This is a genomic window from Streptomyces sp. NPDC012474 (assembly GCF_042955185.1).
GTDB lineage: Bacteria > Actinomycetota > Actinomycetes > Streptomycetales > Streptomycetaceae > Streptomyces > Streptomyces cahuitamycinicus.
Window position 1 is genome coordinate 112,944 of record NZ_JBIBEP010000009.1, and the last position, 56,465, is coordinate 169,408.

Sequence of the window (56,465 nt, forward strand, 5' to 3'; positions counted from 1 at the left end):
CGCTCGGCGCCCACCCGGAGGCCGAGCGTCACCAGCAGTTGGGAGGTGTCCATGCGCAGCAGCAGATCACCGGCCGCGATCTCGCCGACGCGCAGGTCGGTGAGGATCACCATGCCGGAACGATCCACCAGGATCGCGTCGCCCACCAGCCTGCGATGCGCGATACGCCGCGACTGCAGGGCCTTCACCTGATGCCAGGTGTCGCGCAGCAGGTCGTCGGTGATCTCCTCGTCCGGCAGCGAGTCGAGGGTGCGTCCGCCGCTGTGCTCGTAGACGAGCATCACCGCGTCGGGACCGAGCTCGGAGGTGGCGATCAGCTTGGGCGCGTTGGCGCCGGCCGCGATCGCCGCGTACGCCAGCAGGGCCTCCTGCTCCAGGGCCTGCCGCAGCGACTGGAGGCTGCTGCGGGTGGCGAAGCCGCGCAGGGTGAGGTTGCGCCAGGCGCGGTAGAAGAAGCCCTGGGCCTGCTGCTCCCGGTCGACCACCGTCACGTCCAGGGGCGGGCCGTCCTCGAGCGTGACGAAGTAGCGCCGGCCGCGGTCCCCGGTGTCCGGGTTGTCCGAGGTGTCCTCGCGGGAGGCGTTGACGGGGCGGAAGCCGACGGTCCGCAGACCGGCCATCAGCGTCTGCCCGGTGGGCCGGACGTTGGGCGAGCCGACCGCGTACAGCGTGCCGTAGGCCACGGTCCAGCCGATCAGCACGGTCAGGATGATCGAGAACGGGGTCGTGTACCCGGTGACGAGCATCGAGAAGGCGTCGAGGAGCAGCACGACCCACAGCACCGCGCGCCATCGCGGTCTGCGCGACATGCCGACGGCCGTCATGTAGGCGATGACCGGGGCCAGATAACCGTGCACGGGATCGGTCAGCGCGTGGATGTCGCCGGGGGAGGGCTGGGTGAGCGCCTCCTGGATCGAGTCGGGGGCGGCCCGGGCGACCCACAGATCGGTGGCGAGGGTCACACCGTGTGCCAGGACCGCCGCGAGCACACCGTCGGCGATGCGCAGTCCGTCCCGTTTGATCAGCCGCTCGATGGCGAAGGCGACGGGCACCAGCAGGATCGCGATGCTGGAGGCCAGTCCTGCGATCTTGATGAGCAGGTCGGGCGCCTGCCCCGTGCCCTTGTTGATGTCCTGCTCGAGGCCCGAGGTGGTGCCGTGCGCGAACGCGGCGATCCCGATCAGGATCGCGACGGCGAGCACGCCCACCAGCAGGCGCATCAGGTCGGAAGGGCGGTGCACGCGCGCGGGGAGCAGCGGTTCGTCGCCCTCCACCTCGTCGATGTGCGCGAAATCGGGCTCTTCGGCGGCCGCGCGGTTCTTCTTCGCGGGCCCCTTCGGACCGTCGTCCGCAGTGCCCGGGCGCGACGAAGCGTCAGAGGTGCCTTCCGTGCCCTCGGGGTGCGCACCCTGCTGCTTCATGGTCTCTTCTTGGTCTCGTATCACCGGTCACCGCCCGCACGATGGTGGCATGCCGCACCGGCACACGGGGCAATCAGGGTGCACATGCGGGGTCGGACAGTCTGCCCGACGCGCTCCTGCCGGGCGAGGGAAACGCTCGGGAGCACGCCCGGCCCGTTGTCGGTGGGGTGGGGCAGGATGGGGCGGATGAGTGAGCAGAGCCCTGAGGGGGGCCGGTACCAGGACGAGCCCGCGCAAGCGCTGCCCGACTACGCCGAGCGGGTCCTCGACGTCGCCGAACTGATCCCGCCGGGCCGTGTCATGACTTACGGGGACGTCGCCGAGTGGCTGGAGCAGGGTGGCCCGCGGCAGGTCGGCCGGGTGATGGCGCTCTACGGGGGAGCCTCCCCGTGGTGGCGGGTCGTCCGCGCGGACGGCGCCCTGCTGCCGGGGCACGAACAACGGGCGCTCGGACACTACCGGGCGGAGGGCACGCCGTTGAGGGAGGCGAGCCGCGCCGCCGAGGGCCACCTGCCGCGCATCGACATGAGACGGGCGCGGTGGGACGGCGGTGATCGCGCGGAGGGTCACACCTGACAGCTTCCGCCATCGGACGGCCTCCTGTGTGACTCGTGATCCGTATGGGCGAATCGGGGCACACCGGCGGCATGACGTACGTTCGTGAGTCGAGAGGTGCGAGTGCCGCGAGTTCCGTGAGTGGCCGGTGGGAAGAAGGGGAAGCCCTCCTTCCGCCTCACTCGTCGGCGTAGCGTCGGCTGCGCGTGCCCCCGTCACCCCGCGGTCACCGCCCGCCACGCGCGGTGGCCCGCCAACCAGCACTTCCACCAGAACCGGCGAACCACGTGAGCTCCTCTTCCTCCACCAGCGACCTGTCGCACCCCTGGGTGCGGCGGGGGAACCGTGGCGCTTACCGACTGGTACGTACCCCCCCTGCCAGCATGGACCCTCCTCTTCTGGACGCCTCGCAGCGCTCCGTGGTTGACCACGCGGCGGGCCCGCTCCTCGTCCTCGCAGGTCCGGGCACCGGCAAGACGACCACCCTCGTCGAGTCCGTGGCCGAGCGAGTGGCCCGCGGCGGGGACCCCGAGCGCGTCCTGGTCCTCACCTTCAGCCGCCGGGCGGCCGTCGAGCTGCGCGACCGCATGGCCCAGCGGGCCGGGGCCGCCCGCGCTCCCCAGGCGACCACCTTCCACTCGTTCTGCTATGCCCTGGTCCGCGCCCACCAGGACAGCGCCCTGTTCGTCGAGCCGTTGCGGCTGCTGTCCGGCCCCGAGCAGGACGTCTCGGTGCGCGAGCTGCTCGCCGGCCAGGTGGATCTGGAGCAGCTCGGGCTCGCGCACGTGCGCTGGCCTGACGAACTGCGCGCCTGCCTGACCACCCGCGGTTTCGCCGACGAGGTCCGCGCGGTCCTCGCCCGCAGCCGTGAACTGGGCCTTGGGCCCGAGGCCCTGGACGCTTTCGCCCACCGCACGGGACGGCCCGACTGGCGCGCCGCGGCCGCCTTCCTCGCCGAGTACCTCGACGTGCTCGACCTGCAGGGCGTGATCGACTACGCGGAACTCGTCCACCGCGCGGTGCTCCTCGCCCACCGCCCGGAGGTCGCGGCACGGCTCTCCGCCCGGTACGACGCCGTCTACGTCGACGAGTACCAGGACACGGACCCCGCCCAGGTGCGGCTGCTGGACGCCCTCGCCGGAGGCGGCCGCACGCTCGTGGCCTTCGGCGATCCCGACCAGTCGATCTACGCGTTCCGCGGGGCCGACGTGAACGGCATCCTGGACTTCCCGCACGCCTTCCCGCGCGCGGACGGCCGCCCGGCCCCCGTCACCGTGCTGCGCACGTCCCGCCGCTCCGGGGCCGGCCTGCTGGCGGCCACCCGGCTGCTCACCCAGCGCATGCCGCTGACCCGGCTGCCCGCCGAGAAGGTGCGCGCCCATCGCGAACTCGCCCCCGTACGGGACGGCGGACGCGTCGAGGCGTACACGTACCCGACGTCCGGGACGGAGCTGGACAACATCGCCGACATCCTCCGCAGGGCCCACCTGGAGGACGGCGTCCCGTGGCGGGACATGGCCGTCCTGGTGCGCGCCGGCTCCCGCACGATCCCCACGGTCCGCCGTGCCCTCACCGCGGCGGGCGTCCCCGTCGACGGCGACGGGGACGACGTGCCGCTGCGGCACGAACCGGCGGTGGCACCGCTGCTGACGGCGTTGCGGGCGGTGGCCCTGGCGGAGGCCGCCGGGGCTGCTGAAAGGGACACGGCGTCCGACGCTCCTGACGCGGAGCCGACCGCCTCCTGGCTCGACACCGAGACCGCCCTCTCCCTCCTGACCTCCCCCCTCGCGAGCATGGACGCGGCCGACCTGCGCCGCCTCGGCCGCGCCCTGCGCGACGAGGAACGGGCCGCCGGCAACCCGCTGCCGCCGCCCTCCGACGTGCTGCTCGCGCAGGCACTCTCCGAGCCGGAGCGCCTTGCCGTGCACGACCCCGCGTACGCGCGCGGCGCCCAGCGCCTCGGCGCGCTGCTGCGCAAGGCCCGCGAGCGCCTGGCCGGCGGCGGTACGGCCGAAGAGGCGCTGTGGGACCTCTGGGAGGGCACGCCGTGGCCCACACGGCTGGAGCGGGCCGCTCGCCGAGGCGGCGCCGCCGGGCGCAACGCGGACCGCGACCTGGACGCCGTCTGCGCCCTGTTCGCCACCGCGGCCCGCGCCGAGGAACGCACCGGCGGCCGGGGCACCCTGAACTTCCTGGAGGAGATCGACGCCGAGGACATCGCCGCCGACACCCTCGCGCGGCGCACCGTACGCCCCGACGCCGTCCGCCTGATGACCGCGCACCGCTCCAAGGGCCTGGAGTGGCGCCTCGTGGTCGTGGCAGGGGTCCAGGAGGGCCTGTGGCCGGACCTGCGCCGCCGCGGCTCGCTCCTGGAGGCCGACCGCATCGGCCGTGACGGGCTCGCCGAACCCCTCACCCCCGGTGCGCTGCTCGCCGAGGAGCGCCGCCTGTTCTACGTGGCCGCCACGCGCGCGAGGGAGCGCCTCGTCGTCACCGCGGTCAAGGCCCCCGCGGACGACGGTGACCAGCCCTCCCGCTTCCTGACCGAGCTCGGCGTCGAACCCAAGGACGTCACAGGCCGCCCGCGCCGCCCTCTGGCCGTCGCGGCACTCGTCGCCGAACTGCGGGCCACCACGGTCGACCCGCGGGTGTCCGACGCCCTCCGGGAGGCCGCCGCCCGCCGTCTGGCCCGGCTCGCCGCCCTCGCCGACGAGGACGGCCGCCCCCTGGTGCCGTCCGCGCACCCCTACCGCTGGTGGGGGATGTTCGAGCCGACCGAGTCCAAGGTGCCGCTGCGCGACCGCGACCAGCCGGTCGTCCTCTCCGGAAGCGCCCTCGACCAGCTCGCCAACACCTGTGCCCTGCAGTGGTTCCTGGGCCGCGAGGTGAAGGCCGACGCGCCCGCTACGGCCGCCCAGGGCTTCGGCAACGTGGTGCACGTCCTCGCCGACGAGGTCGCCTCCGGACACACCCCGGCCGACCTCGGGGTCCTCATGGAACGCCTCGACTCCGTGTGGAACGCGCTGGCCTTCGACGCGCCGTGGAAGTCGGCCCAGGAGAAGGACAACGCGCGCGTGGCGCTCGAACGGTTCCTGCAGTGGCACGTCATGAACCGCACCGGGCGCACCCCGGTGGCCAGCGAGCACGACTTCGACGTCACCATCGAAGCGGGCGACTACCAGGTGCGCGTCCGCGGCCAGATGGACCGGGTCGAGGCGGACGGCGACGGCCGCGCCTACGTGGTCGACTTCAAGACCGGCAAGCAGGCGCCCGGTTCCAAGGAAGTGGAGCGCCACCCGCAGCTCGCCGTCTACCAGCTGGCCGTCCGCGAGGGCGCCGTCGACGAGGCGTTCGACGGCGTGCGTCCCGAGCCGGGCGGCGCCGAACTCGTCCACCTCCGGCAGGCAGCCGCCAAACGCGACGGCGGCGAGAGCCTGCCCAAGGTGCAGGCCCAGGAGCCGCTGGAGGGGGAGTGGGTCGGCGACCTGCTCGCCACCGCGGCCGGCAAGGTCCTCGACGAACGGTTCACGCCGACCGCCGGGCAGCACTGCACGCACTGCGCGTTCCGGGCCTCGTGCAGCGCCCGGCAGGAGGGACGTCACGTCGTCGAGTGAGCTATCGCACCACATGTGCTGACCTGCGCTTCCGCCTCCCCCGAGGCCCGTTCGGTCACCACTGTCAGTGGCCGCCGATAGCCTTTCGATGTGCCCGCCCGTATCACCGATCCCGAACAGCTCAAGGAGCTCCTCGGCATCCCCTTCACCCCGGAGCAGACGGCCTGCATCACCGCGCCGCCCGCCCCGCAGGTGATCGTGGCCGGAGCCGGCTCGGGCAAGACGACGGTGATGGCTGCCCGTGTGGTGTGGCTGGTCGGCACCGGCCAGGTCGCACCCGAGCAGGTGCTCGGCCTCACCTTCACCAACAAGGCCGCCGCCGAACTCGCCGAGCGCGTCCGCAAGGCGCTCGTCAGGGCCGGCGTCACCGACCCGGACGCCATCGACCCGGACAACCCGCCGGGCGAGCCGGTGATCTCCACGTACCACGCCTTCGCGGGCCGCCTCCTGACCGACCACGGCCTGCGCATCGGCCTGGAGCCCACCTCCCGCCTGCTCGCCGACGCCACCCGCTTCCAGCTCGCCGCGCGCGTCCTGCGCGAGGCCCCAGGGCCCTACCCGGCCCTGACCCGTTCCTTTCCGGACCTGGTCGGCGACCTCCTCGCCCTCGACGCCGAACTCGCCGAGCACCTCGTACGCCCGGAGGCACTGCGCGCGTACGACGCCGAACTGCTGCTGACCCTGCGGGGCGCCAAGCTCAGCAACGCCGACCTGCGCAAGGTCCCCGAGGCGGCCGCCGCCCGGCGTGAACTCGCCGAGCTGGTCACCCGCTACCGGGCCGCCAAACGCGAACGGGACCTGCTCGACTTCGGCGACCAGATCGCCCTGTCGGCCCGGCTCGCCGTCATCCCCGAGGTGGGCCGCGTCCTGCGCGACGAGTTCCGGGTGGTCCTGCTCGACGAGTACCAGGACACCTCGGTCGCCCAACGCGTCCTCCTGGCGGGCCTGTTCGGTGAGGGCACCGGCCACCCCGTCACCGCCGTCGGCGACCCCTGCCAGGCGATCTACGGCTGGCGCGGCGCCTCCGTCGCCAACCTCGACGACTTCCCCGAGCACTTCGCCCAGGCCGACGGCCGTCCCGCGACCCGCCAGGCCCTCAGCGAGAACCGCCGCAGCGGCGGCCGCCTCCTCGACCTCGCCAACGGCCTCGCGGAACCCCTGCGCGCCCTGCACGCGGGCGTGGAGGCACTGCGCCCGGCCCCCGGCGCCGAACGCGACGGCATGGTCCGCTGCGCCCTGCTGCGCACCCACGCCGAGGAGATCGACTGGGCCGCCGACTCCGTCGCCCACCTCGTCCGGACCGGGACGCCACCCGGTGAGATCGCCGTCCTGTGCCGCACCGCGACCGACTTCGCCGAGATCCAGGGCGCCCTGGTCGCCCGGGACGTCCCCGTCGAGGTCGTGGGCCTGTCCGGGCTGCTGCACCTGCCCGAGATCGCCGACCTCGTCGCCGTCTGCGAGGTCCTCCAGGACCCCGGCGCCAACGCGTCGCTGGTACGCCTGCTCACCGGCCCGCGCTGGCGCATCGGCCCCCGCGATCTCGCTCTCCTGGGGCGGCGCGCCCGGCTTCTCGTCCGCCACGCGCGCGTGGCGGACGACGACGACCGGGACCGCCGTCTCGCCGAGGCCGTCGAGGGGGTCGACCCGTCCGAGGTGATCTCCCTCGCGGACGCCCTCGACACGTTCCTGGAGACACCACTGGCCGGCCGCGGTGACGACGACGGACTGCCGTTCTCGCCCGACGCGCGCGTGCGCTTCGCCCGGCTGGCCACCGAGCTGCGCGAGCTGCGCCGCTCCCTGGCCGACCCGCTGATGGACGTCCTGCACCGCGTCCTGGCCGTCACCGGCCTGGAGGTCGAGCTGTCGGCGTCCCCGCACGCCCTGGCAGCCCGCCGCCGCGAGACCCTGTCCAACTTCCTGGACGTCGCCGCCTCCTTCGCCGCCGGCGACAACGAGGCGACCCTGCTCGCCTTCCTCGGCTTCCTGCGCACCGCCGCCCAGTACGAGAAGGGGCTCGACAACGCCCTGCCGGGCGGCGAGAACACCGTCAAGGTGCTCACCGCCCACAAGTCCAAAGGCCTGGAGTGGGACGTCGTGGTCGTCCCCGGCCTGGTCACCGGCACCTTCCCCAGCAGCCAGGGCCGCGAGAAGTGGACCTCCCAGGGCAAGGTCCTGCCGCACGGGCTGCGCGGCGACGCCGACACCCTGCCCGACGTCATGTCCTGGGACGCCAGAGGCCTGAAGGCCTTCCACGAGGCCATGAAGGACCACCAGCACACCGAGGAACTCCGCCTCGGCTACGTCACCTTCACCCGCCCCCGCTCGCTCCTCCTGGGCTCCGGCCACTGGTGGGGGCCCACCCAGAAGAAGCGCCGCGGGCCGTCCGCGTTCCTCCAGGCCCTGTACGAGCACTGCGAGGCCGGGTACGGCGAGATCGAGGCCTGGGCGGAGGAACCCGCCGACGACGAGGAGAACCCGGCCCTGCACCGGGCGACGGCCGACCAGGTGTGGCCCCTGCCCCTGGACGCGGCGGCCCTGGCACGCCGCCGCGCGGCAGCCGAGACCGTCCTGGCCCACCTGGAGAACCTCGCGTCCCACGAGGACGGGCACCCAGCCACGCACGACCCCGACGCCCTCGACGACCCCGAGTGGCCCCCGCCGCCCGAGGACGACGAGCCCCCGTACGACGAGCCGGACCCGTTCGACGAGGCACCGTTCGACGATGTCCCCTTCGGCACGGAGCCCTTCGAAGAGGCCTCCGGCGAGGACCCGGCGAACGGAGACGCCCCGCCCGCGATCCGCCCCACCGTCCCCCACCAGGCGACCTCGCCGGAGCCTCCGGCCACCCACGCCTTCCCCGAGGCCCCGGGGCACCCCGGACCCCGGAGCCGGGAACATCCGCGCCTCACCCCGGAGGAAGCCCGCGCCGTCGCCTCCTGGGACCGCGACCTCGACGCCCTGACCGGAGAGCTCCTGCGCGCCCGCGACAGCGTCACCGAGGTGCCCCTGCCCGCGTCGCTCACGGCCTCCCAGCTGATGCACCTGGCCGCCGACCCGGACGGCTTCGCCCAGGAGCTGGCCCGCCCCATGCCGCGCCCGCCCCAGCCCGCCGCGCGCCGCGGCACCCGTTTCCACGCCTGGGTCGAGGCACGCTTCGATGAGCTCACGCTGCCCATGCTGGAGCCGGAGGAACTGCCCGGCGCCGACGCCGAGATCGCCGACGAGCGGGACCTGGAGGCGCTCAAGGAGGCCTTCGAGCACACCGAGTACGCACGCCGTACGCCCCACCGGGTGGAGGCCCCCGTCCAGCTCGCGATCGGCGGCCGGATCGTCCGGGGCCGCATCGACGCCGTCTACAAGGAGGGCGACGGGGAGGACGCGACGTACGAGATCGTCGACTGGAAGACCAGCCGCTCCCGTACCGCCGACCCGCTCCAGCTCGCCGTCTACCGGCTGGCCTGGGCCGAGCAGCAGGGCGTGCCCCCGGAGTCGGTCACGGCCACGTTCCTGTACGTGCGCAGCGGGGAGGCCGTACGTCTGCGGGACCTGCCCGGCCGGGCCGCACTGGAGCGGCTGCTCCTGGACGAGCCGTCGGACGGGGAGCTCGGTGAGGAACCGCACTCCGAGGACGTCCGTGCGGGCCGATAGGCTCGTGACCATGAGCCAGACCCCGGACAGCGTCGTCCGTACGTACATCCAGCAGCACCGCGCCGCCTTCCTCGACGACCTCGCCGAGTGGCTGCGCATCCCGTCGGTGTCCGCCCAGCCGGACCACGCGCCCGACGTACGACGCAGCGCCGACTGGCTCGCCGCCAAGCTGAAGGAGACCGGCTTCCCGACGGCCGAGGTCTGGCAGACCCCGGGCGCGCCCGCCGTCTTCGCCGAGTGGCCCTGCGAGGACCCGCAGGCACCCACCGTGCTGGTCTACGGTCACCACGACGTCCAGCCCGCCGCACGGGAGGACGGCTGGGACAGCGAACCCTTCGAGCCGGTCGTGCGCGAGAACCGCCTCTACGCGCGCGGGGCGGCCGACGACAAGGGCCAGGTGTTCTTCCACACCCTCGGCGTCCGTGCCCACCTCGCCGCCACCGGCCGCAGCACCCCGGCCGTGCACCTGAAGCTGATCGTCGAGGGCGAGGAGGAGTCCGGCTCGCCGCACTTCCGCGCCCTGGTCGAGCAGCACGCCCAGCGGCTCGCCGCCGACGCCGTGATCGTCTCCGACACCGGCATGTGGTCCGAGGACACCCCCACGGTGTGCACCGGCATGCGCGGCCTCGCCGAATGCGAGATACGCCTGCACGGTCCCGACCAGGACATCCACTCCGGCTCGTTCGGCGGCGCCGTGCCCAACCCGGCGACGGCCGCCGCCCGCCTGGTCGCCGCCCTGCACGACGAGCACGCGCGGGTGGTGATCCCGGGCTTCTACGACGGCGTGGTCGAGCTCACCGACCGCGAGCGTGAACTCCTCGCCGAGCTGCCCTTCGACGAGCAGCAGTGGCTGCGCACGGCGAAGTCCTACGCGGCCGAGGGGGAGGCCGGTTACACGACCCTGGAGCGGGTCTGGGCCCGCCCCACCGCGGAGGTCAACGGCATCGGCGGTGGCTACCAGGGCCCCGGCAGCAAGACGATCGTCCCCTCCTCCGCCATGGTGAAGCTCTCCTTCCGCCTGGTGGCCGGCCAGGAGCCCGGCCAGGTGGAGAAGGCCGTCCACGCCTGGACCGAGCAGCAGGTGCCGCCCGGGATCCGCTGCGACATCACGTTCAGCGGGGCCACGCGCCCGTGCCTGACGCCCCTGGACCACCCGGCCCTCCGGTCGGTCACCCGCGCCATGGGCCGGGCCTTCGGGAAGCCGGTCCGCTTCACGCGCGAGGGCGGCTCCGGGCCGGCGGCGGATCTCCAGGACGTCCTCGGCGCCCCGGTGCTGTTCCTCGGTATCTCCGTCCCCTCGGACGGCTGGCACGCCCCGAACGAGAAAGTCGAACTCGACCTGCTCCTCAAGGGCGTCGAGGCCACTGCGTATCTGTGGGGTGACCTCGCCGAGAACTGGCGCCATGCGCCCTGAGTGCCCTGTTCCGTCCGGACCGGGCACGCGCGCGGGGCACCCTGGAAGCGCCGCCCCGCACCGCGCGAGCCCGCCGCACCCGGTCGCCTCCCGCCGTACGTCCCGCTGAACCGCCCGCCGAACCCGACCGTTCCACCGGGGAGTTGGAAGCACCCGTGACCACCTGGACCGAGCACAACGCCGACCGTCCCATCTCGCTCACCGCCCCGAGCGGCATCGACCGGGCCGCCCACCACCGGCTCGACGAGGCCTGGCTCGCGGCGGCGTGGAGCCACCCCACGACGCGCTGCTTCGTGGTCTCCGGCGGACAGGTCCTCATCGACGAGACGGCCGACGAGCGCACCGAGATCGTCATGACCCCCTCCTTCGAGGCCCCCCTCACCGAAGCGCACCGCTACTTCCTCGGCATCGACGAGGACGGCGTCAGCTACTTCGCCCTCCAGAAGGACTCCCTGCCCGGGCGCATGGACCAGTCCGCGCGTCCGGCGGGCCTGCGCGAGGCGGGCGCGCTGCTGTCGCCCCGCGACGTGGGCCTGATGGTGCACGCGGTCGGCTTGGAGAACTGGCAGCGCACGCACCGCTTCTGCTCGCGCTGCGGCGAACGCACCGTCATCGCCGCCGCCGGACACATCCGCCGCTGCCAGGCCTGCGGCGCGGAGCACTACCCGCGCACGGACCCCGCCGTGATCATGGCCGTGACCGACGAGGACGACCGCGTCCTGCTCGGCCGCCAGGTCCACTGGCCCGAGGGCCGCTTCTCGACGCTGGCCGGTTTCGTCGAGCCCGGCGAGTCCATCGAGCAGTCGGTGCGCCGCGAGGTCCACGAGGAGGTCGGCATCAGCGTCGGCCAGGTCGAGTACGTCGCCAGTCAGCCCTGGCCCTTCCCGTCCAGCCTCATGCTGGGCTTCATGGCCCGCGCCACCTCCACCGAGATCGACGTCGACGGCGACGAGATCCACGAGGCCCGCTGGTTCTCCCGTGACGAGCTGCGCGCCGCCTTCGAGTCCGGCGAGGTGCTTCCGCCTTACGGCATCTCCATCGCGGCCCGCCTGATCGAGCTCTGGTACGGCAAGCCGCTCCCGACCCGGAGCGCCGCCTGACAGGGCCCGGATGACCGATCCGTACTGGAACCACAACGTCCATCACCATCCGGCGGTCCTGGCCGCCGTTCCGGACGGCTGCCGCACGGCCCTGGACGCCGGCTGTGGCGACGGGCTGCTCACGCGCAAGCTGGCGGCACGGTCGGCCGCTGTCACAGGGGTGGACCGCTCCCCGGAAATGATCAAGCTTGCCCGTGAGCACGCGCACGTGCCCGGCAACGTGGTGTACCGGGAAGCGGACTACCTCACCGACGAGTCCCTGCCCGAGGCCGGGTACGACTTCGTGAGCGCGGTCGCCGTGGTCCACCACGCCCCGTTCGAGCAGGCCGTCACCCGCCTCGCCCGGCTCACCGCCCCCGGCGGCCGTCTGACGATCGTCGGTATGGCCGCCAACCGGACGGTGCCGGACTGGCTGATCAGCGCGTGCGGCGTGCCGGTGAGCCTGCTGTATGCCCGTCGGCACGGCGGTAAACGCGGCCCGGTCGGCATGCCGATGGAAGACGTGCACATGTCCTGGGCAGAGATCAGGCGGGCACTCCACCGTCTCCTGCCCGGCTGTGACGTTCGACGCACGCTGCTGTGGCGCTACGTCGTGGTGTGGGACAAACCGCGAGAAGGCGGCTCCTGAACCGTCTCAGGAGCCGCTCTCCGCGCGCAGACACGGCGACCAGGCGCCGATGGCACAGCGTGACCGGTAGCGGGCGTCTCGAAGACCATGTCCCGGAGCGCGCAAACCCCCGATCTGGTCCAGGCCGATCGAGGGTTCGCGTATCGCGGGATCAGACGCCGAGCGCCTGCTTCACCTGGGCAAGGCTCGGGTTCGTCATCACGACTTCAGTGCCACCATTGGAGGGGACTACCTGAACAGTGGGCACCGTCTGGTTTCCGCCATTCGCCTTCTCCACGAACGCGGCGGAATCCGGGTCCTGCTCGATGTTGATCTCGGTGTACGCGATGCCCTCGCGGTCCATCTGGCTCTTCAGCCGGCGGCAGTAGCCGCACCACGTGGTGCTGTACATCGTCACAGTGCCCAGCATGTCTCTCGTGCTCCTTCGGTGGCTCGGGGCGGGTGGTCGCAGTGGAGGAACGTATGTGAAAGGTCCACCATTCCCGCTCCCCGGGCCAGGCCCGACGTGACGCCTGCCGCATCAGTACGACTATCAGTGCCTGCCTGTGGACAACCGGCGCAGCCGTCTCGGGAGACCTGGCAGCATGGCCGTGTGACAGCAGCAACGCACTCCACCCTGTTCCCGCAGGTACCGGACTCCGCGGACGCGGTGCTCGAAGGGCTCGACCCCGAGCAGCGCGAAGTGGCCACGGCCCTGCACGGTCCGGTGTGCGTCCTGGCGGGCGCGGGCACGGGCAAGACCCGGGCGATCACGCACCGCATCGCCTACGGAGTACGCGCCGGCATCCTGCACCCCTCCAGCGTCCTGGCCGTCACTTTCACCAACCGCGCCGCCGGGGAGATGCGCGGCCGGCTGCGGCAGCTCGGCGCCGGGGGCGTCCAGGCGCGCACCTTCCACTCGGCCGCCCTGCGCCAGCTCCAGTACTTCTGGCCGAAAGCGATCGGCGGCGCCATGCCCCGGCTCGTCGACCGCAAGATCCAGCTCGTCGCCGACGCGGCGGCCGCCTGCCGCATCCGGCTCGACCGGGGCGAGCTGCGGGACGTCACCGCCGAGATCGAATGGTCCAAGGTCACCCAGACCGTCCCCGCCGACTACGCGGCCGCCGCCGTCAAGGCCGGCCGTGAGTCTCCCCGCGACCCCGCCGAGATCGCCCAGCTCTACGCCGCCTACGAGGACGTCAAGCGCGAGCGGTCCGTCATCGACTTCGAGGACGTGCTGCTGCTGACCGTGGCGGTGCTCCAGGACCGCCACGACATCGCCGAGCAGATCCGCACCCAGTACCAGCACTTCGTGGTCGACGAGTACCAGGACGTCAGCCCCCTCCAGCAGCGCCTGCTCGAACTGTGGCTGGGCGAGCGGGACAGCCTGTGCGTGGTCGGGGACGCCAGCCAGACGATCTACTCGTTCACGGGGGCGACTCCGGACCATCTGCTCGACTTCCGCACCCGCCACCCCGGTGCGACCGTCGTCAAGCTGGTCCGCGACTACCGCTCCACCCCCCAGGTCGTCCACCTCGCCAACGGACTGCTCGCCCAGGCCCGGGGCCGGGCAGCCGACCACCGCCTGGAGCTCGTCTCCCAGCGCGCAGCCGGGCCCGAGCCGGTCTACGCCGAGTACACCGACGAACCCGCCGAGGCGGAAGGCGCGGCCCGCCGGATCCGCGAACTCGTCGACTCCGGAGTCCCGGCCTCCGAGATCGCCGTCCTCTTCCGCACCAACGCGCAGTCCGAGACCTATGAGCAGGCCCTCGCCGACGCCGCAGTGCCCTACCAGCTGCGTGGCGCCGAGCGGTTCTTCGACCGCCCGGAGGTGCGCAAGGCGGGCATCGCCCTGCGCGGCGCGGCCCGCTTCGGCGGCAACGACTCCCTCCTCGACGACGTCGTCGACCTTCCCTCCCAGGTGCGCGCCGTGCTGTCGGGAGAGGGCTGGACGACGCAGCCACCAGCCGGCTCCGGGGCGGTGAGAGAACGCTGGGAGTCCCTGGCCGCCCTGGTGAACCTCGCCCAGGACTTCGCCGCGGCCAGGCCCGCCGCCACTCTGGCGGATCTCGTCGCCGAACTCGACGAACGGGCGAACGCCCAGCACGCCCCCACCGTGCAGGGCGTCACCCTCGCTTCCCTGCACTCGGCCAAGGGCCTGGAGTGGGACGTCGTCTTCCTGGTCGGCGTCGCCGAGGGCATGATGCCGATCACCTACGCCAGGACCGACGAACAGATCGAGGAGGAGCGCCGTCTCCTCTATGTCGGTGTCACCCGCGCGCGGGAACACCTCCACGTCTCCTGGGCGCTCTCCCGCTCACCCGGAGGACGCGCCAGCCGCCGCCCCAGCCGCTTCCTCGACGGGCTGCGCCCCGGCTCGACGGCCACCACGGGCCGTACCGCCGCCGGGAAAGCGGGCGGAATCGAGCGCGGAACCCCTGGAACCAGGGAGTCCGCCCCGAAACGGGCGCAGCGCGTTCCCGCCCGCTGCCGGGTCTGCGGCCGCACGCTGACCGACCCGGGCGAAATGAAGCTGATGCGCTGCGACGACTGCCCCTCCGACATGAACGAGGGTCTGTACGAGCGACTGCGTGAGTGGCGCGCCGACCAGGCACGCAGCAGCGGCCAGCCCGCCTTCTGCGTGTTCACGGACAGGACCCTGATGGCGATCGCCGAGTCCGCCCCCGACGACGAGCGCGAGCTCGCCCGCATCCCGGGCGTCGGGATGCGCAAGCTCACCCGCTACGGCGCCGATGTACTGGCCATCTGCGCAGGCCAGTCACTGGCGGAGAGCACAGATCACGACTGACACGAACTCGTCGAAAAAATAGTTTGCGCATGCCCCAGCAATCCCCATAGGTTCTTAGGCACGAGAACAGCGGCCTTCTCCAAGGCCCTGATCCCGTGTTGTACTTGCATATCCGTCGGACTGGTTCACTCAGTCCCCCGAGACGCCGAGAGGAGGCGAGTCCAGTGATCAGCATCTACACCAGCTCTGTCAGCACCGTGAAAATGACCGATCGCTCGGCCGTCTCCGCGTGCACGCTCGGCGTTTCGAACCTGGGCACCGGTCTGTCCGGCATTCGTGCCGTCCGTCCGGCGTCCTCCTCCGTTGCCCCCGCGGGCCTTCCCGTCCGTGAGCGCAATGAGCGACCGACCAAGGCACTGGAAGCGGCAGTAGCGGCACAGGCGCAGGCCTATGCCTTTACGGCGACCGGTGCCGGATTCCGGAAGCAGACGACGCAGCACCACCAGATGTGGGCCTTCCGTGGGCCAGAACCCTGGAGTGATCCAGCCTGATCGCCGATCAGGCCGGCGCCTTCAGGGCCGCGGAACCCCATCCGGGATCCGCGGCCCTTCTGTTTGTCCTTGAACAGGGATGACAGACCGAAGGAGCCTCGGGACAAGAAAAGAACCCGGTACCACCACCCCCGGCCAACAGGCCGGAACGACCAGACGAGGAAGACGAACCGTGCAACTCGAAGCGCACGCCCCGTCCGTACCGCCTTCCGACACGATCCCCAAGCCCGGCTCCACGGAGGACCTCGCCTTGACCCCGCTCACCGCGCTCACCGCGCTCGACGACGCCATCGAGAACCTCGGCGTACCCGTCCCGTGCCGTTCCTACGACCCGGAGGTCTTCTTCGCCGAGTCGCCCGCGGACGTCGAGTACGCCAAGTCCCTGTGCCGCACCTGCCCGCTGGTCGAGGCCTGCCTCGCCGGCGCCAAGGAGCGGCGTGAGCCCTGGGGCGTCTGGGGTGGCGAGCTGTTCGTCCAGGGTGTCGTCGTCGCCCGGAAGCGGCCGCGTGGCCGCCCGCGCAAGAACCCGGTCACAGCATGAACATCGCAGGAACGATCGACCGCCCCCTCACGCACGACCCCCAGAAGCAGGCCCCGATGAAGCCGTCCACTTACGAGCCCGCAGGCTCCGCAACCGAAGACTTCACCATCAGCGACGCGAAGGACTCGCGTCAGAACAGGACCCGAGAGATGCAACTCATCCCAGAAGCCATGGCTCGTGCGCATATGCGCGAGCGACTGCAGGAGGCGGAGCGGGATCGCCAGGCTGTGCGCCTGGCGACCGCCCGCCGGATGCAGCGCAGGGCGGAGCGCGCGTCGATGCGTGCCCGTCGGGCGCTCGCCATGGCGGTCATGCAGTAACCCGCCGTACCTGAACGGTGGTGCGTCCCGGCCGGGGAGGCCGCGCTGCTGCCGCAGGAAAGCTCTCACCGTGGGGGCCGGTCCGTACCGAACGGGCCGGCCCCCACGGTGCGTTGGGCTGACCAGGAGAGCACGCGGCTCGCGGCGCCTACCGGTGCCGGGTGCTTGGCGCCACCCGGGCTGGTGCGACTGCTGCTCCCGAGCCGACACGCGGTGCTCGTGCCGGGCCGAGGCATGGCGGTGGCCCGTGGCACCGACCTCTGGGCGCCGTGTCCACCGAAGTGCCGGGCGCGGAGTTATCGTCGCCGGGTGACGAGTCCTCCTGGAGGCGGCGACGACGGCTCCGCCACGGAGCCGCGGCGCTTCGTCTGCGCTCGCTGCGGCGCATCGGCCGGCGCCCTGGCCGAAGGCCCACCCCTCAGCTGGACGTACTCCGTGGAGAACGGCACCCGCCAGTACTACTGCGAGACCTGCTCCCGAGAAAACCTCAGGTCCATCGAGGGGCGTCTGGACTCGGACTGGTGGTGAACCCCGCGGCCGGGTCTCACGCCTCCGCCACGGCCTCTCCGCCGTCCACCGGGTCCTCCGGCATGAACCCCGGCAGCCACTCCTCCAGCTCCTCGCGCAACCGCACCGTCGCCCCCAGCTGACACAGCACGCCGATCGTGCTCAGGGTCACCCGGTGGATCAGCAGGTAGGACGGGGGCAGGTTGAGCTGCTTGGCGAGTTGGTAGGCGGGGGAGCGGGGGTCGGCCACGCGAGCCGCCTGGCTGCGCATCCAGCCCCGGGTGAAGGCGAACTCCTCGACCTGGGCCGGCTCGATGATCGGCAGCAAGTAGTCCATGACGGCGTCCGGGTCCAGCTCTATGGTCTCCTTGACGAACCCTTCCGCGCACAGGAGCTCGTAGACCGCCTCTGCCTCCCCGTCGAGGGTCATCCGCAGGGACTCGCCGATCGTGGCCGGAAGTCCCCCAGGGAGACGGTCGACCGTGCCGAAGTCCAGGACACCCAGGCGCCAGTCGTCCTCACCCTCCGAGCCGCCGGGCAGAAGCCGGAAGTTGCCAGGGTGGGGGTCGGCGTGCAGCAGGCCTGTGCGGGCGGGGCCGGAGAACAGGAAGCGGGCCAGGAGCTGACCGGCACGATTGCGCTGCTCCTGAGTGCCGTCCGAGATGATCTCCGACAGCGGGACGCCGTCCATCCACTCGGTGACCAGGACCTGATCGGACTGGTGGACCACCTGCGGCACGACCATGTCCGGGTCGTCCGTGAACTCCTCCGCGTGGGCTTGCTGGGCCTGGGCCTCCAGGCCGTAGTCCAGCTCCTCCGAGACCCGGTCCTTCAGCTCCGCGATCAACGGCTTGATGTCCATGCCGGGGATCAGCGGACCGAGCAGACGCGAGAAGCGGCTCAGCTGGTTCAGATCCGACAGCAGGGCCTCACCGGCGCCCGGGTACTGCACCTTGACCGCCACCTCGCGGCCGTCGTGCCACACCCCTCGGTGGACCTGGCCGATCGACGCCGCCGCGGCGGGCTTGTCCTCGAACTCCAGGAACAACTCGTGCCAGCCCTCGCCGAGCCGCTCCTCCAGCACCGCGTGCACGGTGCGGGTCGGCATGGGCGGCGCCGCCTCCTGGAGCTTGGTCAGCGCGGCCCGGTAGGGGCCGGCCACCTCCTCGGGCAGCGCGGACTCGAAGACCGACAGGGCCTGGCCGAACTTCATCGCCCCGCCCTTGAGCTCGCCGAGTACCTTGAACAGCTGCTCTGCCGTGCGCTGTTGGAGTTCCCGGCCGACGAGCTCGGCGGACTCGCCGACGATCCGCTTGCCGAACCCCCAGGTGGCCCGCCCGGCGATGCCGAGCGGGAGCGCGGCGAGCTTGGCGGTCCGGGTAACCGCCTTCCGGGGAAGATCAGACATGCGCCCTCCAAGTCCCAGCCGGCCGCTCCGCCTCTGCCTCGCGGCACCGCTCCGACGGCCGTTGCACCGCCATTGTCTCGTGCGACTCCCCGTCCTCCGAGAGGTGCTCCCCTTTTCCTCTCTCCGCCGCCCCGCACGAGCATGCCGGATGTGCCCTGACCGGCCGCGCAAACCAGTGGAGACCTGGGACGGAGATCTCCCAGCGGGCCCCGGTGCTGGACGGAACCCGGCCGTCCAGGAAAGCGAGCGCATGGGCGGCCGCCAGTCCGGCCACGGTCGTGGCCAGCGTCAGGTCGCAGGGCCGCACCTGCCGCTGCCTCCCGGATCGCCATTGGGCGATCAGACGCGGCCAGGCCGGGTCCCGGTCGGAGCGGTCCTCGTGCAGACAGCCGGCGCACCCCGTCTCCCCGGGCAGGACGAAAGGGCCGACCACGCCGGTGCCCTCCACGACACCGGCGTACAGATGAGGGGTACCGGAGGCCATCAGCGGCTCGGCGGCGGCCGGGTCGGGTGCGTGCACGGTGACGTCGTCCCGCGGAGCGAGGATCACCAGTGAGAATCCCGGGTCGCCGTCCTCCTGGGATGTCTCGGCCGGTGCACGGCGCGGCGGCCGGTCCGGGGCCGCCCGGCGCACGGCGCGGCGGGCGGACTCGTCCCGGCGGTCGCCGACGGATTCCGGGGGGAGCCCGCCCGGCACGACGTCCCACGGCTCCACACGGCCACCGTCGAGCACATCCACCTCGCCCACGCCGGCCCCGGACAGGAGCGAGGCCAGCACGGCACCCACCCGGCCCGCGCCCCGCACCTGCACGCGCTGCGAGCGCCGGGCGGCCAGCTGCCCGATCGCGTCGCCGGGCGCCGATGTCGTCAAGGACAGGGAGGCAAGGTCGGGGCGCAGCCGGTCCAGCACCTCCTTCTTCTTCCGCAGTGCGTCGGCGGCCGGCCCGCCGCCCCGGGAGTCGTCCAGCAGCCCGGCTCGCGCGAGCCCCCGCACCAGTCCGTCGACATGACCGTCGGGCAGGTCCATACGGCGTCCCTCCTCGCGCAAGAGCTCCAGCCCCCGCGTGCCGTTCAGCAGATCGAGGAAGCTGCCCGTCGCCAGGTCCATCGGGCCGAGTGTCATCGCGTGCGTCGGTGTCATCCCGAACTGCACGGTTTTGAGGTCGCGCCAGCCGCGCCTGAGCGCGGGTTTCACCATCGGATGCATGACAGGCCCCCGTATGCCGTAGATCGTCCGCGTATGCCGACGGAGCGATGACGTGGACCCTGGCCGGTCACGCCGGGGCGGGCCGCATGCCTGCCCCGAGCACAGACGCGGCCCGACCACGGGCCTGACCCGAGCACAAACACGGCCCGAGTCCGCCCCCCGAGCACAGCCTCCCTCGAGCACAGGCCTGCCCCGTGCACAGCCTGACCTGACCACAGGCCCGACCCGACCACAGCCCGCCCCTGGAACAGGCACGGCCCGTGCGCTGACCGAACCCGAGCGCGGGGTACGGCCCTGGTCCGGACCGCCCCGCCATCGCTTCGCCGACGAGATCCAGCATGCCCAAACCAGCCGTCGGCTGCCGAAAGTTGTCCACAGGTGCGAGCATTCTTCGTACAAATCCGGCGGCCGACGGGAGCGGCGGCACCGAACTGTCCCGGAGCCGGGACTTCGCCGTGTGCAGCGGGTAACGTCGGGGCGTGCCCGCCGACCCACTGCACCGCGCCGGAACCGCACAGCGCAGCACGACGAGCCAGCCGCCGAGCGGCTCGGGGGCGAGCGCGATCGAGGTCCGCAGGAGCACCCGCCGACGCAGAACGGTCTCCGCGTACCGCGAGGGCGATCGCACCGTAGTGCTCATCCCCGCCCGGATGTCCGAGGCGGAGGAGCAGCGCTGGGTGACCGTCATGCTCGACAAGCTCGCCGCCCAGGAGAGCAAGCGGGCCCTCGGCGACGCCGAGCTGGCCGAACGCGCGCGGCGTCTTTCGGACCAGTACTTCGAGGGGCGGGCCCGTCCCGCGTCGGTGCGCTGGGTGACCAACCAGAACACGCGCTGGGGGTCCTGCACCCCCTCCGAGGGCAGCATCCGCCTGTCGCACCGCCTCCAGGGCATGCCCGAGTACGTCGTCGACTACGTCCTCGTCCATGAACTGGCCCATCTGCTCGTCCCCGGACACGGACCTCGCTTCTGGGAACTCCTGGAGGCCTATCCGCGCACGGAGCGCGCCCGGGGATACCTCGAAGGCGTGGTCGCCGCCGAGCGGTTGCCCCATGTGCCCGGCGCCCGGGGTGAGACCCCCGCGGGGTGACCGGTCGCTTTCCGCGAGCGAACAGCGGATACGGCTGTGCGGGCGTTGTGTACCGGCTCTGTACCGACCTCGTCCGGTGTCCGAGTTTGCCGTTAGCCTGGCGCGACGCACTCACGTATCGGATGGGGGACGGTCGTTACGCATGGCCAGGGAATTCCAACGCGGCCACAAGGCCAGGATCAGTGACCTCACCGCGGGCACGGATCTGTACGTAGGTGTACAGATCGCCGGCCCCGGGCTGAGCTTCGACATCAGCTGCTTCGGCCTCGACGCCGACGAACGGCTCTCGGACGACCGGTACTTCATCTTCTTCAACCAGCCGAAGTCCCCCGAGGAGTCCGTTCAGCTCCTGGGCGCCCAGGCAGGTGACACGGAGTCCTTCCGGGTGACGCTCGACCGGATCCCTCCGCAGATCCAGAAGCTGTCCTTCACGGCGACGATCGACGGCACCGGGCAGATGTCGCAGATCGCCTCCGGCTACATCCGGATCGTCGCGGGCGGCGAGGAGGTTGCGCGCTACTCCTTCAACGGCTCGGAGTTCTCGACCGAACGAGCCGTGATGCTGGGCGACTTCTACCTCAAGGACGTCTGGCGGTTCGCCGCCGTCGGGCAGGGCTTCGACGGCGGTCTTGACGCGCTGCTGAAGCACTTCGGCGGCGAGGTGGCCGAGGAGGAGGCGCCCGCGACCGCCCCACAGCAGCCGCAGGCCGGCGCAGCCCCGGGCTTCGCGCCGCCCGCTTTCGGAGTGCCCGGGACTCCGGGACCCGCCCCTGCGGCACCACCGGCTCCGGCGCCCCAGCCCGCCGCGCAGGGCTTCGCACCCCCGCCCGGCCCCACCCCGCCTCCGGCGCCCGCTCCACAGGTGCACGCCGCCCCGACCATCGTCGCGCCCCTGAACACTCCGCCCGGCGGCTCCCCGGTGCCGCCCCCGGCGCCCGCGCCGTACGGCCAGCCGGGCCAGCCGCCGCAGTACGGCCAGGTCCCCGGCCAGACGGCCCCGCCGCCCCCCGGCTACGGCCAGCCGCAGGCGCCCCACGCCCCGGCCCCGCCGCCCGGTTACGGCCAGCCCACACCGCCCCCGGGCTACGGCCAGCAGCAGCCGTTCGGACAGGCCCCCGCCCCGCAGGGCGTTCCGCAGGGCGCTCCTCAAGGCGCTCCCCAGGGCCCCGGTGTGTCCGCCGCGCTCCAGCAGTTCAAGGAGACCCCGACGGGGCAGCGCTGGACGCAGCAGAACAAGAAGCTCGTCCGCGTCGACCTCGGCATCGGCGGCCAGCCCGTGCTGGCCCGGCAGGGCAGCATGGTGCTGTACCAGGGCAAGGTCGACTTCAGCTACAAGGGCGCCGGGTTCTCCGGCCGGATCGCGGGCAACGCGACCGGCCAGGAGATGCAGCTGATGCGCTGCACGGGCCAGGGCCAGGTGTTCCTCGCCGAGAACTCGACCATGCTGCACCCCTTGGAACTGCAGGGCGACGCCGTCTGTGTCTCCGCCGAGAACGTCCTCGCGTTCGACGAGAGCCTCCAGTACGAGATCCGCCGCATCGAGGGCCACGGCATCCCCGGCGGCGCGCTGTTCACCATGCAGTTCCAGGGCACCGGCACGATCGTCGTGAAGACGCACGGCACGCCCGTGGTGCTGCCCGTCACGCCCACCACGTTCGCCGACTGCAACGCCGTGGTCGCCTGGTCGGCGGCGGCCCAGGTCGTCGTCTCCAGCCAGGTGAGGATGCGCCGCAACGCCTACGCCGGTGACACGGGGGAGAGCGTCAACCTCCAGTTCCGGGGAGCGCCCGGCAACTTCATCGTCGTCCAGCCGTACGAGGTCTGAGGGAGCCCGTCATGACACAGCAGCTCGCGGGCCATGCCCCCGCACCCGTCACCGCCCGCATGGAGAACCACGGCAACCACATGCTGAAGGTCGCCATGCAGACGGGGAACGACCTCCTCGCGCGCGTGGGGTCGATGGTCGCCTACGAAGGCTTCGTGCAGTACGAGCCCAACCCGCCGGCCGTGCGTCAGATCGCCAAGGACTGGCTCACCGGCGAGGGCGCGCCCCTGATGAAGTGCTCCGGCGACGGCCTGCTCTACCTCGCCGACTACGGGGCGAATGTCGTCGTCATCAACCTCAACGGCGACGGCATCTCCGTCAACGCCACCAATCTGCTCGCCTTCGACGCCCACCTGACGTGGGGCGTGGAGCGGGTCAAGGGCCTGGCGAAGTTCGCCGGGCAGGGCCTGTGGAACACCAAGATCTCCGGACAGGGCTGGGTCGCGCTGACCTCCCGGGGCAAGCCCATCGTCGTCGACTGCGGAGGCGGCGAGGACGAGACCTACGTCGACCCCGACGCGCTCGTCGCCTGGTCCCCGAACCTCAAAGTGAAGGGCAAGCGGAGCTTCCGGGCCCAGTCGCTGATCGGCCGCGGCAGCGGCGAGGCCTACCAGATGGCCTTCTCCGGTCAGGGCATCGTCGTCGTCCAGCCCAGCGAGGACAGCACCGACCGCCTCCGGGTCCGGGGCTGAGGGGGAAACACACGCCATGCAGAGCCCGATTTTCGCCTACAACGAGCAGCAGACCCAGGACCGCTGGAGTCTGCAGAACAAGCAGATGCTGCGTGTCGCCCTGGAGGGCCACGACGACATCCTGGCCCGCAAGGGCACCATGGTCGCCTACCAGGGTCTCGTCGAATTCGACGCCGAGTACCAGAGCAACGACCAGTCACGCGCGCGTGCGCACACCGGTGAGGGGCTCGACCTCATGCGCTGCCACGGGCAGGGCACGGTCTACCTCGCCAACCTCAAGCAGCACGTGCACGTCATGGAGGTGGACCAGGACGGCCTCACCGTCGACAGCAGCTACGTGCTGGCGATGGACTCCTCCCTGCACCACGAGGTCATCGCCGTGGACAGCCTCTACGGCATCTCCGGATCCGGGAAGTACCAGCTCAACATCACGGGCCGGGGCAAGCTCGCCCTGATGACCTCCGGGATGCCGCTGCTGCTGCAGGTGACGCCCGACAAGTACGTCAACTGCGACGCCGACGCGATCGTCGCCTGGTCGACGAGCCTGCGCGTGCAGATGCAGGCCCAGACGCACTCCTCCGGGGTGTGGCGGCGCCGCGGCAGCACCGGCGAGGGCTGGGAGCTGAGCTTCATGGGTACCGGCTTCGCGCTCGTCCAGCCGAGCGAGCTGCTGCCACCGCAGGGCGCCCAGATCGGCTCGGGCATCGCCGCGCAGTACGGCATGGGCCAGCAGGGGGCACGGGGCCAGAACCAGGGCAACGTCTGGAGCTGAGCGCCGTGCGGGTCCGGCCGATCGGGGGCTGTTCGTCCTGCCGCGGGCCGTGCGTGGCAGGACGCGCAGTTCCCCGCGTCCCTGACGGGGCGCGCACCCCCGGTCAGGACCACGTGTAAGGGGCGGCCGCTCAGGCGGCCGCCCCTTACACCCGCTCAGAGCGCGAGCCTCGCGCGTGTCGCCGTCAGTAGCCGTACGACCGACTGGTCCGCCACGTTCGGAACCTCGTCGTACCCGAACCAGCGCAGGTCCAGGGACTCGTCGCTGATCGTGTGGGCGGCGTCCGGTGGCGCCACGACCGCGTACTGGACGTCGAAGTGGCAGTGACACGGTGGCGGGATCGGATGCCGGTCCAGACGCACCGGGCCGCCGGGCAGCAGAGAGAGGCCCGGGACACCGGACTCCTCCGTCGCCTCGCGCAGGGCCGCGTCCGCCAGACGGGCATCACCCGGCTCGCAGTGGCCGCCCAGCTGCAGCCACATCTGCAGCTTCTTGTGCAGCGTCAGCAGCACCCGGCCGCCGTCCGGGTCGATCACCAGCGCGCTCGCCGTGATGTGCCCCGCGTGGCAGGCCTTCCACAAGCCGTCCGGGTGCTCCGCCAGATGGTCGAGATACGCCTGGCGGAGGTCCGTCTGGTCCTCGTACCCCTTCAGTACGAGGACCGCGTCGTCGTACAGGCTCACCCGGCGTCGTCGCCCTTGTTCTTGTCCTCGCCCTCGTCCTTCTTCTTCAGGTCGGGCTTGTCCGCCGCCTCGCCGAGCATCTTGTCCAGCTCGGAGAAGTCGATCTGCTCGCGGTGCACGAAGCCGTCCGGGTCGTCGAGGTCGGACGCCGTCGGCAGCATGTCAGGGTGGTGCCACAGGGCGTCCCGGCCGTCGACACCGCGCGCGTCCGTGAGCGAGGCCCACAGACGGGAGGCGTCCCGCAGGCGGCGCGGGCGCAGCTCCAGGCCGATCAGCGTGGCGAACGTCTGCTCGGCCGGACCGCCCGAGGCGCGGCGGCGGCGCAACGTCTCGCGCAGGGCGTCGGCGGACGCCAGGCGGGGTTTCGCGGCGGCGTGGACCACCGCGTCCACCCAGCCCTCCACGAGCGCCAGAGCCGTCTCCAGACGGGCCAGGGCGGCCTTCTGCTCGGGCGTGTCCTCCGGCTGGAACATGCCCTGCTGGAGGGCCTCCTGCAACTGCTCCGGATTCTGCGGGTCGAACTGGCCGACCACGTCCTCCAGCCTGGCCGTGTCGACCTTGATCCCCCGTGCGTAGCCGTCGACCGCACCGAACAGATGCGAGCGCAGCCACGGCACGTGCGCGAAGAGACGCTGGTGGGCGGCCTCGCGCAGGGCGAGATACAGCCGCACCTCCTCCTGGGGGACGCTCAGGTCCTTGCCGAACGTCTCGACGTTCACCGGCAGCAGCGCCGCCTTGCCGGCCGGGCCGAGCGGCAGGCCGACGTCGGACGAGCCGACGACCTCGCCGGCGAGCACGCCGACGGCCTGCCCGATCTGCGTGCCGAACATGGCGCCGCCCATCGAGCGCATCATGCCGATCAGCGGGCCGGCCATGGCCTGCATCTCCTCCGGCAGGACGTCGCCCATGGCGGTGCCGACGCGCTCTGCGACCGGGTCGACGAGCTCCTTCCAGGCGGGCAGGGTGGCCTCGACCCACTCCGCGCGGCTCCAGGCCACCGCGGTGGCGGCGCCGGAGGGCAGGGACGTGGCATCGTCGAGCCACAGGTCGGCCAGGCGGACGGCCTCCTCGACGCCCTTGCGGTCGGCGGGGCCGACACTGGCGTCCTTGGTGCCGTCAGGACTGCCCTGAGAGACGGTCTGGCGGGCGATCTGCTTGGCCATGTCCCAGTTCACCGGGCCGCCCTCGTAGGAGAGCATCTGGCCCAGCTGCTGGAACGCGGCTCCCAGGTCGGTGGGGTTCAGCGACCCGAACATGGCTGCGAACGGATTGTCCGCACCGGGGCCGCCGGGGCCACCAGGGCCTCCGCCGAAGCCTCCGGCTCCGGGCAGGTCGCCGAAACCGAACGGGTTGGCCGGTCCCTGACCACCACCGCTCTGCTGGTCCTTCTTCTTGCCCTCGTCGCCGTCGTCCGGCTCCTCCGGCGGAAGGCCGAATCCGAATGGGGTGTCACTCACGGGATTCCTCGGCTGGTAGGGCCGCCGGTTCTTTCCGGCGGCACGGCTGCCCGACATCACCACCCAGCGTAGACACCTGGGGCGGATCGGGCCTCGGTGCTTCGCCGACTGACGGCCTGCGGCAGGATGGATGCCACCTGGTACGCACGCGTCGGACGCGCTCGTACTGAAGACAACCGCTGGAGACGCCCGGTGAGTTCCCCAGATCCGCAGGTTCGCGCAGCGCGAAACCAGTCAACCAGTTCCGCGAGTCCCGCGGCGCGCGGACCCGTCGTCGCGGTCACCGGCGCCGCGTACGGCGTAGGAGCCCTGCTCACCGAGCAGCTCGCCGCGTCCGACGAGGTCAAGCAGGTGGTGGCCATAGACGAGCGGCGCGGCGAGTGCGCGTCGGCCCAGTGGCACATCCTGGACGTACGGGATCCGGCCATCGCGGACAAGCTGCGCGGTGCCGACGTAGTGGTGCACCTCGCGCTGGATCTCGATCTGGAAACCGACGCGGCCGCCCGAACGGCCTACAACGTGCGGGGGACGCAGACCGTCCTGACGGCCGCCGCGGCGGCCGGAGTGCACCGGGTCGTGCTCTGCACCTCGGCGATGGTCTATGGGGCGTTGCCCGACAATGAGCTGCCCCTGTCGGAGGACGCCGAGCTGCGCGCCACAGCCGAGGCGACCGGAGTGGGCGACCTGCTGGAGATCGAACGGCTGGCGAGGCGCGCGCCCCGGGCGCACCCGGGGCTCAACGTCACCGTGGTACGGCCCGCCGTGCTGGTGGGCGGAGGCACGGACACCGCGCTGACCAGGTACTTCGAGTCTCCCCGGCTCCTCGTCGTCGCCGGGTCGCGGCCCGCGTGGCAGTTCTGCCACGTCGAGGACCTGTGCAACGCGCTGGAGTACGCCGTCCTGGAGAAGGTCGACGGGGAACTGACCGTCGGGTGCGACGGCTGGCTGGAGCAGGAGGAGGTCGAGGAGCTCAGCGGGATCCGGCGGATGGAGCTGCCGTCGGCGGTAGCGCTGGGTGCGGCGGCGCGGCTGCACCGCATCGGGCTCACGCCGTCCCCGGCCGGGGACCTGGCGTACACGATGTACCCCTGGGTGGTGAGCGGCAGCCGGCTGCACGACGCCGGCTGGCGCCCGCAGTACACCAACGAGGAGGTGCTGGGGGAACTCCTGGAGGAGGTCGCCGGCCGGCACACGGTCGCCGGGCGGCGGCTGGGCCGCAAGGACGCGACGGCCGCGGGTGCCGCCGGCGCGACGGTGGCACTGCTGGGCGCGGCGGCGGTGGTACGGCGGGCGCGTAAGGCCCGGCGCCGAATCTGACGCAGACCTGCGCCCGGCCTCGCATCGGGCGGAGGCACCTGCTTCCGGGCTTCGTAACGGGCGGAGGCCTCTGCTTCCGGCCTCCCGGAGGCCCCCGTATCCGGCCCCGTATCCGGCCCCGCATCCGGTCGAGGCCTCTGCATCGTGCCTCCGCGTCCGGCGACGACCCCTGTAGGAGACTCCAAACGCGTACGCGCGCGTGCCGGTCGATGGCTCTATTCCGTGCTGTCGGTCGCGTGCGGCACGATGGGGGCATGGCAACCACGAACGATCACCCCGGTGAGCAGGCCGCGCAGGACCCGATCCGACTGATCGGGATCCGGGACTCGGCACTCTCCCTGGACGAGGTGTTCCGGGCCGTCGGGGACGACGCGGCCGGGGGCACCGCGCTCTTCGTGGGAACCGTGCGGAACCACGACGGGGGCGCCGGTGTCGAGGAGCTGGGGTATTCGTGCCACCCCAGCGCCGAGGCCGAGATGCGGCGGATCGCCGAGAAGGTCGCCGCCGAGTTCCCGGTGCGGGCACTGGCGGCCGTGCACCGCGTGGGGGACCTCCGGATCGGAGACCTGGCCGTGGTCGTCGCGGTCTCCTGCCCGCATCGCGGAGAGGCCTTCGAGGCCTGCCGGAAGCTGATCGACGACCTCAAGCACGAAGTGCCCATCTGGAAGCACCAGAAGTTCTCCGACGGCACCGAGGAATGGGTCGGCGCGTAGCGCCGTCCTTGGGGGGTGGTGGTCGGGTGGCGGGAGGGCGGGTCGGGGTCCGCTGATCCGGGATGCCGCCTTCCGCTTGCGTAACCGCACCCCTGGCGGGAGCGTTGTCACTGCGGATCGTTAATCTGCTGATCAGTCAGTTGCGGACGTTCAAAGGGGTTGGAGGTCGGCATGGCGGCGCTCGCCTGGTTGCTGATTCCGCTTGTGGCTGCCATCGGCGCGGGGCTCTGGGGCAGTTGGGCGAACCGGACCCGCAAGGTCCGCAACGACGGCCCGGAACTCACGGGCTACGCCCGCTTCCGCGAGGCCATGGAGAAGCCCCGGCCGGGTGCCTGAGGGTCGGAGAAACAGCAGGTCACAGACGTGGGAAAGCGCAGGGCCGCCCCGGACGGGCGGCCCTGACGGTGCGCTGACAGAACCGTCCCGTACTGTCGAGTCATGCCACGCCGCACCGCGACGATGCTCGCCTCCACCCTGATGCTGATCGCGCTCCTGTGCGCGGGAGTGTTCATCCCCGTGCCCTACGCGGAGATGTCCCCGGGGCCGACGGTGAACACGCTGGGCGATCACGACGGTGAGCCGGTGCTGCAGATCGCGGGGAAGAAGACCTACGCGACCAGTGGCCATCTGAACATGACCACGGTCCGGGTCACGAGCGCCGACTACCGGATGAACCTGGTCGAAGCCGTCTACGGCTGGCTCGCACACGACAACAAGGTCGTGCCGCACGAGACGCTCTACCCGGACGGCAAGACCGAGGAGCAGTCCACCCAGGAGAACGCCGAGGAGTTCAGCCAGTCCCAGGAGAGCGCCAAGGTGGCCGCCCTGAAGCAGCTGGACGTTCCGGTGAAGTCCTGGGTGATCGTCTCGACCGTGGTCAAGGGGTCCCCGGCCCAGGGAAAGCTGCACGCGGGGGACGTGATCAAGGCCGTCGACGGTACGGCGGTGAAGGAGCCGGCCGACGTCGCGAAGCTCGTCACCAAGCACAAGCCGGGCCAGGACGTCCGCTTCACGATCGTGCCGGCCAAGGAGCAGGCCTTGGCGGAGAAGGAGAAGCGGACGCCGACCAGGACGCAGGACATCAGTATGACCACCACGATGTCCGACGACACCGGTGAGAAGCGCGCCATCGTCGGGATCTCCGCGGGCACCGACCACACGTTCCCGTTCACCATCGACATCAAGCTCGCCGACGTCGGCGGGCCGAGCGCCGGGCTGATGTTCGCTCTCGGCATCTACGACAAGCTCACCCCCGGCAGCCTGACCGGCGGCAGGTTCGTGGCAGGCACCGGCACGATCGACGACGCCGGCAAGGTCGGGCCGATCGGCGGCATCGAGATGAAGACCGTGGGCGCGCGCGCCAAGGGCGCGCGGTACTTCCTGACGCCCGCCGACAACTGCGCGGCCGCCGCCAAGGACACCCCCGACGGCCTCACCCTCATCAAGGTGGGCACCATCCAGGACGCCCTCGGCGCTCTCGCGGACATCCGCAGCGGCGACACCGCGGATCTGCCGACGTGCGGTAAGTAGATCGGGGACCGGGCCCGGAGAACCGGGCCCATGGTCCTTCGGGGCTACTCCTCGAACGTCGCCGTCAGCGCCTCCGCCAGTCCCGGGACCAGGTCGGAGCCGGTCAGGACCTCGGTGGGGGAGTCCTTCTCGCGCAGCCGCAGGGCCGACTCACGCGTGCCGTCGCGCAGCACCGCGACCGTCATGCGGACCTCCTGGCGGTCCGGGTGGTCCGCCACCCACTTCGTGAGCGCGGCCTCACTCAGCCCCTGCGGGACCTGGGCCTCCGCGGACGGCGGCAGCATCAGGCGTTCCACCGCGAGGGCGCAGCCGACCACCGCGTCGGGCCAGGCGATGGTGGCGAGGAACTCGTCGAGCGGCTTGCCCGTTGGTACTTCGTCCTGCTCGATCGGGGTGAGGCCGGAGTTCTCCGACTCGTCACCCAGACCGAGCCGGTCCGCGAGCGAGGGTTGTTCGGCCCGCAGGCGTGCGGTGTCGACGAGGGCGAAAAGACGGGCTGACTGGTCCCAGCCGAGGCCGGAGACGTACTCGTCGATCTCGAGTACGGCCCGGGTGAGCGGGTTCGCAGCCATGGGAGTGTTGGACATGGTCACAATCCTGCCTCGTTCCCGGCCGGAATCGGGAACCGAGTAAACGGTGAGTAAGTTGCATAGGTGGGGGCCCACGATCACGGGGGCCACATACGGTCCGTGAAGACGCGGGCCTGACGAATCAACAGCGAACTTCGAGGTGCGCACCTTGGCTTTCCAGATGCCGGACCGCGGCGGAGGCCCTTCGGGGCCGCGGATCAGAGTGGGCCGCCCGTCCCGGCGTGTCCGGACCCTGCTCACGACGCTGGGCGTCCTGGCCGTTCTCGGCATGGCGTTCACCATGTTCGCGGGCTTTTGGACGGACTGGCTCTGGTACCGGTCGGTGAACTACTCCTCGGTCTTCACCACCACCCTGTGGACCAAGATCGGGCTCTTCTTCGTCTTCGGCCTGCTCATGGCCCTGGCCGTCGGCTTCAACATCTGGCTGGCGCACCGGCTGCGGCCACCGCTGAGTGCCATGTCGATGGAGCAGCAGAACCTCGACCGCTACCGGATGAGCATCGCGCCCTACAAGAAGTGGCTGCTGCTCGGGATCACCGCCCTGGTGGGCCTGATCGCCGGCGCCTCCGCCTCCGGCCAGTGGCGGACGTGGCTGATGTGGGTCAACGGCGTGCCCTTCGGCGAGAAGGACCCCCAGTTCAAGCTGGACGTCGCCTTCTACGCCTTCGACCTGCCCTGGTACCGGTTCCTGCTCGGCTTCGGCTTCGCCGCCGCGATCCTGTCCGTGATCGCCGCCGCGCTCACCCACTACCTGTACGGCGGGCTGCGCGTCACCAGCCCGGGCGCCCGCGCCACGGCGGCGGCCACCGGGCACCTGTCGGTGCTCATCGGCATCTTCGTGGCACTCAAGGCGGTCGCGTACTGGCTCGACCGGTACGGACTCGCCGTGAAGTCCAGTGACTTCCGGGCGACCGACAACTGGACGGGTCTGAGGTACGTCGACGCCAACGCCTACCTGCCGGCCAAGACGATCCTCTTCTGCATCGCCGTCATCTGCGCGCTGCTGTTCTTCGCCACCATCTGGCGGCGCACCTGGCAGCTGCCCGTGATCGGCTTCGGCCTGATGGTGCTCTCCGCGATCCTCATCGGCGGCCTCTACCCGGCGATCGTGCAGAAGTTCCAGGTCCAGCCGAACGAGCAGGCCAAGGAAGCGCCGTACGTCGAGAAGAACCTCGAGGCCACGCGCAAGGCCTACGGCATCGACGGCACCAAGGTCACCGACTACTCGGGCACGAGCAAGACCGAGGACAAGACCACCCTGCGCGACGACGTCCCGGCCACGGCCAGCATCCGGATCATGGACCCGAACATCGTCTCGCCGACGTTCCAGCAGCTCCAGCAGATCAGGAACTACTACGCGTTCCCGAACAACCTGGACGTCGACCGCTACACCAAGGACGGCAAGGACCAGGACACGGTCATCGGCCTGCGTGAGATCAACCTCGCGGGCATCCCGAAGAAGAACTGGATCAACAACCACTTCCGTTACACCCACGGGTTCGGAGTGGTCGCCGCCGAGGGCACCAGCGCCGACGCCCAGGGCCGGCCGAACTTCACCGAGTCCGACCTGCCCTCCGAGGGCGACCTCGGCACGTACGAGCAGCGGATCTACTACGGCGAGAAGACCGACACGTACTCCATCGTCGGCGGTCCCCAGAAGGAGATCGACTACTCCGACGACAACGGCGAGAAGACCACCAGCTACAAGGGCGACAGCGGGGTCAACCTCTCCAACCCGGTCAACCGGGCGGCGTACGCGGTGGCGTTGGGCGAGCCGCAGATCATGTACTCCGGTGCCATCGGCGACGGTTCGCGGATCCTGTACAACCGCACGCCCAAGGAGCGCGTCGAGGCGGTCGCCCCCTGGCTGACCATCGACGGCGACGCCTACCCGGCGGTCGTGGACGGCCGGATCCAGTGGATCGTCGACGCGTACACGACGACGAACGGTTACCCGTACTCCTCGCGTACGACCCTCGGTGACACCACGGCCGACTCGCTGACCGCCACCAACGACAACCGCGCGGTGGTGGCCCAGCAGAACCAGGTCAACTACATCCGCAACTCGGTGAAGGCCACCGTCGACGCCTACACCGGCAAGGTCAAGCTCTTCCAGTGGGACACCAAGGACCCCGTCCTGAAGACCTGGATGAAGGCCTTCCCGAACACGGTGGAGCCCAAGAGCGACATCTCCAAGTCGCTCATGGACCACCTGCGCTACCCCCAGGACCTGTTCAAGGTCCAGCGGGAGCTGCTCACCCGCTACCACGTGAAGGACGCCACGACGTTCCTCAGCGGCAGCGAGGTGTGGCAGGTGCCGGACGACCCGACGAACCGGTCGGGCAGCGCGGTGCCGCCGTACTACCTGAGCATGAAGATGCCCGACCAGAAGGCACAGGCGTTCTCGCTGACGACGACCTTCACGCCCAACGGCCGGGACAACCTCAGTGCGTTCATGGCGGTCGACGCCGAGGCGGGCACCGGTGACTACGGCAAGATCAGAATCCTGAAACTGCCGACGAACACCACGGTCAACGGACCCAAGCAGGTCCAGAGCCAGTTCAACTCCCAAGAGGACATCGCCGAGTCCATCAGGCTCCTGAGAGGCGGCGACTCGGAGGTCGAGTACGGCAACCTGCTGACGGTGCCGCTCGACGGCGGACTGCTCTACGTGGAGCCGGTCTACGTCCGCGGTGGCGGACTGAAGTACCCGCTGCTGCGCAAGGTGCTGGTCACCTACGGAGGCCAGACCGCCTTCGAGAACACCCTCGACGAGGCCCTGAACAAGATCTTCGGAGCGGACGGTCCGGCCGCCGAGCCACCGGACGAGGGCGATACGACGCCACCACCACCGGCGTCCGACAACCCGACGGTCCAACAGGCCCTGGAGGACGCCCAGAAGGCGTTCGACGCCGGCCAGGAGGCCCTGAAGAAGAACGACTGGGAGGCGTACGGCAAGGCGCAGAAGGACCTCGAGGACGCCCTGCGGCGGGCCGAGGACGCGCAGGCCGAGGGGAGCCGGGCGGGCGGTGCCGGGGGCGGCGAGAGCAAGCCCGGCGGCAGTCCGAGCGGCAGTCCGAGCCCGAAGCCGAGCAGTTAGGGACCTGGCCGCCCTGGCCTGGTCAAATGCCCACCCGCGCCGTGATACGGTTGTGAACACAACGGCGCGGGGTGGAGCAGCTCGGTAGCTCGCTGGGCTCATAACCCAGAGGTCGCAGGTTCAAATCCTGTCCCCGCTACTGAAGTCGCGATGTCCGAGTGACGGAGCGGCCACGAAGGCCCGGATTCCACAAAGGAATCCGGGCCTTCGTGATGTGTGAACGCATGTGCTGGCGCAGGCTGTGGCCGCGCCGCCGGGGGGAGTTGGGCAATCTGTGTTTGACTTGTCTCTCTGTGGGCATGTCGACAAAACGCTGAAGTGACCTCACTGGCTGCGGTATACGAGGTGTACCCAGGTTGCAGGTGGTGCGACGATGGACGTTATGGGGGACAAGGCAACTCTGTTCGAGACAGGGCGTTTTGTGCAGCCTTCCAGCCGGGAGGACACCGAGACCCCGGACGAGACCGGGGAGATCGCCGACGAGGCGGCCGAGGAGCTGCGTCAGCGGCTCGCAGCCGAGGCCGGCGACGTCGAGGCGATGAGTGTCCTCGGGGCCATGCTGCTGCGCCGTGGTGACCTCGACGGTGCCGAGCCTCATCTGCGTGCCGCCACCGCCGCGGGCGACCGGGCGGCCGCCAACAACCTGGGGGTTCTGCTCCACCAGCGGGGGTATGCCGACGAGGCCGCGGGATGGTGGCGGATCGCCGCCGTCGCCGGATCCACGGCGGCCGCGCACGCCCTGGGCCGGCACCACCGCGAGCGCGGCGACGAACCCGCCGCCGAGTACTGGCTGCGCCAGTCCGCCGAACAGGGGCACACGCTGGGTGCCTACGCGCTCGCCGATCTGCTGGAGCACCGCGGTGACGCCGGGTCCGAGCGGTGGATGCGGGTCGCGGCCGAGCGCGGGCACCGGGAGGCGGCGTACCGGCTGGCGCGGGCGCTGGACCGGCACGCGGCGCGGGAACCCGGCGGCGACAGCGGTGCCCAGGTGCCCGAGGAGGCCGAGCAGTGGTACCGGCAGGCCGCCGCGCGCGGCCACCGGCGGGCCGCCCTGCACCTCGGGACGATCCTGGAGAGGCGCGGCGAGCTCAAGGAGGCCGGACGCTGGTACCTGACGTCCGCCAAGGACGGCGATGCGCGTGCCGCCTGCGCGCTCGGCTTCCTGCTGCGCGACGCGGGCGACACCGACAACGCCGCCGTGTGGTGGCTGCGGGCCGCCCAGGACGGCGACGGCAACGCGGCGAACGCGCTGGGCGCGCTGCACGCCGAGCGGGGCGAGACCCAGACCGCCGAGCGGTGGTACCGGGCCGCGATGGACGCGGGCGACGTGAACGGCGCGTACAACCTCGGCCTGCTCTGCGCCGAGCAGGGGCGCACCCCGCAGGCCGAGCAGTGGTACCGGCGCGCGGCCTACGCCGGGCACCGGGAGGCCGCGAACGCGCTGGCGATCCTGCTGCTGCGGGGCGGCGACGAGACGGGCGCGGAGCCGTGGTTCTCCAAGGCCGCGGAGGCCGGGAGCGTGGACGCCGCCTTCAACCTCGGCATCCTGCATGCCGGGCGGAGCGAGGAGCAGGCCGCGCTGCGCTGGTACGAGCGGGCCGCCGCCGCCGGGCACACCGAGGCGGCGCTCCAGGTCGGCATGGCGAAACTGCGCGACGGCGATGAGCAGGAGGCCGAGCGGCATCTGCGGTGTGCGGCCGGGGGCGGGAGCGCCGAGGCCGCGTACCGGCTGGCGACGGTGCTCGACGCTCGGCGGCCGCCGGAGCCGGCGCATGAGCTCGGGGAACCGGTGCACCTGCCCAGCGAGTGCGAGGAGTGGTACGAGCGGGCGGCGCACCAGGGGCATCGGCGGGCACAGGTGCGGGTCGGCATGCTGGCGGCGGCCCGGGGCGATGTCGTCGAGGCCGCTCGGTGGTACCGGGAGGCGGCCGAGGCCGGTTCCCGCAACGGCGCGTTCAATCTCGGGCTGCTGCTGGCCCGGGAGGGGAGCGAGCCCGAGGCGGCGGTGTGGTGGAAGCGGGCCGCCGACGCCGGGCACGGGCGGGCGGCGTTGCGGCTTGCCCTGGTCTGCGCGCGTCGGGGAGAGCTGGCGGAAGGGCAGCGCTGGGCCGACCGGGCCGTGTCGCTGGGACCGGCGTCCGTCGCCGAGAGGGCGGAGCGGCTGAGGGACGCGCTGCGGCAGGAGCTCTCCGCGTGAGGCGTCGCGTCGGTGCGGGGGCCGGGTGGGCGTGGTCCCGAGTAATGGATTTGCATCCGTCCTCCGCGTTGACGTAACGTTGCATTCAACGGCGCGGGGTGGAGCAGCTCGGTAGCTCGCTGGGCTCATAACCCAGAGGTCGCAGGTTCAAATCCTGTCCCCGCTACTGAAGGCCGAGGGCCGGAATCCGAAAGGGTTCCGGCCCTCGGTGCGTTTGGCGTCCAACGGCCCGGCCCTGTACGGCCCGGCCCTACGAAAAGCCCCGGCACCCATCGGTGCCGGGGCTTTTCGTAGGGCCGGGTGAGCGGGCTAAGCGGTCGCGCAGTTCGGGCAGACGCCGCGGTACGTCACCTCGACGTCCGAGACCGTGAAGCCGAAGCGCTCGGTCTCGGGGAGGTCCGCCAGCGGGTTGCCGGTCGGGTGGACGTCCCGGATCGCGCCGCACTGGGCGCAGACCAGGTGGTGGTGCGGCTGGTGGGCGTTCGGGTCGTACCGCTTGGCGCGCTGGTCGGTGGAGACCTCCAGCACCTCGCCGAGGGTCACGAGCTCACCCAGCGTGTTGTAGACCGTCGCTCGGGAGATCTCGGGCAGCTTGGCGACGGCCCGGGCGTGGACCTCGTCGGCCGTCAGATGGACGTGTTCGCCGTCGAGGACCTCGGCCACGACGCGCCGCTGCGCGGTCATCCGCCATCCGCGTCCGCGCAGGCGTTCCAGAAGGTCACTCATGGCCACAGCCTAACAGCTAAAGGGACCAGGTCGCGAACAGGTGTGAGATTAGAGTCCCACTTGCTTTAGACGATGTCTATTGTAGGATCGAGAACGGCTTTGGCCAGAGGGCAGGACTGGTCAGGAATGGTGCAGGAGGCGCACGTGACGCAGGGACCGCTTACGACGGAGGCCGGGGCTCCGGTCGCCGACAACCAGAACAGCGAGACCGCGGGCGTCGGCGGCCCGGTGCTCGTCCAGGACCAGCTCCTGCTGGAGAAGCTGGCCCACTTCAACCGCGAGCGCATCCCGGAGCGCGTGGTGCACGCCCGCGGTGCGGGTGCGTACGGCACCTTCACGGTGACCGCCGATGTCACCCCGTACACGCGTGCCGCCTTCCTCTCCGCCATCGGCAAGCAGACCGAGGTCTTCCTGCGCTTCTCGACCGTGGCCGGCAACCTGGGCGCCGCGGATGCGGTGCGCGACCCGCGCGGCTTCGCGCTGAAGTTCTACACCGAGGAGGGCAACTACGACCTCGTCGGCAACAACACCCCGGTGTTCTTCATCAAGGACGCCATCAAGTTCCCGGACTTCATCCACACCCAGAAGCGTGACCCGTACACGGGTTCGACCGAGGCGGACAACGTCTGGGACTTCTGGAGCCTGTCGCCCGAGTCCACGCACCAGGTGACCTGGCTGTTCGGCGACCGCGGCATCCCCGCCTCGTACCGCCACATGGACGGCTTCGGCTCGCACACCTTCCAGTGGAGCAACGAGGCCGGTGAGGCCTTCTGGGTGAAGTACCACTTCAAGACGGACCAGGGCATCAAGAACCTGACGGCCGAGGCGGCGGCCCGGCTCGCGGGTGAGGATCCCGACTCCCATCAGCGCGACCTGCGCGAGGCCATCGAGCGGGGCGAGTACCCGACCTGGACGGTCGGCGTGCAGATCATGCCGGTGGCCGAGGCGGCGACGTACCGGTTCAACCCGTTCGACGTGACCAAGGTCTGGCCGCACGCGGACTACCCGGTCGTCGAGATCGGCAAGCTGGAGCTCAACCGCAACCCGGAGAACGTCTTCGCCGAGGTCGAGCAGTCGATCTTCAGCCCCGCCCACTTCGTGCCGGGCATCGGACCGTCCCCGGACAAGATGCTCCAGGGCCGCCTCTTCGCCTACGGCGACGCCCACCGCTACCGCGTCGGCATCAACGCCGACCACCTGCCGGTGAACCGTCCGCACGCCACCGCGGCGCGCACCCACTCCCGTGACGGGTCCCTCTACGACGGCCGTCACGGTGGCGCGAAGAACTACGAGCCGAACAGCTTCGGCGGCCCGTTCCAGACGGACCGTCCGCTGTGGTCGGCGACGGCCGTGAGCGGCGCGACGGGTGATCACCCGGCTCCGGTCCATGCCGAGGACGACGATTTCGTGCAGGCGGGCAACCTCTACCGCCTGATGGGCGAGGACGAGAAGGAGCGCCTGATCGCCAACCTGGCGGGCTTCATCGCCAAGGTCTCGCGCGACGACATCGTCGAGCGGGCGATCGACAACTTCCGTCGGGCCGACGGAGACTACGGCAAGCGGCTGGAGGCCGCGGTGCAGGCCCTGCGCGGCTGAACCTCCAGCACTGGACCGCTCGCGGTAGTGGACGGGCCGGGTCCCCTTGCGGGGCCCGGCCCCGTCCGTTCCGCTACGCGGGGACCTGCTGCCGTGCCGGCGCCCAGCAGCGGATGATGTCGCGGACAGAGACGATGCCGGCGGGTTCGCCGCCGTCCAGCACGATGAGGTGCCGGAAGCCGCCGTGTGCCATGGCGCCGGCCGCCTCCTCCAGCGTCCAGGCCGGAGCGGCGAACACGACGTTGTTGGTGGTGTGGGCGTGGGCGCGCTCCGTGTCCGGGTCCTGGCCCAGGCCCACGGAGTTGAGGATGTCGCGTTCGGTGAGGATGCCGATGCCGCCGGCGTCGGGGTCGTGGACCACCGCCGCCCCCACCTTGCGCGCGGACATCAGCGCGGCCGCCTGGCGCAGGGTGTGGGTCGGGCCGATGGTGAGGACGACAGTGCTCATGGCGTCACGGACGAGCATGGATGGAGCCACCTCCTGGGAGTGTCCCCGCCGTTTGTTCAGCGCTTCACAAGTTCACAAGTGGGGGTACTCTCAGAGTGGCAGGCAAAGGGAGGGTCAACAAGGGGGCGCTCGGTAACAACGGGGGGGCTCAGTAGCGCTGGTTCAGATACCCCAGCAGCTCGTCGTGGAGGAGGCCGTTCGACGCGGCCGCGTTGCCGCTGTGGGGGCCCGGGCGTGCGTCGAGGCCGGTGAAGGTGCCGCCGGCCTCGGTGACGACGATGGCGGTGGCGGCCATGTCCCACAGGGACAGCTCCGGCTCGGCGCACATGTCGACCGAACCCTCCGCGACCATCATGTACGGCCAGAAGTCGCCGTACGCGCGCGTACGCCACACCTCGCGGGTGAGGTCCAGGAAGCCGTCCAGGCGTCCGTGCTCCTCCCAGCCACTCAGTGAGGAGTACGCGAAGGAGGCGTCGGAGAGTGTGGAGACCCGGGAGACCCGCAGCGGGGAGGCCTTGGTGAGGCTGCGGCCGGAGAACGCGCCGTGGCCCTTCGCGGCCCACCAGCGGCGGCCGAGGGCGGGGGCGGAGACGACGCCCACGACGGGCTGGAAACCACCCTCGCCGGCCTCCATCAGTGAGATGAGCGTGGCCCAGACGGGCACGCCCCGCACATAGTTCTTGGTGCCGTCGATCGGGTCGATCACCCAGCGGCGGGGGCCGGTGCCCTCGACGCCGTACTCCTCGCCGAGGATCGCGTCCCGTGGGCGGGCGCGCCCGAGGTGGCCGCGGATGAGTTCCTCCGCGGCCTTGTCCGCCTCGCTCACCGGGGTCATGTCCGGTTTGGTCTCGACCTTGAGGTCGAGGGCCTTGAACCGGTCCATCGTCCCGGCGTCGGCGGCGTCGGCGAGGACGTGGGCGAGACGCAGGTCGTCGAGGTAGTCGGGCATGCAACGAACCTATCTGCCGAGGTGCGGGTGGGGCTACAGGGGGTCGGCGGGGCCGGGGGAGTCGGATGCCGTCCCGGGCTTGGTGTGGAGGACGGCGCGCGCCTGCTCCGCGGCGCGGGCGGTGCTCTCGGAGACGAAGGCGAGGAAACGGGCGACGTTCTCGAGGCGGGCGGCGGCCGGGGTGCCGGGGCCGAGGACGCCGACGCCCTGCCGCGCGGTCTCGACGACCTGGGCGATGGCCTTCGCGCTGGCCAGCATCGACCGGTACCAGATGTCGTCGTCGACGACGTAGCGCTCGCGGCGGCCGTGGTCCGTCTCCCGGCGGACGAATCCCTGGCCGTCGAGGAACGCGACCGCCTTGGAGACGGACGCGGGGCTGACCTGGAGCCGCTGGGCGAGTTCGGACGCGGTGAGGCTGCCCGAGTCGGTGAGGCAGAGGCAGGCCATCACCCGGGACATCATCTTGGGCATGCCCGACCCCATCATGACCGTGGTGAACGTCTCCTCGTACTCGCGTACGGCCTCGGCGTCCCGCCCGTCGGTCCGCGGGGGTGCCTTCGGGCCCCGGGGTGCGGCCTGCCTGCGGCGCCGGGTGCGGTGTTCGGTGGCGCGGTGGGCCAGGTCGGCGCGGTAGGCAGTGGGGCCGCCGTTGCGCATGACCTCGCGGGTGACCGTCGACGTCGGGCGGTCGAGACGCCGGGCGATCTCCGCGTAGGCCAGGCCGTCGGCCAGCCCCAGCGCGATCTGCTGGCGTTCCTGCTGCGTGAGCCTGCCTCCCGGCATCGCGGCCTCCTTCGTGGTGCGTGATGTCTGCGCACCCTAGCGTTCACTTTCATTCCATTGCAACGAATGAAGAAGCCTTGTTGCGTTATTCGGCATAGTCATTGCAATGATTCCATTGGCTTGACCTGCAGTTACTGCCTTCTCATGCAATGAAGTCGTTGTCGAATCTGTGAACGCAACGTAGCTTTTCCATCGTTGGAAACAACGGATCCCCGAAGGAGAGCACGATGCGTAAGTTCGACAGCCCCGCCCCTGTCTCGGCCGTCCTCGACATCCCCGCCGGACGCATCCGGTTCATCGCGGCCGACCAGGCCGACACCACGGTCGAGGTCCTGCCCGCGGACGCCGCGAAGAGCCGCGACGTGAAGGCCGCGGAGCAGATCGAGGTGGCCTTCGGCGACGGCGTCCTGCGGATCGAGGCCCCGGCGGCGAAGAGCCGGATCCTCGGCCACTCCGGCTCCGTCGAGGTGACGGTGCAACTGCCCGCCGGCTCCAGCGTGGAAGGGAAGGCGGCAGCCGCCGAACTCCGCGGCGTCGGACGCCTCGGCGATGTCGCCTTCGAGGCGGCGCAGGGCTCGGTCAAGCTCGACGAGACCGGCAGCGCCCGCCTCACCCTGCTGGCCGGCGACATCTCGGTCGGCCGCCTGGGCGGCCCCGCGCAGATCAGCACCCAGAAGGGTGACCTCGGCATCGCCGAGGCCGTAGGCGGCGCGGTCGCGCTGCGCACCGAGCAGGGCGACATCTCGGTCGGTGCCGCCCGCGGCGTCTCCGCCTCCCTGGACGCCGGCACTGGCTACGGCCGGATCCACAACACCCTCGTCAACACCGACGGCGCCGCGGCCGGCCTGACCATCCACGCGACCACCGCCCACGGCGACATCACCGCCCGCAGCTTGTAGAGCCCCCAGCCTCTCCGAAGGAGCACCCTCATGACCGACCTGGCCATCGCGGCGAACGGGCTGCGGAAGAGCTACGGCGGCAAGACCGTCCTCGACGGTGTCGACCTGGCCGTCCCGGAAGGGACGATCTTCTCCCTGCTCGGCCCGAACGGCGCCGGCAAGACCACCGCCGTCAAGATCCTCTCCACCCTCATCCCGCCGGACCCGGCCAGCGGCGAGATCCGGGTCGGCGGCCACGACCTCACCGCCGATCCGCAGGCCGTACGCGCCGCGATCGGCGTCACCGGGCAGTTCTCCGCCGTCGACGGCCTGATCACCGGCGAGGAGAACATGCTCCTCATGGCGGACCTGCACCACCTGCCCAAGCGCGAGGGACGGCGGGTCGCCGCCGGACTGCTGGAGCGCCTCGACCTCACCGACGCCGCGAAGAAGCCCGCGTCCACCTACTCCGGCGGCATGAAGCGCCGCCTCGACATCGCCATGACCCTGGTCGGCGACCCGAGGATCATCTTCCTCGACGAGCCCACCACCGGCCTCGACCCCCGCGCCCGCCACACCATGTGGGAGATCTTCCGCGAACTCGTCACCGGCGGCGTCACCGTCTTCCTCACCACCCAGTACCTGGAGGAAGCCGATGAACTCGCCGACCGCATCGCCGTGCTCCACGACGGCACCATCGCCGCCGAAGGCAGCGCCGACGAACTGAAGCGGCTCGTCCCCGGCGGACACGTCCGGCTCCGCTTCACCGACCCGGCCGCCTACCGGCACGCCGCCGCCGTCCTGCGAGGGGTCACCCCGGACGACGAAGCCCTCGCTCTGCGGATCCCCAGCGACGGCAGCCAGCGCGAACTGCGTTCCATCCTCGACCGGCTCGACTCCGCCGGCATCGAAGCGGACGAACTGACCGTCCACACGCCCGACCTCGACGACGTGTTCTTCGCCCTGACCGGCCCGGCCGACGTCCCCGACCAGCCCAAGGAGACCGCCCGATGAGTTCACTCGGCCTCGCCCTGCGCGACTCCTCCACCATGCTGCGCCGCAACCTCCTGCACGCCCGGCGCTACCCGTCCCTCACCCTGAACCTGCTGCTCACGCCGATCATGCTGTTGCTGCTGTTCGTCTACATCTTCGGCGACACCATGAGCGCGGGCATCGGGGGCGGGGGTCCGGACCGCTCCGCGTACATCGCCTTCGTCGTGCCGGGCCTGCTGCTGATGACCATCGGCAGCACCACGATCGGCACCGCGGTCTCCGTCTCCAACGACATGACCGAAGGCATCATCGCCCGCTTCCGCACCATGGCGATCCACCGCGGATCGGTGCTCATCGGGCATGTCATCGGCAGCGTGCTGCAGGCGGTCATCAGCGTGGTGCTCGTCGGCGCCGTCGGCGTGGCCATCGGCTTCCGCTCCCACGGCGCCGGCGTACTGGAGTGGCTCGCGGCCTTCGGACTGCTCGTGCTCTTCGCCACCGCGCTCACCTGGATCGCGGTAGGCATGGGCCTGGTCAGCCCGAACGCCGAGGCCGCCGGCAACAACGCGATGCCCCTGATCCTGCTGCCCCTGCTGTCCAGCACCTTCGTACCGCTCGACGCGATGCCGGGCTGGTTCCGGCCGGTCGCCGAGTACCAGCCGTTCACCCCGGCCATCGAGACCCTGCGCGGCCTGCTCCTGGGCACCGGGATCGGCCACAACGGATGGCTCGCCCTCGCCTGGTGCGTCGGCCTCGCGGTGCTCGGCTACTTCTGGTCGACCTCGAAGTTCGACGGCGACCCGAAGTAACCCCCAGAACCGTCAGCGGCGCGTCAGGAACTCGGGGGGACCATGGTGATGATCACGCGGGCCACCTCCCGCGAAACGTGCCACCCCAGGGCGGCGCACACCGGCATCCAGCCGGAGTGCGCCGCCCGTTCGTCTGCCCGGGGCGAGTCCGCGGCAGGGGCGACGCACCGCGCGACAAGGCCGAAACGCGCCCCCGCACGCACTCGCGAACCCTTGACAGTGCTGCCGTGCGCGTCAAACCTGGGCGCAGAGCCGCTCGCCCCAAAGGGAGGCGAAGATGCCTGCAGCGCGGGAATCCTTACTGGACGCCGCCTACACGGCGCTGGTGCGCCGGCCGTGGTCCGCCGTACGGATGGTGGACGTGGCCGCGGCGGCCGGAGTGTCCCGCCAGACGCTGTACAACGAGTTCGGCAGCAAGGACGGTCTGGCCAGGGCGCTGGTGAGGAGGGAGGCCGACGGGTATCTCTCCGGGGTGGACCGCGCTCTCACCGAGCACAGCGACGCCCGCGACCGGCTCACCGCCACCGCCGAGTGGACCGCCTCGGCGGCCCGGGACAACGTCCTCGTCCGCGCCATGCTCACCGGCTGCTGGAGCGAGCGGCTGCCCGCCCCGAACCTGGCGGCCGTGCCGTCCACCTCCGCCGTACCGGCCCAGCGCCGCGCCGACGGGCCCCTGCCCTCGCCCGGCGACTTCGTCGCCCTCGTCCGCGACCGGGCCGTCACCTTCCTGGCCGGCCCCGGCACGCCCAAGTCCGCCACGGCCGACCTGGCCCGCTCCTGCGAACTCGCCGTCCGGCTCGCCCTGTCGTGTGTGGCCGCGCCACCCGGCGAGGGTGGCGTCGCCGGCCTGGTCCGCAGCGCCCTGGAGCGGCAGGCCGGCTGACAGGACGTCAGTGCGCAGACCCCGACAACTGCAACCCGACCACGCCGATGATGACGAGACTGATCGACACGATCTTCAGCGTCGACACCAGGTCCCCCAGGAACACCATGCCGTAGATCGCCGTCCCCGCCGCACCGATGCCCGTCCACACGGCGTACGCGGGGCCCACGTCGAGCTTTCTCAGCGCCAGGGTCAGCAGGCCGAAGCTGCCGAGGGCGAAGATGCAGAAGGCGACCGTCGGCCAGAGCCGGGTGAAGCCGTGGGACAGCTTCAGACACACCGCGAAGCCGGTCTCGAGCAACCCGGCCACGATGACCAGCAGCCACGCCATGAGTCGTCCTCCCGTATCCCACGTTCAGTGACCGCTCAGTCAAGTTCGTCGCGCTCGTCATGCTTTGGCCAGGCTTGCATGCGGCTTGCGTGCGATTATGCACTTACCGCCCATGCACCGGCACAAACAACGCGGAGGTCAGTCGCCTTCCTTGCGCTCGCGCGTGGCCAGCAGCCGGCGCAGCGAGTAGAGCCGCGCCGGATCCGCGTGCCCCTCGGCCACCCAGGCGTCCAGCGCGCAGTCCGGCTCGTCGTGACTGCACGCACGCGGGCAGCCCTCGGTGCCCGGCTCCAGGTCGGGGAAGGCGTGGATGACCTGGGACGGGTCCACATGGTGCAGCCCGAAGGACCGCAGGCCCGGCGTGTCGATCACCCAGCCGTCACTGCCCGACAGCGGCAGCGCCAGCGCCGAGGTGGTGGTGTGGCGTCCGCGGCCCGTCACCGCGTTCACATGCCCGGTCGTACGCCGCTGATCTTCCGGCACCAGCGAGTTGACCAAGGTCGTCTTGCCGACCCCGGAGTGGCCGACGAACGCGGTGATCTTGCCGTCGAGCTGCTCGCGCACCCGGGCGAGGGCGGTTCCGTTCTGCAGTTCCTCGCGGCTGGTGACGACGTGGGGGATGTCGAGGTGGCCGTACAGCTCCAGCAGCTTGTCGGGCGGGGCGAGGTCCGACTTGGTCAGAACCAGCAGCGGGTCCAGGCCGCCCGCGTAGGCCGCGACCAGACAGCGGTCGATGAGCCGGGGGCGGGGCTCCGGGTCGGCCAGCGCGGTGACGACGGCCAGCTGGTCGGCGTTGGCGACGACCACCCGCTCGAACGGGTCGTCGTCGTCCGCCGTGCGCCGCAGGACCGAGGTCCGCTCCTCGATGCGCACGATCCTCGCCAGTGAGTCCTTCCTGCCCGTCAGGTCGCCCACGATGGCCACGCGGTCGCCGACCACCGCCGCCTTTCGGCCCAGCTCGCGGGCCTTCATCGCCATGACCACACGGTCCTCGACGAGGCAGGTCAGGCGGCCCCGGTCGACGGTGAGGACCAGGCCCTCGGCGGCGTCGTCGTGTTTGGGGCGGATGTTCGTCCGGGGCCGGGTGTTCCGGCGGCCGGGACGGGTGCGGATGTCGTCCTCGTCGGTGTGCTTGCCGTAGCGGCGCATGACCTGATCCCCGCGTCCTATGCCCCGAGCATCCCGGTCCACAGGTCGGGGAAGTCGGGCAGGGTCTTGGCCGTCGTCGCCACGTTCTCGATCTGCACGCCCTCCACCGCCAGTCCGATGATCGCGCCGGCCGTGGCCATGCGGTGGTCGTCGTAGGTGTGGAAGATCCCGCCGTGCAGCCGGCGCGGGCGGATGTGCAGACCGTCGGCGGTCTCCGTGACGTCGCCGCCGAGTTCGTTGATCTCCTTGGTGAGCGCGGCCAGCCGGTCCGTCTCGTGCAGCCGTAGGTGGGCCACGCCGCGCAGGGTCGACGGGGAGTCCGCGAGGGCCGCGACCGCCGCGATGCCCGGCGTCAGCTCACCGACCTCGCCCAGGTCGACGTCGATGCCGTGCACCGAGCCGGAGCCGGTGAACGCCAGCCCGTAGTCGGTCAGTTCGCAGGAGCCGCCCATCTCGGTGAAGATCTCGCGCAGCCGGTCACCGGGCTGTGTGGTGCGGGAGGGCCAGTCCGGGACGACGACCTTGCCGCCGGTCACCAGCGCCGCCGCCAGGAACGGCTGGGCGTTCGACAGGTCCGGCTCGATGACCAGGTCCCGGCCGAGCAGGGCGCCCGGAGAGACCCGCCACACGTTGGGCTCGCCGCCCGACTCGGGCGTGTCCACCTGGGCGCCGACCGCGCGCAGCATGTCGACGGTCATGCGGATGTGCGGCATGGAGGGCAGCGTGGCGCCGGTGTGGCGGACCTCGACGCCCTGGTTGAAGCGCGGCCCGGACAGCAGCAGGGCGCTCACGAACTGCGACGACGAGGAGGCGTCCACGGAGACCGTCCCGCCGTCCAGGGCACCACTGCCGTGCACGGTCAAGGGCAGCGCGCCGCGGCCGTCGTCGTCGATCCGGGCACCGAGCTGACGCAGCGCGTCGATGACGCCGTTCAGCGGACGCTCGTAGGAACGGGGGTCGCCGTCGAACCGGACGGAGCCGTCGGCGAGCGCGGCGACCGGCGGCAGGAACCGCATCACCGTGCCGGCGTTGCCGACATCGACCGTGGCCGGGCCGCGCAGGCCGGTGGGGAGCACACGCCAGGCCTCGCCGGTGCCGTCGGGGCCCACGCCCTCCTCGATCTCGATGCCCATGGCGCGCAGCGCGCCGGCCATCAGCAGGGTGTCGCGGGAGCGCAGGGGGCGGCGCAGCCAGCCGGGCTCGGAGGCGAGGGAGGCGAGGACCAGGGCGCGGTTGGTGACCGACTTGGACCCGGGCACGTGGACCGTCGCGTCGACGGCTCCGCTCGCGTGCGGGGCGGGCCAGAGGGCGGTGTCTGGGGTGTTCGGGGCCATGGCTCCACTTTATAAGCAGGCCGTCGTCCGAGTGCGGCGCCGTGGGGCCGGTCGCACTCGCGTGGTGGAGCCGCGCGCCGCGGCAGCCCCACGCGCCTTCGGGCCGGGGCACCGCGGCGGCCCGACGCCCCTTCCAGCCGGCCGTCACATCTCCAGCAGCCAGCGTCCTCCGCCGATCAGCGAGCACAGCGACACCGCGTGGAACAGGAAGAACCAGAGTCCCGCCGGTACGTGCGTCAGCCGCGACAGCTGATCGGCGTCCGAGTCCCCGGCTCCGCCCCGGGCCCGCTTCGCCTGGAGTTCGAAGGCCGGGCGGACTCCGCCGATCAGCAGGAACCACACCACCGCGTACGCGAACGCCGCCTGGACCTGGGGGCCGGCCAGCCAGGACACCAGCACGAACATGCCGCCGGTGACGAGCATGGTCAGGGCGCCGTAGGCGTTGCGGATCATCACGAGCATGACGAGGAGCAGGGCCGTGGCCAGCCACAGCAGGAGCGTGATGCGGCCGGAGCCCAGCAGGGAAGCCCCGCCGAGTCCCAGCAGGGGCGGGGCCGTGTAACCCGCGGCGGCGGTGAGGATCATGCCGATGCCGTGCGGCTTGCCGCGGCTGACGGTCAGGCCGCTGGTGTCCGAGTGCAGACGTATGCCCGTGAGGGTGCGGCCGGTGAGCAGGGCCACGAGCCCGTGGCCGCCCTCGTGGGCGATGGTGATCGCGTTGCGGGAGACGCGCCACAGGCCGGGCGGGACCACGACGGCGAGCGCGGCGCCCAGGGTCGCGATCACCACCCACAGGTCGGGGTCGGGCTGCGTGCCGGACACCTCGTCCCAGAGGGTGGCGAGCGAGGCGGTTGCGGTGCTGTCCATGTGCGGCGTCGGCTCCCTGCGGTCGATCCAATGGGTGCGGCGCGCAGCGCCGTCGTTGAGGGGTGGTGGTCGGGCGGCGGGTGGGCCTGGCAGTGTGGCACGTATGTGCGGACGGTACTCAGCGAGTCGTAGACCAGAGGATCTCGCAGGAATCTTTGAGATCGAGAAGTGGGAGCCCGAGGAGACCCTCGCCCCTGACTACAACGTGGCGCCCACCAAAGAGGTCTACGCGGTCCTGGACCGCCCCCTGAAAGACGCGGACGACCCGCGGCCGGTTCGGCAGCTGCGCACGCTGAAGTGGGGGCTCGTCCCGTCCTGGTCGAAGACCCCCGAGGGCGGCGCCCGGATGATCAACGCCCGCGCCGAAACCGTCCACGAGAAGCCGTCCTACCGCCGTGCCTTCACCTCCCGGCGCTGCATCCTGCCCGCCGACGGCTACTACGAGTGGGTCACCGGCAACCAGGAGCGCGAGCTGGAGGTCGAGGGCAAGAAGAAGCGGCCCCGCAAGCAGCCGTACTTCGTGACACCCGCGGACGGGTCGGTCTTCGCCATGGCCGGGCTGTACGAGTTCTGGCGGGACAAGACGCTGCCCGACGACCACCCGCGGGCCTGGTGGGTGACGTGCTCGGTGATCACCACGGAGGCCGAGCAGAGCCCGCTGGCGGTGTCCCCGGCCGACGGACCGCGGGCGCTGGCCGAGATCCACCCCAGGATGCCGCTGATGCTGACGCCCGACCGCTGGGACGCCTGGCTGGACCCCTCCCGCACGGACGCCGACGACCTGCGCGAGCTGCTCGCCCCGCCGCCCGAAGGACTGATGCGGGCCTACCCGGTCGCCACGGCCGTCAGCAACGTCCGCAACAACGGGCCGGAGCTGCTGAAGGAGCTGGAAGGGCCCGAAGAGGGCACACTCTTCTGACGTGACGCATGTGACGACGACGGCCGGCACGACCACCGAGACCGTCGAGACCGACGCCGGAACCGCCCGTATCACCTGGCACGGGGTGAAGAAGGCCCGGCTGGTGCTCGCCGTCAGCCACGGCGCGGGCGGTGGCATCGAGGCCCGTGACCTGGTGGCTCTGGCCGGAGCCCTGCCCGCCCACGGCGTGGCCGTCGCCCGGGTGGAGCAGCCCTGGCGGGTGGCCGGGAAGAAGGTGGCGCCCGCGCCGAAGACCCTGGACGCCGGCTGGCGCGGCATCTGGCCCGCCCTCGCGCGGTCCGGTCTGCCGGTCGTCTCCGGCGGGCGCAGCGCCGGAGCCCGGGTGGCCTGCCGCACCGCGACCGAACTGGGTGCCCGCGCGGTGCTCGCGCTGAGCTTCCCGCTCCACCCGCCGGGCAAGCCGGAGAAGTCCCGTGCCGACGAGCTGCTGGGCGCCGGGGTGCCCACCCTGGTCGTACAGGGCGGCAACGATCCGTTCGGGAAGCCGGAGGAATTCCCCGAAGGGGCGTTCGAGCTCGTGGAGGTCCCGTACGGGGATCATGGCTTCGCCGTGCCGAAACGGGCGGACCTCTCGCAGGACGACGCCGTGTCCCTCATCACGGACGCGGTCGTGGAGTGGACCGGGTCACTCGGGTAAAGCTTCGGGAATGCCGGGGCGGCGGTCACTGTTGTGCGGGACGTACGTGCTGGAGACCAGCACCGACGTCACAGGAGAGGGAGTCCGCCGCATGGGTTCGACCATCTGCCCGACCCGCAGCAGCCGCGCCGACCTGGACTGGACGGTGCTGCACGCGGCCAAGACCGCTTCTATTGGGGCGGCGGGCGGACCGGATCGTCGTCTATCCTCCGATTCGGGTGAGACCGGTCTCGGTCTCACGAGAACACTCGAGGAGGTGGGTCCGGTCACAGGGACCGACGCAGGGACCGAAAACGGCCAGGCGGAGCAGCCCGAAGGCCAGGGCGGCACGGGCGCGGAGACGGCCGCGGAGCGCAATGCGCGCTTCGAGCGGGACGCGCTCGAGTTCCTCGACCAGATGTACTCGGCCGCGCTGCGCATGACGCGGAACCCGGCCGACGCCGAGGACCTGGTGCAGGAGACGTACGCCAAGGCGTACGCGTCCTTCCACCAGTTCCGCGAGGGCACCAACCTCAAGGCGTGGCTGTACCGGATCCTCACCAACACCTTCATCAACTCGTACCGCAAGAAGCAGCGCGAACCTCAGCGCTCCGCGGCCGAGGAGATCGAGGACTGGCAGCTCGCCCGCGCCGAGTCGCACATGTCGACGGGCTTGCGCTCCGCGGAGTCGCAGGCGCTCGACCACCTGCCCGATTCGGACGTGAAGCGGGCGCTCCAGGCGATCCCCGAGGAGTTCCGCATCGCCGTCTACCTGGCTGACGTCGAGGGGTTTGCCTACAAGGAGATCGCCGACATCATGGGGACACCCATCGGTACGGTGATGTCCCGGCTGCACCGGGGCCGCCGTCAGCTGCGCGGCATGCTGGAGGACTACGCCCGTGACCGCGGGATGGTCCCGGCCGGTGCCGGAGAGTCGAACGAAGCGAAAGGCTCGGGGTCATGAGCTGCGGAGAGCCGCACGAGACGGATTGCAGCGAAATCCTCGATCATCTCTACGAGTTCCTCGACCGTGAGATGCCGGACTCGGACTGCGTGAAGTTCGAGCACCACTTCGAGGAGTGCTCGCCCTGCCTCGAGAAGTACGGGCTCGAACAGGCCGTGAAGAAGCTCGTCAAGCGCTGCTGCGGGCACGACGACGTGCCGGGCGACCTGCGGGACAAGGTCATGGGGCGGATCGAGCTGATCCGCTCCGGCCAGGCCGTCCCCGAGCAGGACGTCACGGCCTCGCCCGCCACGCCCCAGGAGTCCTGACACTCCTGCGCTTTGCAACTACCCCACTTCTGAACGGTTAGTCGCCCTCGAACGCGTCACTCGAACGTGCGAATCCGCGGGTTATCGGCCCGCGGACCCCCCTGCCCCCGTCCTAGGCTCCGGGCCTGACGGACACTGCCGGGGGAGGGCTCTTGGAAGCGGTACCGGCACGGGCACGTGTCTCCATCGCCTGTACCGCCATTGCCGCGCTGCTCTGCCTGCTGCCGCTGCCGGGCGTACGCGCGCCCTGGTGGGCGGTCGCGCTGCTCGCCGCGCTGTACGCCGGCTGTGAGCGTGTCGCCCGGTCCCGGTTCGTGGGCATCTCCCATCCCGCCGGGACCTTCTACCCCGTGCTGCTCGCCGGTGCCTTCCTGCTGCCGCCGCCCGCCGCGGCGTTGGTGGCCGTGCCCGGTGCGCTGCTCTCGCACGCCGGGCAGCGGCCCGTGGCGCTGCGGCGCGTGTGGCGGGCAGCCCAGCTCGTCCTCGGGGTGTGGGCCGCGGCCGAAGTGCACTCGCTGCTCGGCGGGCGGGACGCGGTGGCCGCGGGCGACGTTCCGTACGCCCTCGGCCCGGCCGGGGCGGCCGTGCTGGCGTTCTGCCTGGTGCTCGCGCTGCTCGACGGCGGGATCCTGGCCGTGGGCGTGGGGGCACCGCCCACGCCCTTCAGGCAGTGGGGGAGGGTGCCGGTCCGGCGGGCCTGGCGGGGACTGGTGGCGCGCTCGCTCGCGCCCATCGCCGTGCACGGCCTCGCCGGACTGATGATGGCCGTCCTGTGGCGCAGCCCCTACGGGCCGGTCGCCGCGCTCCTCGTGCTGCTGCCCATGTGCGTCTCGTGGTGGGCGTTCGCCCAGTACCACCGGGAACGCGCCGCCCATCAGGCGACCATCCGGGCGCTGGTCCAGGCCGTCGACATCAAGGACGGGTACACCCGCGGGCACAGCGAGCGCGTCGGGCAGGCCTCCATGATGATCGCGCGTGAGCTGGGCATGGCCGACGAGCGCGTGGAAGTGCTCCGCTTCGCCGGGATCCTGCACGACGTGGGCAAGCTCGGCGTCCCCACCCGGCTGCTCAGGAAGGACGGGCCGCTGACGCCCGAGGAGCGGCGGGTGATCGAGCTGCATCCGGAGTACGGGCACGAGATGGTGCGCGGCATCGGTTTCCTCGGCGAGGCCCGCGCCGCCGTGCTGCACCACCACGAGCGGCTGGACGGCAGCGGCTACCCGTACGGGCTGGTGGGCCGTCAGATCCCGGAGTCAGCACGGGTCGTGGCGGTCGCGGACGCCTTCGACGCCATGACCTCCACCCGGAGCTACAGCAGGGCCCGGCCCGTCGCGGTGGCCCTGGCGGAGCTGGAGCGGTGCGCGGGCAGCCAGTTCGACCCGGTGATGGTCGCGGCGCTCGTCGAATCCGTCGGGCGGACGGGGTGGCACCCCGCGGTGACCGCCGACGACGAGAAGCCCCAGGCGCCCCGGGTGCCCCCGCCCGGCGCACCTCTCTCCAGCCGCCCGGGAGCACACCGATGAGCGCGTACCGGCCGCCACCGCTCCTCACCCTCGTCCACGCCTGCGCCGCCCTCCTCGCCGCCGGCTCCCTCGCCGTCACCCTCTACGACGGCCTGGAGGAACGCCGGGTCGCCCTCGCCTTCGGCGTTCTCATCACCGTCGGTGAGCTCTCCCGGCGCAACGGCGCGCAGATCCGGGAGCCGGCACCGCTCGGGGCAGCCGCGGCCCTGTCCTACGCCCTGCTCGGCGAGGCCGGCGGACGGGCCACCCACCACGGCCCCGCCCACGTCGTCGCCGTGGTGCTGGCCGCCTCGCTGCTCGGCAGCGTGCCGCACATCGCACGCGGGCAGGGACCCACACTCGACCACCTGGCGCGCCGCGTGCTCACCGTCGGGTTCGTCGCCGTGTGCTTCCAGTCCCCGTACAACCGCGGCATGTTCGACGACTGGGGCGGTCCCGCCTACGCGCTGCTGCTGCTCGCGCTGCTGTCGCTCACCGCCCTGTGCGACGCGGTGCTCGCCGCCGCCCTGGCCCACACCCGCACCGGCTGGCCCTTCGGGCCGGTGCTGCGGGACGAGCTGCGGGCGGTGTGCGGCATCGGGTCCGCAGTCATCGCCACGGGGGCGGTGATGGCGCTGGCGGTCGCCGTCGTGGGCCTGTGGGCGCTGCCGGTCTTCTCCGTGCCGCTGCTGCTCGCCCAGATGTCGTTCCGCCGGTACGCCGCAGTGCGGGCGACCTACCGGCAGACCATCGCCTCCCTCGCCCGGGCCACCGAGGTCGCCGGATACACCCCCTGCGGGCACGCCCGGCGGGTCGCCGCGGTCAGCCAGGCGGTGGGGCGTGACCTGGGGCTGACCGAGGCCGAGCTGACCGTGCTGGAGTACGCCGCGCTCATGCACGACATCGGCCAGCTGAGCCTCGTCGACCCGGTGCCGGCGGGTGCCACCGCCGCCCTGCCCGCCGCGGAGCAGCGGCGGATCGCCCTGCTCGGCGGAGCCGTCGTACGGCAGACGGGCGTCGACGAGGCGGTGGCCGTCGTCGTGGAGCGGCAGGCCGACCCCTACGCCGAGCAGCCGCTCGCCGCGCGAATCGTCCGCGCCGTGAACGCGTACGAGGAGAAGTCCCGGGAAGGAGGGCCCGGCGGGCCGCTGACGGCGCTGGAGGAACTCCGGCTCACCACCTCCGGGACGTACGCCCCGGAGGTGGTGGAATCACTGGCCCGCGTCCTGGCAAGGAGCAGTCTGACCCTGCCCGTGGCTGGGTAACCCATGGGTAATGAGCGCCCTCGAGGCCGTACGTGGTTGGATGCGAAGGAGAAGGTGTCCGGGGGCTCGAAACACAGCTACGGCCAGCCCACCGCACGGAACTGGCAGGCGGGAATCGTGAGGATCTTCGGCAAGGGACGGCACCGGCCCTCCGCCTCCTGGCGGCAGGCCACAGACCGGGCGTTCACCCTCATCGGCGACGGCCGGTACGAGGACGCGGGCGCCCTGCTGACACGTGCCGCCGATCTGGAGCCCTGGCTTTCCGAGTCCTGGTTCAACCTCGCGCTGCTGCACAAGTTCCGGCACGACTGGGAGCAGGCGCGGGCGGCCGGACTCAGGGCCGTGGCGCTGCTCGACCGGGACACCGGCGCGCCCGACTGGTGGAACGTCGGCATCTCCGCGACCGCGCTCCAGGACTGGCCCCTGGCCCGGCGCGCCTGGCAGGCCTACGGGCTGCGGGTACCGGGTGCTGCCAACGACTCAGGCGAGCCCCTCGGCATGGACCTCGGCAGCGCGGCCGTACGGCTGTCCCCGGAGGGGGAGGCCGAGGTCGTGTGGGGGCGGCGGCTGGATCCCGCGCGGATCGAGGTGCTGTCCATTCCGCTGCCGTCGTCGGGGCGGCGCTGGGGCGAGGTCGTGCTGCACGACGGGGTACCGCACGGGGAGCGGACGACGGCCGCCGGGCACACGTACCCGGTGTTCGACGAGATCGAGCTGTGGGCGCCGTCGCCCGTGCCGACCTGGGTGGTGCTGCTGGAGGCGGCGACCGAGTCGGACCGGGACGCGCTGGAGCAGCTGGCGGGCGACGCCGGGTTCGCCGCGGAGGACTGGTCCTCCTCGGTGCGGCTGCTGTGCCGGATGTGCTCGGAGTCGCGGATGCCGTCGGACGAGGGCGACGGAGAGCATCTCGATCCGCACGATCACAGCGAGCCGGGGCACCCCGGGCCGCTGGGGCACCGGACGGACGGGCAGCTGTGGGTGCCGGAGCGGGAGTGCGGGCTGGCCGCGCCGGCTTCGCTGGTCCGGGGGTTGCTGGACGGGTGGGTGGCCGACAGTCCGGATTCCCGGGACTGGCGGGATCTGGAAGAGGTGTGCTGAGGCCGTCCTGTCGCTGCGGCGGCGTGGGGGGCCTGTCGCGCGGTTCCCCGCGCCCTGAGAGCGGGGCGTTCCACCCGCGTACCCTGTATCGCATCTCAGCCCGGTCAGTTTCAGGAAGGCGTACGTAACGTCATGGCTCAGCAGGACACCGATCAGCAGCGCGCGGGCGTGCTCCCCGTCGATGGCGAGGGGTACGTGATCGACACGGAGGGCTGCGAGGAGCGCGAGGCTGCCTGGCGGGAGCGGGGGACCTCGCGGCCGATCACGGTCGTCGGGAACCCGGTGCTGCACAAGGAGTGCAAGGACGTCACCGACTTCGGCGACGCCTTCCAGCAGTTGGTCGCGGACATGTTCGCCAGCCAGCACACCGCCGAGGGCGTGGGCCTGGCCGCCAACCAGATCGGCGTCGACGCGAAGGTCTTCGTCTACGACTGCCCGGACGACGAGGGCGTCCGGCACACCGGCGTCGTCTGCAACCCCAAGCTCGTCGAACTGCCCGCCGACAAGCGCCGCCTGGACGACAGCAACGAGGGCTGCCTGTCGGTGCCCACCGCGTACGCGCCGCTCGCCCGGCCCGACTACGCCGAGGTGACCGGGCAGGACGAGAAGGGCAACCCGATCAAGGTGCGCGGCACCGGGTACTTCGCACGGTGTTTGCAGCACGAGACCGACCACCTCTACGGGTACCTGTACATCGACCGGCTCTCCAAGCGCGAGCGCAAGGACGCGCTGCGGCAGATGGCCGAGAACGAGCCCCGCTACCCCGTGGTGGCCAACGACTGAGATCCCAGCCGCACCAGGCGCACGGCGTCTGTTCGGGTTCACCACCCTGAACAGGCGCCGTTCCTCTGTGCCGTTCGCCTGTCCGTCGCATGTTCGATCGCTTCTGCTCTCCTGGCGATCCGGTGGCAGTCACACAACGGGAGGTTCCCGGCACTGTGGGGTAGTGAATGAAGCAAATGCGTTCCCAGAACGGTCAGTTGTAGTGCTGAATGGGATGAGCGGGGTATGCAACGGCGCACGCCCGGCACGAAGGGAGGGGCGCCCGCGCCAACTGGCGTCTGAGAGGGGTTAGTTCGTGCATGCTTTGTCACACGGCACCACAACGGCACCGGTCACGATCGCAGTTCCACCGTCGCTCTCTCTCCCGGTGATCGAGGCGGCGTTTCCCCGGCAACTCCACCCGTATTGGCCGAAGTGCCAGGAGAAGACCCGGGCCTGGCTGCTCGAAAAGCGGCTCATGCCGGCGGACAAGGTGGAGGAATATGCCGACGGCCTTTGCTACACCGACCTCATGGCCGGGTACTACCTCGGCGCCTCCGACGAGGTCATGCAGGCGATCGCCGACTACAGCGCGTGGTTCTTCGTCTGGGACGACCGTCACGACCGCGACATCGTGCACGGCCGTCCGGGCGCCTGGCGGCTTCTGCGGGACCGGCTGCACTCGGCCCTCGACTCCCCCCGGGAGCACCTGCACCACGAGGACCCACTGGTCGCCGGGTTCGCGGACAGCGTGCTGCGGCTGTACGCGTTCCTGCCCCAGTCGTGGAACCTCCGGTTCGCCCGGCACTTCCACGCGGTGATCGACGCGTACGACCAGGAGTTCCACAACCGCACCGAGGGAATCGTCCCGACCGTCGAGGAATACCTCCGGCTGCGCCGGCTCACCTTCGCGCACTGGATCTGGACGGATCTGCTGGAGCCGACCGCCGGGTGTGAACTCCCCGATGCCGTGCGAAAGTATCCGGCATATCGGCGGGCGGCGCTGCTGAGCCAGGAATTCGCCGCCTGGTACAACGACCTGTGCTCGCTTCCGAAAGAGATAGCGGGCGACGAGGTGCACAATCTCGGAATCAGTCTCATCACCCATGAGGGGATGACTCTGGAACAGGCGGTCGCGGAAGTCCGGCGCCGTGTCGAGGAATGCATCACCGATTTCCAGGACGTCGAGCAGGAGGCATTGCGGTTCGCCGACGACCTCGCCGACGGCTCCGTGCGCGGAAAGGAACTGAGCGCCGCCGTGCGGGCCTGCCTGAGCAATATGCGGAACTGGTTCAGTTCCGTGTACTGGTTCCACCACGAGTCCGGCCGTTACATGGTCGACAGCTGGGACGACCGGTCCACACCCCCGTACGTCAACAACGAAGCGGCAGGTGAGAAATGACCATCGAGTCGGTGAAGCCCGAAACCCCGCCGGCCGTGGAACTGCGGGAACCGCCCCGGGCAGGCGGGGGCGTCCCCGTCCTCGGGCACGGCTGGAAGCTCGCGCGCGACCCGCTGGCGTTCATGTCACGGCTGCGCGACCACGGCGACGTCGTGCGGCTGAAGCTGGGGCCGAAGACGGTGTACGCGGTCACCGCCCCGGCCCTGACCGGCGCCCTGGCGCTGAGCAACGACTTCATCATCGCCGGACCCCTGTG

51 protein-coding genes and 2 tRNA genes (2 of these 53 cut by a window edge) are annotated in these 56,465 nt (G+C 71.3%); 38 read left to right on the plus strand and 15 right to left on the minus strand.

Annotated features, from left to right (window positions below):
- Positions 1-1,421: the 5' portion of a lysylphosphatidylglycerol synthase domain-containing protein gene (locus ACFY9S_RS20970; protein WP_391130676.1), read on the minus strand. Its footprint begins 1,309 nt before the window's first position; only the first 1,421 of its 2,730 coding nucleotides appear in the window; it begins with the start codon at positions 1,419-1,421; its stop codon lies off the left edge, out of view.
- 186 nt (positions 1,422-1,607) lie between these two features.
- On the opposite strand from ACFY9S_RS20970, the gene ACFY9S_RS20975 reads away from it, so the two are divergent.
- The 6 genes from ACFY9S_RS20975 (at position 1,608) to ACFY9S_RS21000 (ending at position 12,380) form a co-directional block, all read left to right on the plus strand.
- Positions 1,608-1,997 carry an MGMT family protein gene (locus ACFY9S_RS20975; protein WP_391130679.1) on the plus strand — a complete coding sequence of 130 codons (390 nt, stop codon included), beginning with the start codon at positions 1,608-1,610 and terminating at the stop codon, positions 1,995-1,997.
- A 266-nt stretch (positions 1,998-2,263) separates the two neighbouring features.
- On the plus strand, positions 2,264-5,590 hold the full coding sequence (locus ACFY9S_RS20980) for a UvrD-helicase domain-containing protein (protein ID WP_391130680.1): 3,327 nt from the start codon (positions 2,264-2,266) through the stop codon (positions 5,588-5,590).
- Positions 5,591-5,680: 90 nt separating this feature from the next.
- Complete coding sequence (locus tag ACFY9S_RS20985) at positions 5,681-9,238, plus strand: UvrD-helicase domain-containing protein (RefSeq protein ID WP_391130683.1); 3,558 nt, start codon at positions 5,681-5,683, stop codon at positions 9,236-9,238.
- 10 nt (positions 9,239-9,248) lie between these two features.
- Positions 9,249-10,652, plus strand: coding sequence for a dipeptidase (locus ACFY9S_RS20990; RefSeq protein ID WP_391130686.1), 1,404 nt, complete (start codon positions 9,249-9,251; stop codon positions 10,650-10,652).
- Between the two features lie 155 nt (positions 10,653-10,807).
- Positions 10,808-11,752 carry an NAD(+) diphosphatase gene (nudC, locus tag ACFY9S_RS20995; protein ID WP_391130689.1) on the plus strand — a complete coding sequence of 315 codons (945 nt, stop codon included), beginning with the start codon at positions 10,808-10,810 and terminating at the stop codon, positions 11,750-11,752.
- Between the two features lie 10 nt (positions 11,753-11,762).
- The gene (locus ACFY9S_RS21000; protein ID WP_391130692.1) at positions 11,763-12,380 is read left to right on the plus strand and encodes a methyltransferase domain-containing protein; all 618 of its coding nucleotides are present in this window, start codon (positions 11,763-11,765) and stop codon (positions 12,378-12,380) included.
- A 151-nt stretch (positions 12,381-12,531) separates the two neighbouring features.
- Here ACFY9S_RS21000 and ACFY9S_RS21005 read toward each other — a convergent pair whose 3' ends face one another.
- On the minus strand, positions 12,532-12,789 hold the full coding sequence (locus ACFY9S_RS21005) for a mycoredoxin (RefSeq protein WP_391130695.1): 258 nt from the start codon (positions 12,787-12,789) through the stop codon (positions 12,532-12,534).
- A gap of 183 nt (positions 12,790-12,972) precedes the next feature.
- Between ACFY9S_RS21005 and ACFY9S_RS21010 the strand changes: the two genes are divergently transcribed.
- The 5 genes from ACFY9S_RS21010 (at position 12,973) to ACFY9S_RS21030 (ending at position 17,048) form a co-directional block, all read left to right on the plus strand.
- Complete coding sequence (locus ACFY9S_RS21010) at positions 12,973-15,168, plus strand: UvrD-helicase domain-containing protein (protein WP_391130698.1); 2,196 nt, start codon at positions 12,973-12,975, stop codon at positions 15,166-15,168.
- 164 nt (positions 15,169-15,332) lie between these two features.
- Positions 15,333-15,659: a hypothetical protein gene (locus tag ACFY9S_RS21015; protein WP_180989548.1), complete on the plus strand. Its 327-nt coding sequence runs from the start codon at positions 15,333-15,335 to the stop codon at positions 15,657-15,659.
- Positions 15,660-15,831: 172 nt separating this feature from the next.
- A complete protein-coding gene (locus ACFY9S_RS21020) occupies positions 15,832-16,200 on the plus strand; it encodes a WhiB family transcriptional regulator (RefSeq protein ID WP_391130702.1) in 369 nt (122 codons plus the stop codon).
- Positions 16,197-16,520 carry a hypothetical protein gene (locus ACFY9S_RS21025; RefSeq protein ID WP_102909352.1) on the plus strand — a complete coding sequence of 108 codons (324 nt, stop codon included), beginning with the start codon at positions 16,197-16,199 and terminating at the stop codon, positions 16,518-16,520. Before ACFY9S_RS21020 ends, ACFY9S_RS21025 begins: the two co-directional genes overlap by 4 nt.
- 309 nt (positions 16,521-16,829) lie before the next feature.
- Complete coding sequence (locus ACFY9S_RS21030) at positions 16,830-17,048, plus strand: hypothetical protein (RefSeq protein ID WP_391130705.1); 219 nt, start codon at positions 16,830-16,832, stop codon at positions 17,046-17,048.
- 16 nt (positions 17,049-17,064) lie between these two features.
- On the opposite strand, the gene ACFY9S_RS21035 is transcribed toward ACFY9S_RS21030, so the two are convergent.
- Together ACFY9S_RS21035 and ACFY9S_RS21040 are read right to left on the minus strand one after the other, a co-directional pair.
- Positions 17,065-18,435 (minus strand): AarF/UbiB family protein, encoded by a 1,371-nt coding sequence (locus ACFY9S_RS21035; protein WP_391130707.1) that lies wholly within the window; start codon positions 18,433-18,435, stop codon positions 17,065-17,067.
- Positions 18,428-19,642 carry a TOMM precursor leader peptide-binding protein gene (locus ACFY9S_RS21040; protein ID WP_391130710.1) on the minus strand — a complete coding sequence of 405 codons (1,215 nt, stop codon included), beginning with the start codon at positions 19,640-19,642 and terminating at the stop codon, positions 18,428-18,430. Before ACFY9S_RS21040 ends, ACFY9S_RS21035 begins: the two co-directional genes overlap by 8 nt.
- 479 nt (positions 19,643-20,121) lie before the next feature.
- Between ACFY9S_RS21040 and ACFY9S_RS21045 the strand changes: the two genes are divergently transcribed.
- The 4 genes from ACFY9S_RS21045 to ACFY9S_RS21060 all read left to right on the plus strand — a co-directional run bounded on the left by ACFY9S_RS21045 (position 20,122) and on the right by ACFY9S_RS21060 (position 24,019).
- The gene (locus ACFY9S_RS21045) at positions 20,122-20,730 is read left to right on the plus strand and encodes a SprT-like domain-containing protein (protein ID WP_391130713.1); all 609 of its coding nucleotides are present in this window, start codon (positions 20,122-20,124) and stop codon (positions 20,728-20,730) included.
- A 142-nt stretch (positions 20,731-20,872) separates the two neighbouring features.
- Positions 20,873-22,555 carry a TerD family protein gene (locus ACFY9S_RS21050; RefSeq protein ID WP_391130716.1) on the plus strand — a complete coding sequence of 561 codons (1,683 nt, stop codon included), beginning with the start codon at positions 20,873-20,875 and terminating at the stop codon, positions 22,553-22,555.
- Between the two features lie 11 nt (positions 22,556-22,566).
- On the plus strand, positions 22,567-23,247 hold the full coding sequence (locus ACFY9S_RS21055; protein ID WP_030854889.1) for an AIM24 family protein: 681 nt from the start codon (positions 22,567-22,569) through the stop codon (positions 23,245-23,247).
- Positions 23,248-23,263: 16 nt separating this feature from the next.
- Positions 23,264-24,019, plus strand: a complete 756-nt coding sequence (locus tag ACFY9S_RS21060) for an AIM24 family protein (RefSeq protein WP_391130719.1) — start codon at positions 23,264-23,266, stop codon at positions 24,017-24,019.
- A gap of 155 nt (positions 24,020-24,174) precedes the next feature.
- Here ACFY9S_RS21060 and ACFY9S_RS21065 read toward each other — a convergent pair whose 3' ends face one another.
- Both ACFY9S_RS21065 and ACFY9S_RS21070 read right to left on the minus strand, forming a co-directional pair.
- Positions 24,175-24,702 (minus strand): NUDIX domain-containing protein, encoded by a 528-nt coding sequence (locus tag ACFY9S_RS21065; RefSeq protein ID WP_391130722.1) that lies wholly within the window; start codon positions 24,700-24,702, stop codon positions 24,175-24,177.
- Complete coding sequence (locus tag ACFY9S_RS21070; RefSeq protein WP_391130725.1) at positions 24,699-26,159, minus strand: zinc-dependent metalloprotease; 1,461 nt, start codon at positions 26,157-26,159, stop codon at positions 24,699-24,701. Before ACFY9S_RS21070 ends, ACFY9S_RS21065 begins: the two co-directional genes overlap by 4 nt.
- A 192-nt stretch (positions 26,160-26,351) precedes the next feature.
- Here ACFY9S_RS21070 and ACFY9S_RS21075 point away from each other — a divergent pair, with 192 nt between their 5' ends.
- The 4 genes from ACFY9S_RS21075 (at position 26,352) to ACFY9S_RS21090 (ending at position 29,719) form a co-directional block, all read left to right on the plus strand.
- On the plus strand, positions 26,352-27,476 hold the full coding sequence (locus ACFY9S_RS21075; protein ID WP_391130728.1) for an NAD-dependent epimerase/dehydratase family protein: 1,125 nt from the start codon (positions 26,352-26,354) through the stop codon (positions 27,474-27,476).
- Between the two features lie 254 nt (positions 27,477-27,730).
- Entirely contained in the window at positions 27,731-28,189 is a 459-nt protein-coding gene (locus tag ACFY9S_RS21080; protein WP_391130731.1) for a molybdenum cofactor biosynthesis protein MoaE, read from the plus strand.
- Positions 28,190-28,360: 171 nt separating this feature from the next.
- Positions 28,361-28,525, plus strand: coding sequence for a hypothetical protein (locus tag ACFY9S_RS21085; RefSeq protein ID WP_167455419.1), 165 nt, complete (start codon positions 28,361-28,363; stop codon positions 28,523-28,525).
- A 102-nt stretch (positions 28,526-28,627) separates the two neighbouring features.
- Complete coding sequence (locus tag ACFY9S_RS21090; RefSeq protein ID WP_391130734.1) at positions 28,628-29,719, plus strand: PDZ domain-containing protein; 1,092 nt, start codon at positions 28,628-28,630, stop codon at positions 29,717-29,719.
- A 44-nt stretch (positions 29,720-29,763) separates the two neighbouring features.
- Here the strand turns inward: ACFY9S_RS21090 and ACFY9S_RS21095 are convergent, their stop codons facing one another.
- Positions 29,764-30,306 carry a PPA1309 family protein gene (locus ACFY9S_RS21095; protein WP_391130737.1) on the minus strand — a complete coding sequence of 181 codons (543 nt, stop codon included), beginning with the start codon at positions 30,304-30,306 and terminating at the stop codon, positions 29,764-29,766.
- A 163-nt stretch (positions 30,307-30,469) separates the two neighbouring features.
- On the opposite strand from ACFY9S_RS21095, the gene ACFY9S_RS21100 reads away from it, so the two are divergent.
- From ACFY9S_RS21100 to ACFY9S_RS21115, 4 genes are all read left to right on the plus strand, one after another.
- Positions 30,470-33,409, plus strand: coding sequence for a UPF0182 family protein (locus ACFY9S_RS21100; RefSeq protein WP_391131176.1), 2,940 nt, complete (start codon positions 30,470-30,472; stop codon positions 33,407-33,409).
- 65 nt (positions 33,410-33,474) lie between these two features.
- Positions 33,475-33,548: transfer RNA gene (locus tag ACFY9S_RS21105), tRNA-Met, on the plus strand.
- Positions 33,549-33,782: 234 nt separating this feature from the next.
- A complete protein-coding gene (locus ACFY9S_RS21110; RefSeq protein WP_391130739.1) occupies positions 33,783-35,606 on the plus strand; it encodes a tetratricopeptide repeat protein in 1,824 nt (607 codons plus the stop codon).
- 92 nt (positions 35,607-35,698) lie between these two features.
- Positions 35,699-35,772: transfer RNA gene (locus ACFY9S_RS21115), tRNA-Met, on the plus strand.
- 143 nt (positions 35,773-35,915) lie between these two features.
- Here ACFY9S_RS21115 and ACFY9S_RS21120 read toward each other — a convergent pair.
- The gene (locus tag ACFY9S_RS21120; RefSeq protein WP_391130741.1) at positions 35,916-36,332 is read right to left on the minus strand and encodes a transcriptional repressor; all 417 of its coding nucleotides are present in this window, start codon (positions 36,330-36,332) and stop codon (positions 35,916-35,918) included.
- A 144-nt stretch (positions 36,333-36,476) separates the two neighbouring features.
- Between ACFY9S_RS21120 and ACFY9S_RS21125 the strand changes: the two genes are divergently transcribed.
- Positions 36,477-37,928 carry a catalase gene (locus ACFY9S_RS21125; protein WP_391130744.1) on the plus strand — a complete coding sequence of 484 codons (1,452 nt, stop codon included), beginning with the start codon at positions 36,477-36,479 and terminating at the stop codon, positions 37,926-37,928.
- A 73-nt stretch (positions 37,929-38,001) separates the two neighbouring features.
- Here the strand turns inward: ACFY9S_RS21125 and ACFY9S_RS21130 are convergent, their stop codons facing one another.
- The 3 genes from ACFY9S_RS21130 to ACFY9S_RS21140 all read right to left on the minus strand — a co-directional run bounded on the left by ACFY9S_RS21130 (position 38,002) and on the right by ACFY9S_RS21140 (position 40,108).
- The gene (locus ACFY9S_RS21130; RefSeq protein WP_102911931.1) at positions 38,002-38,394 is read right to left on the minus strand and encodes a cyclic nucleotide-binding/CBS domain-containing protein; all 393 of its coding nucleotides are present in this window, start codon (positions 38,392-38,394) and stop codon (positions 38,002-38,004) included.
- 130 nt (positions 38,395-38,524) lie between these two features.
- Positions 38,525-39,325 (minus strand): histidinol-phosphatase, encoded by an 801-nt coding sequence (gene hisN / locus ACFY9S_RS21135; RefSeq protein WP_102911932.1) that lies wholly within the window; start codon positions 39,323-39,325, stop codon positions 38,525-38,527.
- Between the two features lie 33 nt (positions 39,326-39,358).
- Positions 39,359-40,108: a helix-turn-helix domain-containing protein gene (locus ACFY9S_RS21140; protein WP_391130747.1), complete on the minus strand. Its 750-nt coding sequence runs from the start codon at positions 40,106-40,108 to the stop codon at positions 39,359-39,361.
- 227 nt (positions 40,109-40,335) lie between these two features.
- Here ACFY9S_RS21140 and ACFY9S_RS21145 point away from each other — a divergent pair, with 227 nt between their 5' ends.
- From ACFY9S_RS21145 to ACFY9S_RS21160, 4 genes are all read left to right on the plus strand, one after another.
- Positions 40,336-41,007, plus strand: coding sequence for a DUF4097 family beta strand repeat-containing protein (locus ACFY9S_RS21145; protein WP_391130750.1), 672 nt, complete (start codon positions 40,336-40,338; stop codon positions 41,005-41,007).
- Between the two features lie 30 nt (positions 41,008-41,037).
- Positions 41,038-42,000 (plus strand): ATP-binding cassette domain-containing protein, encoded by a 963-nt coding sequence (locus ACFY9S_RS21150; protein WP_391130753.1) that lies wholly within the window; start codon positions 41,038-41,040, stop codon positions 41,998-42,000.
- The gene (locus ACFY9S_RS21155) at positions 41,997-42,788 is read left to right on the plus strand and encodes an ABC transporter permease (RefSeq protein WP_391130756.1); all 792 of its coding nucleotides are present in this window, start codon (positions 41,997-41,999) and stop codon (positions 42,786-42,788) included. Before ACFY9S_RS21150 ends, ACFY9S_RS21155 begins: the two co-directional genes overlap by 4 nt.
- Before the next feature lie 277 nt (positions 42,789-43,065).
- Entirely contained in the window at positions 43,066-43,671 is a 606-nt protein-coding gene (locus ACFY9S_RS21160) for a TetR family transcriptional regulator (RefSeq protein ID WP_391130759.1), read from the plus strand.
- Between the two features lie 7 nt (positions 43,672-43,678).
- On the opposite strand, the gene ACFY9S_RS21165 is transcribed toward ACFY9S_RS21160, so the two are convergent.
- From ACFY9S_RS21165 to ACFY9S_RS21180, 4 genes are all read right to left on the minus strand, one after another.
- The gene (locus ACFY9S_RS21165) at positions 43,679-44,002 is read right to left on the minus strand and encodes a multidrug efflux SMR transporter (RefSeq protein WP_030851564.1); all 324 of its coding nucleotides are present in this window, start codon (positions 44,000-44,002) and stop codon (positions 43,679-43,681) included.
- A 138-nt stretch (positions 44,003-44,140) separates the two neighbouring features.
- The gene (gene rsgA, locus ACFY9S_RS21170; RefSeq protein ID WP_391130763.1) at positions 44,141-45,151 is read right to left on the minus strand and encodes a ribosome small subunit-dependent GTPase A; all 1,011 of its coding nucleotides are present in this window, start codon (positions 45,149-45,151) and stop codon (positions 44,141-44,143) included.
- A 17-nt stretch (positions 45,152-45,168) separates the two neighbouring features.
- Entirely contained in the window at positions 45,169-46,485 is a 1,317-nt protein-coding gene (gene aroA / locus ACFY9S_RS21175) for a 3-phosphoshikimate 1-carboxyvinyltransferase (RefSeq protein ID WP_391130766.1), read from the minus strand.
- Between the two features lie 144 nt (positions 46,486-46,629).
- The gene (locus tag ACFY9S_RS21180) at positions 46,630-47,352 is read right to left on the minus strand and encodes a M50 family metallopeptidase (protein ID WP_391130769.1); all 723 of its coding nucleotides are present in this window, start codon (positions 47,350-47,352) and stop codon (positions 46,630-46,632) included.
- A 103-nt stretch (positions 47,353-47,455) separates the two neighbouring features.
- On the opposite strand from ACFY9S_RS21180, the gene ACFY9S_RS21185 reads away from it, so the two are divergent.
- The 10 genes from ACFY9S_RS21185 to ACFY9S_RS21230 all read left to right on the plus strand — a co-directional run.
- Entirely contained in the window at positions 47,456-48,271 is an 816-nt protein-coding gene (locus tag ACFY9S_RS21185) for an SOS response-associated peptidase family protein (protein WP_391130771.1), read from the plus strand.
- A gap of 1 nt (position 48,272) precedes the next feature.
- Positions 48,273-48,929 carry an alpha/beta family hydrolase gene (locus ACFY9S_RS21190; protein ID WP_391130774.1) on the plus strand — a complete coding sequence of 219 codons (657 nt, stop codon included), beginning with the start codon at positions 48,273-48,275 and terminating at the stop codon, positions 48,927-48,929.
- A 256-nt stretch (positions 48,930-49,185) separates the two neighbouring features.
- Positions 49,186-49,872 carry an RNA polymerase sigma factor SigR gene (sigR, locus tag ACFY9S_RS21195; RefSeq protein ID WP_102908798.1) on the plus strand — a complete coding sequence of 229 codons (687 nt, stop codon included), beginning with the start codon at positions 49,186-49,188 and terminating at the stop codon, positions 49,870-49,872.
- Positions 49,869-50,180 carry a mycothiol system anti-sigma-R factor gene (rsrA, locus tag ACFY9S_RS21200; RefSeq protein ID WP_033314427.1) on the plus strand — a complete coding sequence of 104 codons (312 nt, stop codon included), beginning with the start codon at positions 49,869-49,871 and terminating at the stop codon, positions 50,178-50,180. The genes sigR and rsrA overlap by 4 nt, the downstream gene beginning before the upstream one ends.
- 152 nt (positions 50,181-50,332) lie before the next feature.
- Positions 50,333-51,703, plus strand: coding sequence for an HD domain-containing phosphohydrolase (locus ACFY9S_RS21205; RefSeq protein WP_391130777.1), 1,371 nt, complete (start codon positions 50,333-50,335; stop codon positions 51,701-51,703).
- A complete protein-coding gene (locus ACFY9S_RS21210) occupies positions 51,700-52,947 on the plus strand; it encodes an HD domain-containing protein (RefSeq protein WP_391130780.1) in 1,248 nt (415 codons plus the stop codon). The genes ACFY9S_RS21205 and ACFY9S_RS21210 overlap by 4 nt, the downstream gene beginning before the upstream one ends.
- A 117-nt stretch (positions 52,948-53,064) precedes the next feature.
- Complete coding sequence (locus ACFY9S_RS21215) at positions 53,065-54,045, plus strand: tetratricopeptide repeat protein (protein WP_391131180.1); 981 nt, start codon at positions 53,065-53,067, stop codon at positions 54,043-54,045.
- Positions 54,046-54,177: 132 nt separating this feature from the next.
- Positions 54,178-54,828 carry a peptide deformylase gene (gene def, locus ACFY9S_RS21220; RefSeq protein WP_391130783.1) on the plus strand — a complete coding sequence of 217 codons (651 nt, stop codon included), beginning with the start codon at positions 54,178-54,180 and terminating at the stop codon, positions 54,826-54,828.
- A 295-nt stretch (positions 54,829-55,123) separates the two neighbouring features.
- Positions 55,124-56,209, plus strand: a complete 1,086-nt coding sequence (gene cyc1, locus ACFY9S_RS21225) for an epi-isozizaene synthase (RefSeq protein WP_391130786.1) — start codon at positions 55,124-55,126, stop codon at positions 56,207-56,209.
- Positions 56,206-56,465, plus strand: the 5' portion of a protein-coding gene (locus ACFY9S_RS21230; protein WP_391130789.1) for a cytochrome P450. It continues 1,111 nt past the right edge of the window; the window shows 260 of its 1,371 coding nt (coding positions 1-260); it begins with the start codon at positions 56,206-56,208; the stop codon falls past the right edge of the window. Before cyc1 ends, ACFY9S_RS21230 begins: the two co-directional genes overlap by 4 nt.

Excerpts from the sequence above, each read along its gene's own strand:
- ACFY9S_RS20975 (WP_391130679.1), top strand. The coding sequence starts at position 1,608 with ATGAGTGAGCAGAGCCCTGAGGGGGGCCGGTACCAGGACGAGCCCGCG.
- ACFY9S_RS20990 (WP_391130686.1), top strand. The coding sequence starts at position 9,249 with ATGAGCCAGACCCCGGACAGCGTCGTCCGTACGTACATCCAGCAGCAC.
- ACFY9S_RS21000 (WP_391130692.1), top strand. The coding sequence starts at position 11,763 with ATGACCGATCCGTACTGGAACCACAACGTCCATCACCATCCGGCGGTC.
- ACFY9S_RS21005 (WP_391130695.1), bottom strand. The coding sequence starts at position 12,789 with ATGCTGGGCACTGTGACGATGTACAGCACCACGTGGTGCGGCTACTGC.
- ACFY9S_RS21025 (WP_102909352.1), top strand. The coding sequence starts at position 16,197 with ATGAACATCGCAGGAACGATCGACCGCCCCCTCACGCACGACCCCCAG.
- ACFY9S_RS21035 (WP_391130707.1), bottom strand. The coding sequence starts at position 18,435 with ATGTCTGATCTTCCCCGGAAGGCGGTTACCCGGACCGCCAAGCTCGCC.
- ACFY9S_RS21040 (WP_391130710.1), bottom strand. The coding sequence starts at position 19,642 with ATGCATCCGATGGTGAAACCCGCGCTCAGGCGCGGCTGGCGCGACCTC.
- ACFY9S_RS21050 (WP_391130716.1), top strand. The coding sequence starts at position 20,873 with ATGGCCAGGGAATTCCAACGCGGCCACAAGGCCAGGATCAGTGACCTC.
- ACFY9S_RS21055 (WP_030854889.1), top strand. The coding sequence starts at position 22,567 with ATGACACAGCAGCTCGCGGGCCATGCCCCCGCACCCGTCACCGCCCGC.
- ACFY9S_RS21060 (WP_391130719.1), top strand. The coding sequence starts at position 23,264 with ATGCAGAGCCCGATTTTCGCCTACAACGAGCAGCAGACCCAGGACCGC.
- ACFY9S_RS21080 (WP_391130731.1), top strand. The coding sequence starts at position 27,731 with ATGGCAACCACGAACGATCACCCCGGTGAGCAGGCCGCGCAGGACCCG.
- ACFY9S_RS21085 (WP_167455419.1), top strand. The coding sequence starts at position 28,361 with ATGGCGGCGCTCGCCTGGTTGCTGATTCCGCTTGTGGCTGCCATCGGC.
- ACFY9S_RS21090 (WP_391130734.1), top strand. The coding sequence starts at position 28,628 with ATGCCACGCCGCACCGCGACGATGCTCGCCTCCACCCTGATGCTGATC.
- ACFY9S_RS21095 (WP_391130737.1), bottom strand. The coding sequence starts at position 30,306 with ATGTCCAACACTCCCATGGCTGCGAACCCGCTCACCCGGGCCGTACTC.
- ACFY9S_RS21100 (WP_391131176.1), top strand. The coding sequence starts at position 30,470 with ATGCCGGACCGCGGCGGAGGCCCTTCGGGGCCGCGGATCAGAGTGGGC.
- ACFY9S_RS21110 (WP_391130739.1), top strand. The coding sequence starts at position 33,783 with ATGGACGTTATGGGGGACAAGGCAACTCTGTTCGAGACAGGGCGTTTT.
- ACFY9S_RS21120 (WP_391130741.1), bottom strand. The coding sequence starts at position 36,332 with ATGAGTGACCTTCTGGAACGCCTGCGCGGACGCGGATGGCGGATGACC.
- ACFY9S_RS21130 (WP_102911931.1), bottom strand. The coding sequence starts at position 38,394 with ATGCTCGTCCGTGACGCCATGAGCACTGTCGTCCTCACCATCGGCCCG.
- hisN (WP_102911932.1), bottom strand. The coding sequence starts at position 39,325 with ATGCCCGACTACCTCGACGACCTGCGTCTCGCCCACGTCCTCGCCGAC.
- ACFY9S_RS21140 (WP_391130747.1), bottom strand. The coding sequence starts at position 40,108 with ATGCCGGGAGGCAGGCTCACGCAGCAGGAACGCCAGCAGATCGCGCTG.
- ACFY9S_RS21145 (WP_391130750.1), top strand. The coding sequence starts at position 40,336 with ATGCGTAAGTTCGACAGCCCCGCCCCTGTCTCGGCCGTCCTCGACATC.
- ACFY9S_RS21150 (WP_391130753.1), top strand. The coding sequence starts at position 41,038 with ATGACCGACCTGGCCATCGCGGCGAACGGGCTGCGGAAGAGCTACGGC.
- ACFY9S_RS21155 (WP_391130756.1), top strand. The coding sequence starts at position 41,997 with ATGAGTTCACTCGGCCTCGCCCTGCGCGACTCCTCCACCATGCTGCGC.
- ACFY9S_RS21160 (WP_391130759.1), top strand. The coding sequence starts at position 43,066 with ATGCCTGCAGCGCGGGAATCCTTACTGGACGCCGCCTACACGGCGCTG.
- ACFY9S_RS21165 (WP_030851564.1), bottom strand. The coding sequence starts at position 44,002 with ATGGCGTGGCTGCTGGTCATCGTGGCCGGGTTGCTCGAGACCGGCTTC.
- rsgA (WP_391130763.1), bottom strand. The coding sequence starts at position 45,151 with ATGCGCCGCTACGGCAAGCACACCGACGAGGACGACATCCGCACCCGT.
- aroA (WP_391130766.1), bottom strand. The coding sequence starts at position 46,485 with ATGGCCCCGAACACCCCAGACACCGCCCTCTGGCCCGCCCCGCACGCG.
- ACFY9S_RS21180 (WP_391130769.1), bottom strand. The coding sequence starts at position 47,352 with ATGGACAGCACCGCAACCGCCTCGCTCGCCACCCTCTGGGACGAGGTG.
- ACFY9S_RS21185 (WP_391130771.1), top strand. The coding sequence starts at position 47,456 with ATGTGCGGACGGTACTCAGCGAGTCGTAGACCAGAGGATCTCGCAGGA.
- rsrA (WP_033314427.1), top strand. The coding sequence starts at position 49,869 with ATGAGCTGCGGAGAGCCGCACGAGACGGATTGCAGCGAAATCCTCGAT.
- ACFY9S_RS21210 (WP_391130780.1), top strand. The coding sequence starts at position 51,700 with ATGAGCGCGTACCGGCCGCCACCGCTCCTCACCCTCGTCCACGCCTGC.
- def (WP_391130783.1), top strand. The coding sequence starts at position 54,178 with ATGGCTCAGCAGGACACCGATCAGCAGCGCGCGGGCGTGCTCCCCGTC.